The following is a 57671-nucleotide window of genomic DNA, read 5'->3' as shown; positions in this document are numbered from 1 at the left end:
AAAATTTATCTAAGGGGGATTTTGTGTATTATACTCCGAATGGAGTTATAAGAAAGTTTGCGACCTTTACTCGATAGTCAGGATAGTAACACCTTCGAGAACTGAGTCTCCAGGGTTTACACTGATAGAGGTAACTTTACCTGCTTGAGGTGCAGCAATGGTATTTTCCATCTTCATAGCTTCAAGTACGGCAACTGTTTGACCTTTTTTTACCTCGTCACCTACATTAACGTTGATTGCAACGACAATACCGGGTAGTGGAGATTTTACAGCTCCAGCACCGCCTTTGGCAGGTGCACTTGTTGGTGCCGATACAGTAGCTGTTCTTTGAGGAGCAGGTGCAGCAGTTGTTTTAGCTACCGGACGAGATACTAGTGTAACTTCCTCCTCATTACTTACTAATTCTACCTCGTAATTGCTTCCGTTTACTGCAACTTGGGCAATAGAGTTTTCTAATTTATTTACGGCAACTATATAGTCTTGACCGTTAATTCTATATATGAATTGTTTCATGATAAATTTCTCTAATTTTTATTTTCTTATTGGCATTTGAAGCATACTGGCGCTTCTGTCAACCCAAGGAAGATGATCTTGAGATTCATGCTTAATGGTCAGAACATTACTCTCTACATCATGCTGATGTTGAAAATCATATATAGCCATAGCTATAACAGCTAATACATCTGTGGGTATATTTTTATCACTCATAATTTCTATGTATTACAGTTGAAAATTATAGAGGTAAATTATCGTGCTTTTTAGCTGGATTTACCTGATGTTTAGTTCTCAATTGCTCCAATGCACGGATTACACGGAAACGTGTATTACGGGGCTCGATTACATCGTCGATATAACCGTAACGAGCAGCATTGTAAGGATTACAGAACAATTTGTTATACTCATCTTTTTTCGCTGCATAAGCTTCCGCTTGTTTTACAGGATCCGGATCAGCCTTAATTTCTTTTGCATACAATACTTCCACAGCACCATCAGCACCCATAACTGCAATTTCTGCACTTGGCCATGCGTAGTTGATATCGCCACGAAGTTGTTTACAACTCATTACGATATGAGAACCTCCGTAAGATTTACGTAGGGTAACTGTTACTTTAGGTACAGTAGCTTCGCCGTAAGCATAAAGAAGTTTAGCACCGTGTACAATTACACCGCCATATTCTTGTGCAGTTCCGGGAAGGAATCCGGGTACGTCAACTAAAGTTACGATAGGAATATTGAAAGCATCGCAGAAACGCACAAAACGTGCTGCTTTACGAGATGCATTGATATCAAGCACACCGGCCATGTATTTAGGCTGGTTGGCTACGATACCCACCGATTGTCCGTTGAAACGAGCAAAACCGATAATTATATTTTTAGCATATGCTGCATGTACTTCAAGGAACTCTCCACTATCGATCAATGAACCGATTACTTCATACATATCGTATGCTTTGTTCGGATTGTCAGGGATAATGTCGTTCAATAAGTCATCCATTCTTGAGATTGGATCAGTACATTCCTTGCGAGGAGTTTCTTCTCTGTTATTAGAAGGAAGGAAACTCATCAGGTGACGGATCAATGATAGACCATCATCTTCGTTTTCTACTGAGAAGTGAGCAACACCCGATTTTGTTGTGTGTACGCTTGCACCACCTAGTTCTTCTTGAGTAACGTCTTCACCGGTAACAGTTTTTACCACTTTAGGTCCTGTAAGGAACATATAAGAAGTACCTTCTGTCATGATATTGAAATCGGTAAGAGCTGGAGAATATACAGCACCTCCGGCACATGGTCCGAAAATTCCTGATATTTGAGGAATTACCCCGGATGATAGGATATTGCGTTGGAAAATCTCAGCATAACCTGCTAATGCGTTGATACCTTCCTGAATACGAGCACCACCCGAATCGTTGATACCAATACAAGGCGCACCCACTTTCATTGCCATATCCATTACTTTACAGATTTTCATTGCCAATGTTTCAGACAACGAACCTGCTATTACAGTAAAGTCTTGTGCAAAGATGTAAACCAGACGTCCGTCAATTGTTCCACATCCGGTTACTACACCGTCACCAAGGAATTTTGTTTTCTCCATTCCAAAGTTTGTACAACGGTGTTCTACAAACATATCAAACTCTTCGAAACTTCCTTCGTCAAGTACAATAGCGATACGCTCGCGAGCAGTGTATTTTCCTTTTGCGTGTTGAGCTTCGATTCTTTTTTCACCACCACCTAGGCGTGCTTTTTCTCGAAGTGCAATAAGCTCTTTTACTTTTTCAAGTTGGCTCATGTTTTTATATTTTGATTCTTAAATTTAATACTGATTTTTGTCAGGTCTAAGACCTTTTCTTGTGCATTGTCAAGCATAACAGCATAAGCTGTTTAAGCTTAAAATAGTACATTGTTTTTTGTATTATCTTATATCGGATAACGCAAAAAAGACCTTACATCGTAAAGCCTCTTTCTAATGTATATCTTATTTGCTTGGGTGTTCGCAGAACTCCGTTAATACACTACAAGTTGATTTTGGGTGAAGGAATGCAATGTTAAGACCTTCTGCACCTGCACGAGGAGCTTTGTCTATCAATTGTACACCTTTACTTTCTGCTTCAGCCAATGATGCAGCTACGCTGTCTACTGAAAATGCAATGTGGTGGATACCTTCTCCTTTTTTCTCGATGAATTTTGCGATAGTACTGTCTGGGCTTGTAGGCTCAAGTAGTTCTATTTTAGTCTGACCGACTTTGAAGAAAGCAGTTTTTACTTTTTGATCTTCTACAACTTCTATGTTGTAGCATTTTAAGCCTAAAACGCCTTCGTAGTAAGGAAGACTGTCTTCGATACTTTTTACAGCAATACCAAGATGTTCGATGTGCGAAATATTCATGATTTCTTATAAAAAAGTTAGTAATTTTAGATTGTTTACAAAATTAGTAATATTAATTAGAACGAGAAGAAATTTTTAAGATAAAAAAAGAATCTGTCTATAGGATATTGGTTTTATTGATGTGTAATGGTAGTAAAAAAAAAGAAGCTGATAATTAATTACTATTATCAGCTTTTTGGGTTTTAGATATTGTTTTATCGGAAACTAATGAAGAGTTATTTAGTTTCAGTTTTTGTTTCTTTGTTTTCGGTGTTACGCTCTCTGCGTTCCGATTTATTCTTGTTGCCTTTAGAGTTGCGTCCTCCTCTACGTTCGGATATGCTATCATTGCCTTGAGTGGTACGTTCCGATCTGCTCTCACCGTTTTTTCGACTGCGTTCTCTCCCTTCCGATTTGCCTTCTGTGCTTTCAGAACTTCTTTCTTTCTTGTCTTTCTTTCCTTTTTTGCGGTCTTTCCTTGTCTCTTTATCCTGAGCTGTCTTTTCTTTCTTTACTTCTTGTTTATTCACCTCTTGTGCCAATGCTGTATTAGCTGAAATAAAAAGAGCAGCTACCATAATACCTGAAATAATAAACTTTTTCATAATGCAATCTTGATTTGTAAAATACTTATGTGTTTTATAATAAGTATTAAACAAGTTTCTTGAGAAATAGTTCTTCTAAGATTTTCTTTATCAGTATCTTTCTTGAAACTGGTGCTTTTAGTGTATATATGGTTGAAGTACTAAAGAGACGAATGTGTTATGGTTATTGGATATAATTGCATTTTATATTCTTGTATTAGATTGGTTCCCTGAAATGTTAAAGTAACTTTTCAGGTTTTTATTTATTTATCAGTCAATTTGAAATCAATGTAAACACTTTCTCTTGAGCGTACGGGTTGCCCTTCATAAGTACCGGGATTCCATCTTCCGCTAGTCAGTTCTATAATTCTAATAGCCTCCTCTTTAAAACCTGCGTCGGGATACTCTTGCTCGTAGCATTTATAGTCGGATAAAGTTCCGTTTTTTGCCACAATAAAATGTATAGCTATTTTTGTTTCCAGTTTTTTTTGCAATGCTTTTGGGGGGTATTGAAGATTTTCCCTGATAAACTTGTGTAATTCTGTATAGCCGTCTATATATTCAGCCTTATCTCTGTTGAATAAGGTAAAGACTAAGCTATCTTTATCTTCTTGGGTAACTTCTTTTTGTTGCATTACGGGTATCTGTCCAAAAGAATAAAAACAGATTAGTGAAAAAGTAAATAGACAAAGTAGTCTCATCTTAATTAATTTTATTATTGTTGCATTTGATTTTATAATGGCTGCTTCCGAAGTATTTAATGCTTTAGATATTTTTCTTCTGAACATCCCGAATTGGTTTATTTTTCAGAATCTACTTAATCACAAAAATAGGAGAAATAATCCATTTTATCTATTTCTATATTTTAATAGATAAAAGCATCGTATAATCTGTAGTCTTATTTTCTTTAATAGGTACTATATCAAAAAAAACAGGTGCTTATGTATGCAAAAAAAGGTTGTCATCCCGACAACCAATCTTCATTGTTAACCTTAAAATCTAATACCATGAAAAACACAGTTCAAAGATATCCTGTTTTAGATTTGAAACCAATTTTTTTAATTTTAAATGGCTGTTTTTAACAGAAATATAATGTTGAGACTTGTTAATAGGGTAATTTTAGATTTTATTTAAATTTAGGAGTGGTACTAGCCCATCCACACAGTCTTTTAACTATTTATTTTGTAATTACGACCACATTAATAAACGCTGCCGGTCCGTATACAGTACTCAGTACATCATAATTTATGATTCCTGTTGTAGAAATGCTGTTGATTTTGATAATATCGGTATCATAATACGTTACCACATAATCCAGTTGGTTTGCTGTATACCGGGCTGAGGGTATTTGCTGCAATATGGAGTTGCTTGTTTTATAGAGTGTATTTCCCGACAGGTTAAACTGTTTGCTGAATGCACCTGTATAAAGGTCGAAAGTTTTGCCTGCACCCACCGATGTTGTAGGAAGTATAAACGGAGGTAAATAGAAATATGACCCGGCGCGGTCTATGTTCTGCCATATACTCCCGTCAAAAAAATAATATCCGGTTGTAGTGACTTTAGCTGTTTTGGTTGTAACCACTCCGTCGATAGTCGTTATATATACTATCGCATCGGTCTGATTTGTTCCATACTGAGCATCTTTAGCTATGAGTTGTGCCCGTGTGAGCAAAGGGGCTATAATGCCGTCGGTAATACCGCCGTCCAGCGGTTGTGCTGTAACATCCAGCGTAGATCTGGGGGCGGTAGTTATAATGCCTACTTGTGCTTGTGCCTGTAGTGTTATACAACACGCCCATATCAATGCGAGGCTAAGTGTTTTAAATATAATATGTTTCATTTCAGTATAAGTTAGAATGAGAGCTTGATACTTGTCAGTTGTTTATACTTCTGATATGTTTATTTACTTTTAGGGCACAACTATTCACTTTTACTGATGCCGTTTGAGTTAGCTCCACACCTGAGGAGGCATTGTATGCGGTAACGGTAATAGTGTATGTGCCGGGTTTTTTATATTTATAGGAATATATAGCTGTGCCTAGTGTGGGGCTGTTGATCGTTGTTGTTGAGTTGGGGGCACCATCCCCAAAATCGATAACTATTCGGGTGACTGCACTGAATCCCATACCGTTTTCGATAGTCAGAGGAAAATTGGTCGTATATTCCGAACAGCATTCTGCTTTTTCGGGCAAAGTAATCAGCATTTTAAACCACGGAGCTGCAAATGAAGGAAGACCCCAATATGAAGTAGCACCTGCTCCCAATACGTTAGTCAGTTTGTAGAGACTGGTTGTTGTAGGAGTATCAGGGTTGGGCAGAATAAATATATTAGAGGTGAAAAAAGCCGATATATACATTCTGTTGTCGGGTCCCAATTGTATTCCCGCAAATAAATCGGATTTACCGTCGGAAGTGCCCGTCGGGAGAAGAAAACGTCGTACATAGTTGACAGTATTCGGGTTGCTTGCTGCCCATAAGGCATCTGTATCGTAAATGTCTATACTTGTGTTTACACCGGTCTGGTTTGTAGACCCCGGAGCATATGTCAGGTATAAGTATTTACCGCTGGGCGAAAACTCTATTCCATATCCACGCCCGTTAGTTGGACCTGCCCCTGTACGTACTTTCAGATTACTGATAATTCCGGTAGTAGGGTTAAAATCCCCGTAGACGAAAGCCAGTGTATTGAAATTTATCCATACAAACCGTTTCCCGTCCTGTGTGAATTTTATATATCCGTCTGCTCCAACTACTGCGGTGGTAGTATGTGTAACAGATGCTACACTGTGGCGGGCTTTTTGGATTCCTGCCGCCTCTGTTATTTTCCATACATTGAAGGCGGTGGTAGTGGCGGTGGCTGCCCTTCCTACTGCAATAACCCAGAAATCGTTTTTGTTTGAGTGCCTTACTGCTGTTACGCTTTCGCCCAGTGTTCCCAATTGTCCCGTAAAGGCTTGGTTTTTGTTGTTGATGGGGCTAACTTCAACAGCACCGCGACCTGCGGTACCAAGACTCATGTTGACTATTGTATAAGACAGGTTGTTAGCATCGCGTGATCCCAAAGTTATAGCGACATATCGTGTGAGGCTACCGGGATAGGGGAGTATCACCCCCGACTGCGCAGAGGACGGATTGCCCGTCAAAGTACCTCCATCGAGCATTGGTCCCTTTGTTTTATCCCAGATAGTTATTCCATCCGAAAAAAACAATAAATTTCCATTGGCATCCGATAAGGAAAAACATCCCTCGTAAGTTGTCATCTTGGAGTCTGTCACTACGGTAGGTATGCCCGTTAATGTAGTGTTGGCAGCACCGAGCATACCGGTCGCTGTAAAACTGCGGGTTGTATTCCATGTGAGTCCTGCATTGTAGCCGAAGAACCAGTTGTTCTGTTCCTTCTGGGCGGTTACACTAAAAGTAACCGCTAAAAGCAACAGGGCTATGACTGTTTTTTTAGTAAGCATATTCTATTATTTTTTTATGACAAGAACAATATTAATAAACGATTTGTCGGTAGGATTCACATTTAGCACATTGTAGTTTAAAACTCCTGCTGCCGATATGCTATTGATGGTTATTACAGAAGCATCGTAGTAGGTGACTACAAAATCCAACTGATTGGCGGCATATACTTCGGGTATCTGCGTAAGCGAGGCATTGCTGCTTACCCAAGTGGTATTGCCTGCCTTTGTGAATTGCTTTTTATAGACCTGATTGTATAAATCGTATGTCACATTGTTTGCCACAGCTGTCATGGGCAGGTTGAAAGAGGGCAGATAAAGCGTTTCGGGCGTATAGTCGAAAGGCTGCCAGAGGCTACCGTCGAAGTAGTAATAACCGATAACAGTCACCTTGGAGGTTTTAGCGGTTGCTGTACCGTCGATAGCTGTTATATAAATAAATGCTCCCCGCTGGTTTATCCCGTACTGGACATCCTTGGTGATAAGCTGTGCCCTGCTGAGTGTCGGCGCCATAATTCCTTCGGCAGTGCCGGCAGCTGTACTGGATGCATTGACATGCAGAGTGGTTCTGGGAGTTTCGGTATTTATACCGACTTGTGCCTGTGCTGCACCGATAAAGCCTGTAAGGGCTAATAGTAGAATATTTTTTTTCATTGTCGTTAATTAAATTATGTTAGGTGTTTATTTTATTGGTAAGTTAGTAATCGAATCATAAGAAAGCAGCAGCCTGTAATCGCTACACGCCGCTGCCGGATATAACTGTCCCATAGATAAGCTATTTGTTCGTGCAGATTATGAACGACAACAACAAAACAAATCATTACACGATAGATATTATCGATACAGTTATAAAACATATATTTATTGGGATATTTTTTTAAGTACATAACTTTTGCGTATCTTATACGCAAAAATGAAAATAGACGGAATAATCCGCCCAAAATTAAAATATGATTTAATTCGCCTGAAACAGGGTTGTTTACTCTCTCTCTCTCTCTCTCTCTCTCTCTCTCTCTAACATTTCAACACGCATATCCAAATCTAAACTGTTAAAATTTAGATTGTTATTTGTTGATATGTTTGTTAACTGAACTGCCATGTTGTGATGTAAAGAGTTATTACATGAGCAAATGTATATATTATTTTTAAATAATGCTTCATTTTTCCGATACTTTAGTAATCAGGACTCAAAAGAGGTCGTGTTAATAGTTCAAATGTCTCTGGAATTTACCATTTAGAGAATGCGTCGAAAGAATTATAAGGATACTATCTTTTTTAGGAGTGCACTTGCATGGCAATTTTATTCTGCAGTTATGAAATTAATAGAATAGAAAAAAATAAAATAATAACTGACTTGTGTATCTAAAAAAAGGAAAGGTTGTCATCCCGACAACCAATCTTCATTGTTAACCTTAAAATCTAATACCATGAAAAAACACACTTCAAAGATATGCGATTTTGAGATTATATCCAATCCTTTTAATGTTAAATCAATATATTTAACAAAAATGTGATATTGTTACTTGTTTGTTGCGTGATTTTAATATTTACTAGGACTTTATGCGGGGATATTGTTTCTTTTTTGAAGGGAATGATGACATAACATACAATAGTGTTGGTCATTGTGTATCTAAAAAAGGAAAGGTTGTCATCCCGACAACCAATCTTCATTGTTAACCTTAAAATCTAATACCATGAAAAAACACAGTTCAAAGATATGTTATCCTGAGATTAAATCCAATCAATTTGATATTATATAGTATATATTAACAAAATTATGATATATCGGATTGTTTTTGTTCTAATTTTAGTATCTGATAAAGATTATGTACCTTTCCTATCTCAAAATTGACTTAATTTAAGAAAATGAGATCTTTCGATAAAAAAGTATTAGCTAAATATATATTTATTGCTATAGCAATAGCCATTGCTATTAGTTTTCTTATTATATCGAATCAAATGGCCGGTGACATGGCTAAAGACGAAAGACAAAAAATGGAGTTGTGGGCGGATGCCCTCCAGAGGGCAGCAGATAACAATGGGGTTGACGAATTGGATCTTACCTTGAAGATTCTGTCCAGCAATAAAACGATTCCTGCCATACTGTGTGATGAGGATAATAATGTTTTGATGCATGCTAATTTAGATATTCCTTCGGATGACAGTTTGAAGTATTTGGCCGATCAGGTGATTGATTTAAAAAAAGCGAATATTCCTATTGTTATTGAATCTCCTAATTTTAAGCAATATGTTTATTATGGCGATTCATCAACATTAAAACGTCTGCAATATTATCCTTTTATCCAGATTGGGGTGATGACGTTTTTTATTTGTGTTTCGTTTCTGGCATTATTGAGTACGAAGAATGCCGAGCAGAATAAATTGTGGGTTGGGTTATCCAAAGAAACGGCTCATCAGCTTGGGACTCCTATATCTTCTATGCTGGCTTGGGTGGAATATCTGAAAACCAAGACTTCTGATGTGTCAACATTGAATGAAATGGAGAAGGATGTCATGCGGTTGCAGGTGGTAGCCGATCGATTCTCTAAGATTGGGTCTACTCCCTCGCCTGAGACCCGGGAAGTGGGAGAGGAGATGATGCAATCGGTTGCTTATTTGGAGAAACGTATTTCTAAGAAGGTTAAATTTGAATTCGATATTCCGGGTGACCCTCTATATGCTAAGATTAGTACTTCGCTGTTTAGCTGGGTCATCGAGAATCTTACCAAAAATGCGGTGGATGCAATGGAGGGACAAGGGCGTATTGTTTTTAAACTGTCTCAAAAAAACGGGATGGTTTGTATTGATATAACAGACTCGGGAAAAGGATTGCCTAAGGCTATGTTTAAAAGTGTATTTTCGCCCGGTTTTACGACGAAAGAACGGGGATGGGGATTGGGCTTGTCTTTAGCGAAAAGAATCATAGAGGATTATCACAAAGGAAAAATTTATGTGAAGAGTTCGGAAATCGGCGTAGGTACTACGTTTAGAATAGAACTGAAGAGAGAGGTTATTTAGTAAGTTTATACTGATTTTATATAATCGAAAAGAGGAACACATTTTCATGTATTCCTCTTTTTATATTCTGGAATGTGTAATTCTTATTTTTTAGAAGCTGATGCATGTCTTGCATTCAACAACTCTATTACTTTGTTGGTAATGTTGTATTTTTCTTTTGCATAAAGCACATTGTCAAGTCCCGAGTTGCTAAAAATGATATGGTAATTAGCAGTCTTGTTGAATTCTTTGATGCACAGCCTAACCGAGTCAGCCAATTGGTTGTTTACTCTGATCTGCTCCATAGTCAACTCATTATCCAAACGGCCGGCCGTTTGCTCCAATTCTGCTCCAAGTTTTTGTATACGGGCGGCTTCTTGTTCGGCACGCTCTTGACTTAGAAATGCGTTATTTTGGTATTTACGTTGAAATTCTTGCTGTTCGCTCACCAACTGTTTTTGCTTTTGATTGATTGAAGCTCTTGATGTTTCCGTTTTTTTCATCAGTGCATCACTCGCTTCTTTTGCATATTGATAGTTTGTCAAAACACTGTCAATGTTGACATATGCAATCGGTAAAGTCGCTGTTGTGTCATTTTCGAATTTTAGAGAAGGTGCGTTCTCTGTAGTCGTTTTCGTTTTAAAGAACAGGATAAAAAGTATAATAATAGCAACTGCTAAAATACCATTTATCACAAAAGAAAGATTTTTCATATAAGTAACTTAATGTTGATGACTAAAATATATTGTTACAAGTATTTGTTTACTGATTATTTCGCAAAAATAGAACCAAATTTTAAATTTACCGCATTTATTCAATAATAAATAAGAATAAGGTTGAAAATACTATTATTGAGAATCCTATTTTGGATTTTCAGCACAAAGATAGCCGTAATAGTTGATATGGTATTCCTGCTAAGTATAAAAGATGTGAAAAAGTTTGTGTATACCTCTATATATCTTTACTTTTATACTATACAAATAAACAATAGTAGGTATATCCTTAATTGATATGCACTTTTAATTTTTCAACTTGATTTATTAAAGAATAATGCTGTGAGAGTAACTATATTAATAATCATTTTTCTTTCTGGTCTGATTTCTTGCTATTCGCAATATAATAGGGATGAGATTCGAAATCCTGAAAATAAGGAGGGGCGATTTATCATAGAAGAACTTGATCGTGCCGGATTTTTTAATATTACCGACTTAGTCGAATTAGATCGTGCAAAGTTGGAAATGATTCAATCTTATGATAAATTAAGATATTTTGGAGCAAGATTCTATGATAATTCATTGTTATCTGTTGATAATAGATTTTACAATATTGATACTGAAGATCTGTTTGAGCCGGGAGGTTTGATACAATATTTAAATCATGTAGAGAATACGTTTAGCAGACTAAATCTGATATTTGAATATGGCTGTGAGGTTGAATATGAAGAACTGCAAAAGAAAAATCCCGATTATTGGAAACATACTATAAAAATAAATGAGAAGGAGTATGTTGCATTTGAAGGTAAGATAGATGAAAAGTCATGGGGTATAGCTTTCATTAATTTTGCAAATATGCTTAATGATCAACTAAAATTGCAGGGAAGTAAAGAGCAAGTTTACTTAATCTATGAATGTAATGATGGACAAATTGTTTTTTTGACGGATGAAATGTATAATCTTGTAAAAAAATATTATCCGAATGATAGAGACAGACCTCGAAGTGTAGAGGAGTGGAAAGTATTTTACAAGATCAATTAAAGTGATATTATGAGGCTTGTTTAATTATATAGAGTAAAGTCTGTGATGATTTTTTTAATTAAATAGGCTTAAGCGATAAACAATATAAAGATTGGTATTGCTATAGACAATCTATTAATATAAAGGATAATATAAGGATTTTTAATAAATAGCATGTTATGACTATAAATGATTTGGAGCCACATCTTGTGTGGAAATATTTTTATGAATTGACACAAGTTCCCAGACCTTCGAAAAAAGAGGGAAAGGTAATAGCATATTTGCTGGACTTTGCCAAGAAGCATAATCTTGAAGTAAGAAAAGATGAAATTGGCAATGTACTTATCACAAAGCCGGCAACTAAGGGTAAAGAAAATCTACCGACAGTTATTCTTCAGGGGCACGTGGATATGGTGTGCGAAAAAAACAGTGGTACTGTACACGATTTTGATAACGATCCTATTGAAACATATGTAGATGGAGATTGGCTGAAAGCAAAAGGTACTACATTGGGTGCCGATAACGGTGTGGGTGTAGCTGCTGCGTTGGCTATATTGGCGTCGGACGATATAGGGCATGGTAAATTGGAATGTCTGTTTACAGTAGATGAGGAGACAGGACTAACGGGTGCTTATGCTTTGGGTAAAGATTTCCTGACAGGTGATATTCTTATCAATCTCGATACCGAAGAAGAAGGAGAACTTTATATCGGGTGTGCCGGAGGTAAGATAACTACTGCTACATTTAAGTATGAAGAGTTCGAAACCCCGATGAATCAGTTTTGGTTTAAGCTGGAGGTAAAAGGGCTGAACGGCGGTCACTCAGGTGCGGAGATACATAAAGGACTGGGTAATGCCAACAAAATACTGAACCGTTTCTTGTGGACGATCTCTCGCAAAATGGAAATACGTTTGGCTTCAATAGAAGGAGGTAATCTCCATAACGCTATTGCCCGTGAAGCATCGGCTGTAGTTGGTATTCCCGTAGGCGATAAAGACAGAGTAGTTACTCTGTTGAATGTATTTATTTCTGAAATAGAAGACGAATTGAAAGCGGTTGATCCGAATGTTCAGATTTTGATTGGAACAACGGATGAACCTCAATCTATAATAGACGAAAAAACAACTTGCGGATTGTTGAATGCTATTTGTGCATGCCCTCATGGTGTATTGGCTATGAGTCAGGATGTACCCGGTCTGGTTGAAGCTTCTACCAATTTGGCTTCGGTGAAGATGACAGAAGGTAATACTATTGTGATTTGTACAAGTCAGCGCAGTTCTACAGAATCTCTGAAAAACTATGCCGGTGATATGATAAATGCCGTCTTTACATTAGCAGGAGCAAAAGTGGAACATGGAAACGGATATCCCGGATGGAAGCCTAACCCGAATTCTTCTATATTGAAAGTTGCAGAGCAATCGTTTAAGAAATTGTTTGGTAAAGAGCCCGAGGTTAAAGCCATTCATGCCGGCTTGGAGTGTGGCTTGTTTCTCGAAAAATATCCTCATTTGGATATGGTTTCCTGTGGACCCACTATTACTGATGCCCATTCGCCGGCAGAGCAAATAAATATACCATCGGTAGATAAATGGTGGAAATTATTGCTTGATGTTTTGAAAAATATCCCTGAAAAGAAATAAAGGATCATAGCCTTTTTTATTGCTCGGGCAGACATGTTGTTGACGAGTGTCTGAAATGTGTTAGGCTTGTAAACGAGCAAAATATATATTATAAGGTATAGGACAAGGAAAACTTTGTCCTATATTTGTCTATAGAAATAAATCATAGAATCTTAATCTTTATTATGGGCAAACAACGCGTATTCGGACTCGACTTATTAAGGGTTATCGCCTGCTATATGGTTATACAGGTACATGCCGGAGAGTATTTTTATATTGGAGAAGAGGGTGCTTTTCTGGGTGGTGACGATTCCTTTTGGGTCAATATTTATAACTCATTATGTAGAACAGCGGTTCCACTATTTGTTATGATAACCGGGTATTTTATCCTGCCGGTAAAAGACGGATTAGGTACATTCCTGAAAAAACGTTTTACAAGAGTGCTTATTCCTTTTATCGTCTGGTGTGCTTTGTATGCTTTTTATCAGTATTTCAGAGGGCAGGTTGAGTTAGATACAGCGTTCATTAATATATTGAAAATTCCGGTCAATTTCGGCGTTGAGATTGGGCATCTCTGGTATGTTTATATGCTGATCGGGTTGTATTTGTTCTTTCCCATTATTTCGCCATGGCTTAATACGGCTTCGAAGCAAAGCATTCAATTCTATCTGTCAATATGGCTTGTATCGCTTTGTTTGCCTTATATACATCAGGTATTCCCCGAAGTTTTGGGAGAATGTTTCTGGAATCAGACGCCGTTGCTTTATTATTTCTCAGGATTTTTAGGATATGCACTCTTGGCGTTCTATATAAAGAAATTCTGGTCGGAAAAGAAAAGCTGGCATTTGCCCGTGGGAGGTTTGCTTATTGTAGTCGGGTATGCCATTACTTATCTGGTATTTGCCGAACGTGCAACTACTCACCCGATGGTTTGGGAAGTAGAACTGTCTTGGGGATTCGAAACTATTAATGTCGGAATGATGTCGTTAGGACTGTTTCTTGTTCTGAAGAATATTCGAAGTTGCAGTAGTAACGCCATAAATAACCTGATAACAAGTATCTCAAATATGAGTTATGGAATGTATTTGGTGCATATTATGATTTTGAATGTTTTTTATTCGCTTTTCGATGGTATGTTTGAAAGTGCAGCGATCAAAATTCCATTAATTGCGATATGCTGTTTTATAATCTCTTATGTTGTTATTAAGATTCTATCGTATTTGCCTAAAAGCAAATATTTAATCGGTTAAAAATCAGAATTTGGTATTTATATAATAATATCCGATTCACAAAAAAGAAGTGTTATGGGAAAAATGAAAGTTGAAATATGGTCGGATATAGCTTGTCCGTATTGTTATATAGGAAAACGTAAGTTCGAAAATGCTCTGGCAAAATTTCCTCATGCAAATGAGGTGGAGTTGGTGTGGCACAGTTATGAATTGAATCCCGATTTACCCAAAAGACCATTAGGACAATCGTATTACGAATATTTTGCAGGATTGCATGGTTCGAGTATCGAAGAAGTAAAAGCCGACTTGCAGGGATTGGTCGATTTGGCAAAAGAAGTGGGCTTGGATTATCATTTCGAAAAATTAGTAGTCGCCAATACCTCGGATGCTTTACGTTTGGTAAAGTTGGCAAAAAAACATAAACTGGCTGATGAAACAGAAGAAGTTCTGTTCAAAGCTTACTTTGTGGATGGTGAAGATATCAGCGATAAAGCTACTTTAGTACGTTTGGGTACAAGCGTAGGCTTACCGGAAGATGAAATAATGACTTTGTTGAACGGCGATGAGTTTGTTGTAGATATCGAAGCGGATATAAGATTCAGTGAAGATGAATTGAATCTGGAGTACATCCCTTTCTACTTGTTCAATGGTAAGGACATTATACAAGGATCTCTTGCCGAGGAAGAGTATATGGAGGTTTTGCATAACTCTTATAATTTCTGGAAAGAAAACGGTGTATCCAAAGGTGGAGGCGGCGACAAACGCAAGGGGCGTGCCTGTTCGCCCGATGGAACGTGTAGTATATAATCAGAGTCAGTTGAATATGAAGCGTAGCAATAAATATTTTGCATTATTTGTAACTTTGTTTACATCATTATCCTTGTTTTTTTCGTGTGATAATGGTGATAATTTTTCGACCGATAGTAATCTCAGATTATCATTTTCGATGGATACTTTGCGATTCGATACTGTTTTTACAACTATCGGAACTGCGACCAGGCGTTTGAAAATCTATAATCGGAATAAGAATGCACTAACCATCAATTCGGTTGAGTTGATGAATGCAGCCAATACCGGATTCAGAATGAATGTAGACGGGGAGAGTGGTAACAAAATAAACAATGTCGATATTTTAGGCAAAGACAGTATGTATATTTTTGTTGAGGTGACGGTTAATCCCCTTGACGATAGTAAACCTATGCTGATTGACGACTCGATACGCTTTCAGTTCAATGGCGTGACTCAATATGTGAGATTGGAGGCAATAGGGCAGGACGTCATCCTTTGGAGAGGAAAAAGAATCGATCGTGATACCACCCTCACCGATGTAAAGCCCTATCTTATATACGATTCACTGTATATCGCAAAAAATGCGACTCTGAGCATTAAGAAAAATGTGCGTCTGTTTTTCCATAGTGGAGCAAAGGTGTTAATTAACGGTCGCATGGATGCCGTAGGTACAATAGCCGAGCCTGTTGTTTTTAGAGGAGATCGTTTGGACAATCTGTATCAATCGGGTAATGTACCTTTCGATAGAGTGCCCGGACAATGGGATGGCATAGAAGTAGCAGCCGATAGTTATGATAACAATTTCGAAAATGTGAGAATCCGTAATGGTATTTATGGTGTTCTTTTTCACGAATCAGATCCTACCAGGCAAAAAGCTACATTTATGAATACCATTGTGCAGAATACGACTAAAGAAATCCTTTGGGCGGTCAACTGTAAGATAACGGCCAAGAATACGTTGTTTGCTAATTCGGGTAATTATACGGTAAGGTTATTAGGTGGGAATTACGATTTTTTACATTGTACCATTGCCAATTATATGCATAGCAGCTGGATAACGCTGCCTCGGAAAAGTACCCTTTTACTGGCTAATACGGGAGAGAATGCGTCCGGTAAAGTTGTAGACTTTCCTTTGGAGAACACTTCGTTTATAAATACGATTGTTGCAGGGAATGGATCTCAGGAACTGTCTCTGGCAAAAAAGGACGGTTTCTCGTTTAACTATCTTTTCAAGAACTGTTTAATAAAGATTCCGGCATCGAACAATGAGCAATTTGTAAACACTGTATGGAATGTAGATCCTAAATTCAGGTATATCTATTCGTTGGAAACAGCAGCAGAAGATCCCCGTTTGTTTTATTATTATAATTTCGAATTGTCGGAAAATTCGCCCGCTATAAACAAAGGATCACGCCAAGAGGCAGTGGCTCTGCCTGACGACTTGATAGGAACTTCACGTCGCAGTGACGATGGACCCGATATCGGATGCTTTGAATGGAGAAAATAAGGTCTCAGACCTTTTTATTGCTTTGGCGGGTATAATAACGAGAGTTCGTTATAATTTGAAAAGAGTGTAATGATTATTTTAGATTACTTATAACTAGAAACGATTCAAAAGTATTTTTGAATCGTTTCCTATTTTTGAGAAATAGCTAACGTGCTATATCTGCCATCTTTGGTGTAGCCTCGAAAAAGGTCTGAGACTTTAATACATCTCTTCTTTAATCAATTCTATAAATAAAGTAGCCAGTTTGTCTGTTACAGCTTCTGCGTACTTTTTTCCCTTTTCGGCAGTCGATTTATGCGGATTTCCGATACCCGTATCCTGCGAAACTTTCGACCAATTACGTGGAGTCCATGCAACACCTTCACGAAGAGTTTTTGTCTTGAAGGGTGTATATGTGCCATTGCCTGCTATCTCGAGATTAACCAATTCGGGGCGATAATGCATTAAAACAGATGTTTCGAGTTCATCGGCATGATCTCCTGCTTCTTCAAAAAAATCTTTAGTCGGAACTATTTTAAACCAGTCTGTTGCAGCAATTAAAAAATCGGGATAATCTATTGCCAAATCGCGGATCATATTTTTGAAACTGTTTCCACCATGACCATTTACAATGATAAGCTTATTTATATTCTGTCTGTGAAGCGATGCAACAATATCCGACAGTATTGCCTTTTGAGTCTCGTAACGACCATGTAAACAAAAGGGCAGGTCGAATTGTCCCGGATTTTGAGAACCGAAAGGAACAGGAGGTAGTATCATGCCTTTGACCTCTGCTCTTTCATATGCCTTTTTTACTGCATCCAGCGATGTGTCGTATGCCAGATAACAATCGGTTAAATAAGGCAAATGGTAGTTGTGAGGTTCGGTAGCTCCCCATGGTAACACTGCATAATCGTATTTTTGGTCTTTAATGTCGTTGTAAGATGCGGATAGAATATCGAATTTATTCATAATAATACGTATTTAAGGTCTCAGACCTGTTTATTGATTTGACTTTAAGATTAGTATTGGAGGATGAATTTACAGCTTTTTGCAGAGGAATCAACTATAAGAATATATTTTTCATGATTTTTGTAATTTGAAGAATATTGTACTCTCGAAAATTGACAGGACTCTGGTTTTATTAAATATTTATGCATAACTTATTGAGTTTCCCTATTAAAATAAACTTTAATTGTGTATTTTTGTAGAAATTGAAAATTTTTATATTTTTTAGATAAGAAAGGCATGGATACTGAAAAGCAGCAATTGTTGGATAATCGTTATTTGCGTATGGCGATGATTTGGGCAGAAAATTCTTATTGTAAAAGACGTAAAGTCGGCGCTCTTATAGTAAAGGATAAAATGATAATTTCCGATGGCTATAATGGAACTCCTGCCGGATTTGAAAATATTTGTGAAGACGAAAACTATTTGACTAAGCCATATGTTCTACATGCCGAAGCCAATGCTATAACCAAGGTTGCCTGTTCGCACAACAGCAGTATGGGAGCTACGATGTATGTTACCACATCGCCTTGTATGGAATGTTCGAAACTCATTATACAAGCAGGAATAAAAAGAGTGGTCTTTAGCGATAAATATCACAATATGGACGGATGCGAGATTCTCGAAAGAGCAGGTATTGATGTCGCTTTTGTGGATTTGACAGAAAATATAATAATAAATGAACTATAAGTATTTAGTACAACAAAATAGTTGTTGCATTTATACTTTCCAATTAATAAAAAGGTCTGTGACCTTAAATATCAACACATAATAATACTTGATTTCAATGAGATCAACATCTAGCAGTAAAAGATACTTTGTTTGGTTACCCTTGTGGATTGCTTTTGGTATTGTAATTGGCATTGTCATAGGTAATGGTTTCTCGATATTCACATCTCAGAAGAAAATTTTCAGTGGTGGAAATAAGTTTGATGCTGTATTGCAGTATATTAACGAAGCTTATGTTGATACGGTAAACACAGAGGAATTAATAGAAAAAGCGATTCCCGGATTATTAGCCGAACTCGACCCTCATTCGACCTATTTTACGGCGAAGGAAATGGAGTTGACAGGCGATGATCTTGAAGGTCATTTCGGAGGAGTCGGCGTACAATTTGTGTTACGTAACGATACAGTTATGGTAGTAAGTGTAATTGTCGGCGGACCTTCTCAGGCAGCCGGAATTCGCCCGGGCGATCGTATAGTATATGTTAACGACAGCCTTTTTGCAGGTAAGGGAATGACTACCGATAAAGTAATGCTCAACTTAAGAGGTGCCGAGGGTACGGATGTAAAATTGGGTATCAAACGATTTGACAATCCTAAAATTGTAAATATAACTGTGCGACGAGGCGATATACCTGTAAACACAGTAGATATGTCGTATCAACCTGCCGAAAAGATCGGATATATCAAGATCAGCAAATTTGGAGGTACTACTACGCAGGAATTTATTTCGGCTATCTCTAAATTGAAAAAGGCAGGAAGCGAATCGTTTATAATCGATTTACGCCAAAATACCGGAGGGTATTTACAGGCAGCTATCGACATGGTAAATGAATATCTTGATAAGGGTGAACTTATAGTTTATACCCAAGGCAGGGCATTTAAACGTGAAGATGCATTTGCAAACGGATCGGGAACTTCTAAAAAAGATCAACTGATTGTACTGATGGATGAGGGTAGTGCTTCGGCTAGTGAAGTATTTGCAGGAGCTATTCAGGATAATGACAGAGGGCTTATTGTAGGTCGCCGTTCATTCGGAAAAGGCTTGGTTCAAAGTCAGCAGAAATTTGTAGACGGATCGGCTCTAAGATTGACTATTGCCCGTTATTATACGCCTGCCGGACGTTCTATCCAGAAACCCTACGAACTGGGTAAATCAGGTGATTACAATCAGGATTTAATGAACAGATATTTGAGAGGTGAATTTGATTCTCAGGATAGTATCAAGCAAGATAACGAGCCTGTATTTCATACCGCAGCCGGTCGTCTGGTACACGGAAACGGAGGTATCATGCCTGATGTATTTATACCGCGTGATACTATAGGAGTCAACTCCTATTATATCTCGGTAATGAATAACGGACTTGTTTATGAATATGCATTTACATATACAGACAAAAACCGTCAGCGTCTCGAGCAGTTTAAAACATGGCAGGAGATGGATGCTTACCTTGCATATCAGCCTTTGTTGACTAATCTTATTAGTTTGGCAGATGTAAAAGGAATTCGCTACAGACCTTATCTGGTAACAGAATGTCGCAATCTGCTGAACTTACAGCTTAGAGCTAATATCGTAAGAAATTTCTTTGGCGATGAAGGCTATTATTCTATTGTTCTGCAAGATGATATTGTTCTGAAAAAAGCAATAGAGCTTATACAGGAAAAGAAAGCAACGCCTGCAGCGATTAAGGGTCAGACTTATAAAGACGTAAAGAAAAATAGTATAATGGGATATTATAGAGACAGGACTCCTTCTATCTCTATAATTTCTATGGATATGAACAACTGGGTCTGAGACCTTAAAACTGAGATACAATTGAAATCGGGAATAGATTCCGCTAAGGACAAATTAAGAAAAGAAATTGCAAACGAGAAACGTCGATACACTTCTGAAGAACTTCTTCTGATGTCGGATGAAGTTTTCTCGGTACTTGAAATTACAGGAACATTCAGAGATGCTTCTATCATCTTTATATATAATGCAATGGCTGATGAGGTGTCTACTCAGGCATTTATCGAAAAATGGAAATCGGAGAAACACTTCTATTTACCCGTTGTGAAGGATGGTAATCTGGTATTCCGAAAATTGCAGGAAGATACTCTTTTTGAGAAATCTAAAATAGGAGTTGATGAACCGATTGGAGACGATTTTACAGATTACTCGAAAATAGGAATGGTGATTGTACCCGGAACGGCTTTTGATCGGAAATGCAATCGGTTGGGACGGGGAAAGGGGTATTATGACCGTTTTCTGGCTAAAATAAAAGTTCCGAAAGTAGGAGTCTGTTTCGACTTTCAGTTGAAAGACCAGATACCTGCTGACGATAGAGATATAAAAATGGATATGATTGTAGGCGAAAATGAATTGATCTGGTAGGCTGCAACTGTATTTGTAATTGTTAACTATATTCTAAAATCTGATAAAATGAAACTTACAAAAACTTGTCAGGCAGGTCTGCTTTCGTTAAGTCTGCTATTGAGTGGGATGTTTTCATCCTGTACCAATGACGATCCACCTAAACCTTATGGAGTATTACCTTCTGCCGATCAGATGGAATGGCAAAAAATGGAATACTATATGTTTATTCATTTCGGACCCAATACATTTACGGATGTAGAGTGGGGGAATGGTAAAGAAGATCCCAAAGTATTTAATCCGACAGATGTAGATTGTCGCCAGTGGGCTGCAACCGCTAAAGCTGCGGGAATGAAAGCCATCATCTTGACGGCTAAGCATCACGATGGTTTTTGTTTATGGCCAAGTGAATACAGTACACATACCGTTCGCGAAAGCTTATGGAAAGATGGTAAAGGCGATTTGCTGAAAGAGTTATCGGAGGCTTGTAAAGAGTATGGCTTGAAATTTGGCGTATATCTTTCACCTTGGGATCAAAATCACCCTGCATACGGAACTCCCGAATATAATCAGATATTTGCTAATACACTGACCGAAGTTTTATCGAACTATGGTCCTATATTCGAGCAATGGTTTGATGGTGCTAATGGTGAACATGAAGGCGGAAAGAAACAAGTATATGACTGGAAAATGTTTCACGATGTAGTATATAAAAACCAACCTCAGGCTATTATCTTTAGCGATATAGGTCCGGGTTGTCGATGGATGGGTAACGAACGCGGTGTTGCGGGCGAAACCAACTGGTCGAGATTGAATGTCGAAGGATTCGGACCGGGCAAGGCTGCACCTCCTACCGATACGCTTAATATAGGTAATATACATGGTGCTGCTTGGGTTCCTGCCGAAACGGATGTATCTATTCGTCCGGGATGGTTCTTTAGCCCTTCTACCAACGATAGGGTGAAGAGTGTAGATCAGTTGATGGATATTTATTATACTTCGGTAGGTAGAAATTCTAATCTGTTATTGAATGTACCACCTGATAGAAGAGGACGTATTCATCCGAATGACTCTACCCGTTTGATGGAATTTCGTCAGACTGTAGAATCGGTATTCAGTAACGATTTATCTAAAGGTGCGAAAATATCAGCATCTAAAACCAGAGGTAATTCTTCTAAATTTGCAGCAGCTAATTTGCTGGACGATAATTACGATACTTATTGGGCGACCGACGACAAGGATATGACTGCTTCGCTGGAAATAGACTTGGGACAGGCTAAAACGTTCAATCGATTGGTGATCCAAGAATATATACCGTTAGGGCAACGTATTCAGAAATTCAATGTAGAGTATCTCAATGGTGATAAATGGGAAGAAATTACCACTGCTACAACGGTCGGTTACAAACGTATATTGAGATTCCCTACTATTACTACACAGAAGTTGAGAATCAATATTCAAAATTCGTTGGCATGTCCTGTTTTAAATAAGATAGGTTTGTTTGCTGCTCCTGAGAAGCTGTCGACTCCTGTTATTCAAAGAAGTGAAGACGGTCTTGTTTCTATCAAGTGTGCTACTCCCGAGCCTGTAATTTATTACACAACAGATGGCACTGAGCCAACAACGTCTTCTAAGGTATATAAAGACGCATTTAAACTGGTTGAAGGCGGTTCGGTAAAAGCTATTGCTACTATAGAAGAAGGTAAGACTAAAAGCGAAGTAGTATCAGTAGTATTTGATATTGCTCCAGCTAAGTGGTCTGTTGTTTCTCCAACAACTGATAATGCAGCTCGCATAGTAGACGGTAATCCATCTTCGTATGTGAGTATTAAAGACAAAGAAGCTGTTGTAGTAGATTTGGGTGATAAACTTATTCTGAAAGGTTTTTCATACGATCCGTTGAAAAGCGAAACTGCTAATAATGTTTATAAGTACAATTTGTATACTAGCCTAGATGGCAAAGTTTGGACTAAGGTGCAAAGTAATGCAGCTTTCAACAACATAAAGAACAATCCGATTAAGCAAGATGTACTGTTTGACAAAGCAGTAGAGGCAAAATTTATAAAGCTTGAACCTTTGCAAACTACAGCTACTGCAAAAGAATATATTGTAGCAGAATTGGGTGTTATTACAAAGTAAGATTGTATCTTATAGAATAGATATAGGAGCATATATTGCTCCCGTTTAAGTAAGAGAAAAATCAAAGAACTGTAAGGTTTATAGATTTTTCTCTTACTTTTTTTGTTCTCATATATAGTTATATAAATATTGTTCGTATATTTACGAACTGAATAAATGATTATGGCGAAAAAAGAATTAACTAAGGAGCAGGAACAGTTGGCTAGATTTGCCAAAGCATTAGGGCATCCTATCCGAATTGCGATACTGCAAATGTTGGCAAACCAGTCTTGTTGCTTTCATGGTGATATGTCGGAAGTATTACCTATTGCCAAGAGTACTCTTTCACAACACTTGAATGAGTTGAAAGATGCAGGATTGATTCAAGGGACAATTACTCCACCAACTGTGAAGTATTGCATAAATCTTGAAAATTGGACTGTGGCACAAACATTATTTTCAGCTTTCTTGAAAGATGTTGAATTAGATACCGAGTGTTCTTAATCTTAAAAAATTTGCTCTTAACGTTCGTTGTTCTACGAATTGCGAATTATGGGCTTAAATATAAAACGAAATGAGAATATTGATTCTTTGTACAGGAAATAGTTGTCGTAGCCAAATGGCACACGGTTGGCTTCAATCGTTCGACTCTAAGCTCGAAGTATATTCGGCAGGAACAAAAGCAAGTGGAAAACTTAATTCAAAAGCCGTAGAAGTAATGCTGGAAGCTAGGATTGATATTTCGCATCATACTTCTGATAGTATTGAGAAATATCTGAATGACGAATGGGATTATGTAATAACAGTTTGCGGCGGGGCAAACGAAAGCTGCCCCACATTCAACGGAAAAGTAAAGCACCGTTTGCATATCGGTTTTGATGATCCTTCGGAAGCTGTTGGCACACCTGAGTTTATTAATAGCGAATTTATCAGGGTGAGGGACGAAATAAAGAAAGCATTTTATGAATTGTATATCTCAAAATTAAAAAGTGATGAGTAGTAAAAAGATGGGTTTCCTAAACAAAAATCTAACGCTCTGGATATTCATGGCTATGGCAATAGGGGTGGGGCTGGGTTATTTTATCCCTTCATTCAGTGGATATATTGATTCCTTTTCGAGTGGAACCACAAATATACCTTTAGCTATCGGGCTTATATTGATGATGTATCCGCCGTTAGCCAAAGTGAATTATAAGTTATTACCTAAGGTGTTTTCTAATGTAAAGGTACTGACAACATCATTGATTCTTAATTGGATAATAGGTCCTGTGTTGATGTTTGGTTTAGCTGTAATATTTTTACACGATTATCCCGAATATATGGTGGGTGTAATTCTCATTGGCTTGGCTCGTTGTATAGCTATGGTTTTAGTGTGGAATGATCTGGCGGAGGGTAACTCCGAATATGGAGCAGGGCTTGTGGCTTTAAATAGTATTTTTCAAGTATTCTTTTATAGTTTTTATGCTTGGCTGTTTATTACCCAATTGCCACCATTGTTGGGGCTTGAAGGTGCTATTGTTGATATATCCATCACCACAATTGCTCAAACGGTGGGTATATATTTAGGTATTCCTTTTGTGATGGGTATACTTAGTCGATTGGTATTGGTGAAGTTAAAAGGTGAGAAATGGTATACCGAAAAGTTTATTCCTGCCATATCTCCCATTACATTAATAGCACTATTATTGACTATTGTGCTTATGTTCAGTCTGAAAGGAGAGTTAATAGTTCAAATCCCTATGGATGTAGTGCATATAGCAATACCGCTTATTATATATTTTGGATTGATGTTCTTTATCAGCTTCTTTGCGAGTAAGGCAGTTGGAACCCCTTACGACAAAAATGCCTCTATATCTTTTACTGCTACGGGAAACAATTTCGAATTGGCGATAGCAGTTGCTATTGGCGTATTTGGTTTACATAGCGGACAAGCATTTGCAGGAGTAATAGGGCCTTTGGTTGAAGTACCTGTGCTGATTGTTTTGGTAAATGTTGCGCTATGGTTAAAGAAGAAGTATTATACAAATAGCATATAAAAAGAAATACATATAAATATGGAAACAAATAAAGATAAAAAAGAGTTGGTAAAACAACAATATAGCCAATTGGCTTTAAATGGTGATTTATTGAAGTCGTCTTGTGGATGCGGTACTAATCCGGCAAAACCATCTAAAAAAGTATTTACTATAATGAGTGAAGATTACAGTCACTTGAAAGGTTACGAAGCGGATGCCGATTTAGGTGTTGGTTGCGGATTACCGACTGAATATGCAGGCTTAAAAGAAGGCTACACAGTTATCGACTTGGGATCGGGTGCAGGCAATGATTGCTTTATTGCCAGAGCCGAAGTGGGTGAAAGTGGTAAAGTCATCGGTATTGATTTTTCTATACCTATGCTAGAAAAAGCCCGGAAAAATGCAGCTAAACGAGGTTATACAAATGTTGAGTTTAAGGAAGGTGATATTGAGGAAATGCCTATACCCGATAATACAGCAGATGTAGTAGTAAGTAATTGTGTGTTGAACTTGCTACCCGAAAAGAATAAGATCTTTAAAGAAATTTACCGTGTGCTAAAATCGGGAGGCCATTTCTGTATTTCGGACGTGGTGCTAAACGGTGTTTTTCCAAAGGAGTTTACAGATAATGCTTCTATGTATGCCGGTTGTATTGCAAGTGCCATTCAAAAAGAAGATTATTTAGGAGAAATAGAAAAAGCTAATTTCACTGATATCAAAATCGAAAGGACAAAAACAGTTGTGATTCCTGACGAAGTTTTACAAGAAAACCTAGATGAGGCAACTATCATAAAATACAAAGCCGGAAATGTAGGTATTTATTCAATTACCGTGACTGGTGTAAAAGCATAAAAGAAAGAGGCAGATCGTAAATGATCCGCCTCTTTTTATTTTTGAGTAAGTCTGAAATTTTATTCTGTTTTCTCGAAATTGTCCTGAATACGTTTTACGTCATCGGGATTCGTAGCTTCCATTTTTATAGTTTTAGCATCCTTAGCATCAATAGTGATACTCTTGTATTGTGCATGTCTGAATACTAGCTCCTGATCTTTTCGAGCCATGATAGCATATTCTCCATTGGCATTCGATAAAGACTGAGGGTTAGTACCTTGTATGGCGATTGAAGCTCCTTGGATAGGCTCGTCATTGGCAATATCTACTATTTTACCGCTAATGAGAGTTTCCTTCTCTAACTGCTTGGTCTTTTTTATGTCTTTTTGATCATAAATGTAAAATGATACAGCGCACAGTAAAACCAATATTATACCTAGTTTCGATTTCATACTTATCTTTTTTATTTGTTATGAGTCAATAAAAAGGTCTCAGACCTTATTTTAAATTTTTAGTAACCTCTATCAATCGTATAAATTCGGCTTTATAGCCTTCCTGATCGTTTTCCAATCCCGATTTAGCCAGCGATATTACTTTGTCGTAAGTAGCATCACCTTTGTAGTCTGAATCTTTGATTAACTGGGCAAACATGGCTACTGCCGATGCAAAATGCATATCCGAAGATACGTCATTTTTTTTATTATCTAAAACAGGCAATTCCATATTAACGCTATTATCCTTGTCTGGCTCTTTGTATCTCAGTTTTACAGTCAGTAACTCAGGTGAATCCGTAAGGATAATATTTTCATTCGATTTCGCTGCTTTTTGATATTTAAGCTTGTCTACTTTAGGCAGTTTATTTGTTTTTACTCCTACGGGAATCACTTCATAAAGGGCGGTTACCGTTTGTCCTACTCCCATTTCTCCGGCATCTTTAGTGTCGTCATTAAAATCCTCTTTATTAAGGATGCGGCTTTCGTACCCGATAAGCCTGTATGCCTGTACCTGCGCAGGGTTAAATTCTATTTGTAGTTTTACATCTTTAGCTACAGCAAACAGAGTTCCGCTAAATTCCTGAACAAGCACCCGGTTGGCTTCCTGCATATTATCGATGTATGATGCATTACCGTTTCCTTTTTCTGCAAGAATCTGCATCTTTGCGTCTTTATAGTTACCCATGCCGTAGCCGAGTATAGAAAGAAATATGCCCGATTTTCTCTTCTTCTCGATTAGTTCTTGCAAGCCTTCATTGCTCGATACGCCTACATTGAAATCACCGTCAGTACAAAGGATAATGCGGTTATTGCCTCCTTTTATAAAGTTTTTCTCGGCAATTTCGTATGCTTTTTGAATGCCTCCTGCTCCGTTGGTAGAGCCTGAGGCTACAAGTCCGTCGATCACTTCTTTTATTTTTTGCTTTTCGCTACCCGGTGTCGAGGCTAGTTTTTCGCCCACTTCACTGGCATATACGACTATGGCTACTCTGTCGGTGTTTCGTAAATTATTAACAAGAAGGTTCATCGACTTTTTTACGAGATCAAGTCGGGTAGCTCCCGCCATTGAACCAGATACATCTATGAGAAAGACCAGATTACTTGGAGGTAGGTTTTCTTTTTCGGTTTCTCTGGCTTTTACTCCGATACGCACCAAGCGATGTTGTTCGTTCCATGGACATTGTCCCACTTCGGTTGTCACTTTTACAGGGTCTTTCGTGGTTGGCTCGTCGTTTTTATATTTAAAATAATTGATGAATTCCTCTACTCTGATTGCATCTTTCGGTGGAAATTCTCCTTGATTTACATACCTGCGGAAGTTGGTATAAGAGGCTGCATCTACATCTATGGAAAGTGTTGATAGTGCCTCGTCTAATGGAGATTTGAAACTGTTTTCGACATACGCTCCGTACTCTTCATTCTTATTCTTTTTATTGTATTCCAGAGTCGATTTCATATCACTCTGAGATATACTTATAGACGGTTTTTGAGGAGCAGAGGGTTTGCTCTTGCCTGCTTTCTGTCTTCTTCCGGATGATGTAGACATAGCGCTGGTTACATCCTTTTTCTTTACATAGTTAAAGCCTATCACTACAGTTTCAGATAACATATGGCTATCCTCTTCCAGAGTTATATTAATATTTTCGGGAATTTTTACTTTTATTTCTTTGCTTACATATCCTATATATGAGAATACAATAGTAGAATTGGCTTGGACTGTTATACTGTAATTTCCATCAATATCAGACATTGTTTGATTATTAGTTCCTTTTTCTGATATCGTACAGCCAATAATAGGATCATTTGCAGGGTCGGTAATTACTCCTGTAATCTTGATGCTTTGAGCATTTATTATACTCGAAACGCATAGAAGAAGCAATGCTACTAAGATCTTAGTGTTTGTTTTCATAGCTGTTTATTTTTAGATTTAACTTTTTTTGTGTGTATATGCTTTTTGTTTTTTGGAATTTGACCTTTAATTGGCTCTAATCCCTGATAATATAAGAAAAGCCATAGAGTGAATCAAAAACTTTGTGTAATCAAAGTATTGCTATATGTCTTGTTTTATAGAGAAGATGTCACTGTTAATTCCACAAAAGAAACATTTTTTTTTTTTATCGTTGCAAACTTTTATAAAATCATGTAGCTTTGCCAACTATATAAAACGACAAGATTTGAGATTTTTTACACTAAATAGGCAAAAATCTGTTGAGTATACGGATGAGGAACTGTTGGAGCAATACCGAGAGACCGGGGATTCTGAGTCTTTCGGGCAGCTTTACAATAGGTATATTCCGTTGGTGTATGGTCTCTGTTTGAAGTATTTACAGAACGAGGATCAGTCGCAGGATGCTGTGATGGAGATTTTCGAAAATCTACTACCCCGAGTAAGTGGTTACGAAATTAAAGTATTTAAAACTTGGTTATATAGCGTAGTCCGAAATCACTGTTTCCATATCCTAAAAGAGAATAAAAAAGAAATAATTGTAGATTTCGACTCTAGCGTTATGGAATCTGACCAAATTTTAACTCTATTAAGTGAAGACGTGGAAAAAGAGCAGGAAGATGCATTAAATTATTGCATGGCTAAGCTCTCGGAACCACAACGAATATCCATAGACAAGTTCTTTTACGAAGAAATGTCTTATGCCGATATTGTCACACTAACAGGGTATGATCTTAAGAGCGTTAAAAGTTATATCCAAAATGGTAAACGTAATTTAAAATTGTGTATAGAAAGCAGACTGAACAATGAAGTTTCTTGATTACATACAAGGAGTCCGCAGAGGGAAGGCCGCACATCGAATAGAACACGAAGCGATGAGTGATCCTTTCTTGTCCGAAGCTATCGAAGGATATGATTCAATACAAGGGAATCATGCCAATCGAATAGCAAGGATGCAAGCATCTGTGCTTGCGCGTACTGCCAGAAGAGAAACTCAACCGGGAGCATGGAAGATTGCAGTTGCTGCAGTTGCCGTCATAGCTCTGCTTAGCGGATATTTTGCATTGATGAATCATAAATCGTCGATGGCACTCGCCAACGAACAGGAGAATTCATATATAAACCTATATGCCCCCGAAGATTATATAGAGCAAAGAAGGATAGAGCTTACTGCGATGATCGAAAACGATCCGTCTCAGGATGTTTCTGTCGAATCGGTTGTGCCTATCGCCAATCTCGATGAGGTAATCAAACCGGTAGAAGTACTTCCATTATATATACCCGGTGTTTATGCTGATCTTAAAAAAGAATCAGCAGATGACGATTCGTCCGCTCCTGTTAAAGAGACTAAAAAGATATTTATAGCGGAAGGACCATCTTCTATTCTGGCAGAAGCTAAAGTTTCACGACTCCAAACAGGAAAAGAGCAAGTTATGCCTGACAAGTTAAAAGATGCATGGACTACTAAAGAGACAACCGAAGTTACACGAAGCAGAGGTGTGGAGGTAAACACTCAAAATGAAAAAGGAAAAAATACGCGTGTTATGGGATTGACTATAGCCGAAGATCCAAAAATATCTACCACAAAAGAAACCGAAGCGACTTCTACACTCAAAGTTGATTCGCGTGAGGCTCGACTTCTGGCAGAGGAAGCCGGATTCGATAAAATAGAAGTGGTAGGAGCTGATGAATTAGATGGAAATGCTCTTGAGCTGAATGAGGTTGAAACTACTAAAAGAACAATCTCCCGTGAATCGTATTATAAGCCCAAAGCAAATTCGTCAAGATCCTTTACATCGGGTTCAGCAAAAAGAACTCAACCCGAACCTCTGATAGGTGAAAAGGAATATAAAAAATATTTGAAAGAAAACGTGACCCTTCCTAAGGACGGTGAATGTAAAAATAAGAAAGGCAAAGTTATTGTTCAATTATCAGTCGATAAGAATGGTAATCCCATAGATGTTTATGTAAAGAAAGGACTTTGTAAAGATTTAGATAGAGAAGCGGTTCGTCTTGTGAAAAACGGTCCGAAATGGAAATATGGAACTTTACGTGTAGATGTAGAAGTGCAGTTTTAGATAAATCCTTATCTTTGCTTTCTAAACATCTTCCTTTTATCAATGGCAAAAAAAAACTTCTACGTAGTATGGAACGGCGTCACACCCGGAGTGTATAACTCATGGGATGAGTGTAAGGCTCAGGTTTCGGGCTACGATGGAGCAATATATAAATCTTTCCCCTCTTTAGAACAAGCTAAGAAGGCTTTCGATGAAAGTCCTTGGCTGTATGTCGGCAAACAGGCAAAAAAAGAAACTCCCAAAAAATTACTATCCAATCCTGCTATAATAAAAGATAGCTTGGCAGTAGATGCTGCTTGCAGCGGTAATCCGGGATTAATGGAATACCGTGGAGTCTATGTGCTCACCGGTGAACAAATATTTCATCAGGGGCCTTATGAGCAGGGAACCAATAATGTCGGTGAATTTTTGGCTCTGGTTCATGGTCTGGCTTTATTGAAACAAAAAAAACTCGCTATGCCTCTTTATTCGGATAGTGCCAATGCTATTAAATGGGTAAAGGAGAAAAAGTGTAAAACTAAACTGGAGAAAACTTCTGTTAATCTATCTTTGTTCTATATGATAGAGCGTGCCGAGAAATGGCTGAAAGAAAATACGTATACTACCAAAATTATAAAGTGGGAGACAAAAGAGTGGGGCGAAATTCCTGCTGATTTTGGACGAAAATAAGGCCTCGGACCTTTCTATTATTTGGCGTAGGAGTGAACCTATGTGTTCGCTTACATACGACGGGTACACAGGTCTGCCTCTACAAATAAGATATAGCATTAAATACTTTATATTACTTAATAATCGAATTATGGCTTTTAATGGATTTACACCTGCAACAATACAATTTCTTAACGATCTGAAAGAGAATAACTACAAGGAGTGGTTCGAAGAGCATCGTTCAGTTTATGAAGAAGAATTGGTAAAACCTTTTAAGGAGCTTATCGCATCATTGACTCCAACGATGTACAATATAGATCCGCAATTCGAATTGCGTCCGCATAGAGTATTGTCACGTATCTATCGGGATGTTCGGTTTTCGAAGAATAAAGACCCCTACAAAACCTGCCTTTGGATGAGCTTTCAGGCTCCTACGCCCGATTGGGTAAATATACCGGGTTTCTTTATGGAACTGAATGCCGATATGTATTTTTATGGTATGGGATTGTTTGGCCCAAAGAAAAAAACAATGGATAATCTGCGTGATAGTATTGTTTATGATGCTAAAGAATTTCAGGCTCAAACCCAGAAAATTCTTGATCGTGGTTTTGTGGTGTATGGGGATGAATACAAGCGTCTTATTCCCAGTGAACTGCCTGAGTATTTTCAGACATGGGTACAGCGTAAGAATCTGTATGTAGGTAAAAATCTACCTGTGAATGAAGATGTATTTTCTCCCGTATTTGCAGATATTATCCGTGAGGATTACGAATCTTTGGTTTGGTTATACGAATTCCTTAAAGACGAATAATAAATACAAATTTTAAACTCAACTATTTCGCAGACAGAAATAGCTCTTTTTACTATCTGCTGGTTATATACCCAATGGCTGAATTTTAGCGATTTTGTATTTGTTATATTAAGCTAGTAAAAAAAGTGATTATTATAACCTATATGTTATTTAATTATTTATCTTTAACTCGTATTTCATTTAGGCATATTTAACCGAAAATTTGAGAAGAGATGAAAAGAACAATAATCCAGTTATTATTTACGCTCTTATTTCTGGTCGGTGTTACGTCAGGTTGTGATAACGACAAATATAATAATGCCGGAGGGGTAAACGGAAGACCCAGCAGCCTCAAAGACGGTAATGACTCAAGAGTGTTTTTTTCTTACTCTTATGAGGAGCGAATCAATCAGATAAAAGAAGAGAAAGGTTCTATTTGTGACTTCAAATACGAAAATGGTGAATTGTCTTCAATATCAGTTTCTCCTGCGGATAAAAATGTGGCAGATGGTCACGCACTCACCGAATTTACAAGAGAGGGTAATAAAATTATTATCGAACGATGGGCTGAGCCTAGTTCTAGTATATACAAACAAGAGATCGAATTGGACAATGACGGCATCCCTGTAAAGATTACGGATGTAGGAGTATACTCTCATACCGGAAGTAACGGAGAGATAACAAAGATAAGGGAGGGAGAGTCTTACGCTATATTTACTTATGACTTAACGACTAAGAATCTGTTGAACCAAACAGTTTACAATAAAATTACTTCGGAAGCTACGGCAAGTTACACTTATGAGTACGACGATAAATATGGCGTTGTATCCCGGTTAGATATGCCGCTTTGGTTTTATGCTTTCTATGCATATAGAAATAAAGATTACAGAAATGATTATGGATGTATCTTTTTCAATTATTCAAATAATGTTATTAAAGAGACTGTAACGAATATTACTGAAGGGACAAAACCGAGCATAATTACTTATAATATTCAATATAATAACGATAACTTTCCGACTTTAATGGGTAATGACCTGTATGCGGGTATTTATATGTCAATTCTATACTGATACTTATATAATCTACCATAACAACAAAGCTCTAATCCCAGGATTAGAGCTTTGTTGTTATGGTGCTATAAATTTAATTTTCTAAGAGTTACAGGCTTATTGCTGTTGTTGCTTAATGACGTCGGCGATATCCGATTCGTTCATCCTGCCTGTCATTCTCACAATTACAATTTCCAGATTCTCCATATCTATTGCAAAAACAAATATTTGAGGAATTACAGTCCCTTCTTTTCTTGCTATGATACGTACTTTATCGGCTCCATCAACTACATTCACTAATGTTTCGTAGCCGTTTTCATCTTTAATTTCTTCTAAATCTTTTAAGAATAATTTTTTTATCTCAGCGGAGCATTCTGTCAGATTAATCACATCTATGGATTCTAATTTCTCCATAAATGGAGGCGTATTTGTCGGAATCATACCACTGGAGTCGCTTGCTTTTGCTGCTGCCAGAGTTGCTTCGAGCATAGCTTTATCTACCAGTTGATATTGAGCATTTTCGTTTAGCGATAACCCCGATACCCAATTACTCAAATCCTGAGCGTAAATAATCTGGCTTGTAGCAAAAATTAAAAATATCGAGAAAATAAGTTTCTTCATATAGAATAAGTAAATGAAAATATTGAATGCTATATTTTATTTGTAGAGGCAGACCTGTGTATCCGTCGTATCTGAGCGAACAGATGGATTCAGCTCTCTACACCAAAGTAATGTAAAAGGGCTGAAACCTCAATCGGCAATAAATAAATCAGTTATTCTTTCGCCTCCTGTTAAATGATATGCTTGTAGTCCGAATGCCCGTGCTTCGGTAATGTTAAGTTCGTTATCGTCTATAAAAAGAGTGTTTTTAGGATTCTGGCGAATGTCTGCCATCATCTGTCTGTATATCTCATGATCGGGTTTTCTAAGATGCATCTCATCAGAGTAGAAACACTTGATAAACAGATCGTCAAAGTTTTCTCCGAATTGTTTTCTGTACATTGCTTTAAACTTGACTCTATGTGGGAAATTGGTGTTGCTGAGTAAGTAGGTGCGATAATTTTTTTTGATATTTTCGAGTAGAGCAATTCGTTCGGGTAGGTAGGGTTGAAGTAAAGCATTCCATGCATCCCATATTTGTTTTTCAGATACGTTTTTTGCATCGGGGTAGTCGGTGTGAATAGCGTCTATAAACTGAGACGGACTTATAAGACCTAATTCGAGATCGAGTAAAAATTTCTTGTGGGCAGAAATAATATCATCGGACTCTAACCCTTCGATCTGGAGGTTGGAAAAAGCAGCTATCGTTCTTCCAATGTTGATGTCCATAATAACTCCGCCGAAGTCGAATATAATACAATCAATTTCGGATACAGGAAAATTCGGTATGTTTAATTTCATTATCGCAATTTTTATAAACTACGAATATAGGTAAATTTTTTTTATAGAATCTCTTGTTAACAAAGGAAAAAGGAGAAAAGGAATTCATTAATTTTATATATTTTTGCGTGGCGATGAATATGTATATTCTCAGATCTTCTAAATACAAATCTAATTAATAAAAATAAATAACATATGAGTAAAATAAAAGCAGCTATCGTAGGGTACGGAAATATTGGAAAATACGTATTGGATGCGATTTTGAGTTCTCCTGATTTCGAAGTGGCAGGTATTGTACGTCGTAATCCTAATGATGTTCCTGTTGAACTGAAAGATTATAAGGTTGTGGCAAGTGTGAAAGAATTGGGTAAAGTGGATGTAGCCATACTTGCAACGCCAACCAGAAGTGTAGAGAGTTTTGCGAAAGAATGCTTGGCATTGGGTATTAATACAGTAGACAGTTATGATATTCATGGCGGTATTGTAGACCTTCGCCGTAGTTTAGATGCAACTGCCAAAGAATATAAAGCTGTATCTATTATTTCTGCGGGATGGGACCCGGGTACAGATTCAATGATTCGCTCTATGTTCGAATTTATGGCTCCTAAGGGTGTTACCTATACTAACTTCGGTCCGGGTATGAGTATGGGACATACGGTAGCCGTGAAAGCAATTAAGGGTGTAAAAGCAGCTCTGTCTATGACTATTCCTTTGGGAACAAGCATTCATCGCCGTATGGTATATATAGAAGTTGAAGAAGGTCATAAATTTGCAGATGTTGCAGCAGCTATTAAAGCCGATGATTATTTTGCACATGACGAAACGCACGTAACTCAGGTCGATTGTGTGGATAGCCTGAAAGATATGGGACATGGTGTAAACATGGTGCGTAAAGGTGTTTCGGGTAATTCTCAGAATCAGCTGTTAGATTTCAATATGAAAATTAACAACCCGGCATTAACGGCACAGGTGTTGGTTGCTTCAGCTCGTGCTTCATTAAAACAGGCTCCGGGTGCATATACTATGATCGAAGTCCCAATTATTGACTATATTTACGGAGAGAGAGAATCTCTAATAAAGAAACTTGTATAAAATTTACTTGAAAAACTATGATTTGTTTTCCGAACGCAAAGATTAATCTGGGTTTAAACATTGTCTCGAAAAGGGAGGATGGATACCACAATCTGGAGACCGTTTTTTATCCGATAATGATAAAAGATGCTCTGGAAATTATTGTATCTGAGCGACAAGATAAGGATTCTTTTATCGAATCAGGAATCAAAACAGGAACATCGCCTGAAACGAATTTAGTAATGAAAGCTCTGAAATTGATGAGAGCTCATTATGATATTCCTTTTCTGGATGTTCATTTATTGAAGAAAATTCCTTTCGCTGCAGGAATCGGAGGTGGCTCTTCCGATGCTGCTTTTATGCTGAAATTATTAAATAAGAAGTTTTCGCTCGATGCTACAAATGGTCAATTAGAGGCGTTAGCTGCTCAGTTGGGTGCCGATTGCCCATTTTTCATTTCCAATCGTCCATCTTTCGCAAGCGGGATAGGAGAGATATTAGAGCCGGTCGAATTATCTTTAGAAGGTTATTATCTGATGCTTATCAAGCCTGATATCAATGTGGCAACTAAAGATGCTTTTGCATTGGTGAATCCCGCTCAGTCGGAGATTTCCCTGAAAGAGATTATTAAACAACCTGTATCGGAATGGAAAAACCGCATGGTTAATGATTTTGAGAAAAGTATTTTCACAAAACATCCTGCAATAGAACAAATCAAGTTGAAATTGTATGCTTTAGGAGCAGTATATGCTTCGATGTCGGGATCGGGATCGTCGGTATATGCTATCTTTAATAAAAAAACGGATCTTAAACATCATTTTGCAGATTGCTATGTCTGGGAGCAAGAATGATGTATAGGTTTGTGAATAAGAGGGAGGGAAGTCCGAAAAGGGCTTCCCTTACTTTTGGGCTTTTGCGATTGTTAAAAACAAATAACTAATAATAGCTTTTATTCTTTCCTCAATTTCCTTTTTTATTCTACCTTTGCCCTTTCTATTATACATGGGAATGTATTTTTCAGACAACTATTTTAGACAACTTGAAATGTTAAACCAATTTATGTGGAACAAGAAAATTCTTGGTTTTAAACCGTTTATTTACATTATTTCGATAATCACATTGATAATACTATCTACTTCCTGCAATAAAAAAGGCAACGAAGAGGATGTAAGAAAGCTTGAAGAGCTAAAGCAGGCTTATTTATGGAACAACTCTACCGAAAAAGGTGTTGGGTATATCCGTCAGTTAAAGGAAGAGTCTTTGAGGCTCGGGAATGACCGCTATACAGGTAATGCCTATTATTACTTGTCTAACTATTATTTGCTCGAATTATCAAAACGAGACAGTGTTCCTTTTGCTTTGGAAGAAGCTAAAAAGTATTTCAAAAGAGCCGGTTATAAGCAGGGTGAGGTGCTGGCTGAGTCGTCCCTCGCTCATTATCTAATAGAAGAAGGGAGTTACGAGTTGGCATTAAAGAACATCTACTCTCTATTAAACGATATACAGAATTCTAATGATTATTACCAGCAAGCAAGTGTTTATTCAGTATTGGGTAAAATCTATTTGTATTCAGGAAAATCCGATGAGGCTCTTGAATCCTTCGATAAAGCATCCGAAGCCTATCAAAAAGTAGATAGTTTGCAAGATATTTCAAGAGAATATACCTTTCATATTCTTATGAAATCTATTGCCGCCAGTTATGCGAAGAAAAAAGAGCTGGCATTATCATACGCTTATGAACATAAAAGCAGGCTTGAAAATCTGAAATTATCTGAGACTAGTAGAAAAAATGTGAATTATATCGGTGATCTGGCGATAGCAGAAGGCTTATTAGATCTGGATCGAGTCAAAGAAGCCGAGTGTCCATTGGAAAGAGCACAGGCTTATGTTGAAGAGGTAGGAGATTCAAGCTACAGGTATGTTAATGCTATTAATATGGTGTTATCGAAATATTATTTTAAAAAACATAATTATGAAAGGGCATTTCAATATCTTGAGGCTTTAGTTCCGGATAAACAGCCCAATCTAGACTATATTGCTGCGCAGGAATTGAAATCCGAAATACTTTTCGCCAAAGGCGATTATAAGAATGCTTTTGCTTTGAAGAGTGCCCTTATCCAATTTTCGGATTCCATAAAATCGACCAGTACTTCAAAACAGCTTGAAAGGTTGCGAAGTACACTTCAAATGGAAATGCAGGAAAAAGAAAATGAACTAAATGCCCGGTACACCCGCATGATTATTATATCCTTATCCTTACTTTGTGTTTTACTGATAATATTACTCTGGATAAAAGTACAGAATGCGAAGAAAAATAAAAAGAAGAATGAGCTTATATTTTCTCAATATAGAGACTTGGATAGGTATACAAATAAAGAAGTCGATCTTTTGTCGGAAGAGTCGCCGGAGAATAATCCGGAACGAGCTTTATTTGAAAAAATAAAATCTCATTTGTATACTGGCGAGGCTTTTCTCGATCCCGATATTTCGAGGGAATCGCTGGCTTTGGAGTTGGGAACAAACCGGCAGTACCTGACAGAGGCAATACAGGAAAATACAGGGATGACTTTTATGGAATACATTAATGATATGCGGCTCTGCTATGCCCGCCGTCTTTTATCGTATAGTATAGATTTACCTATCGACGAGGTGTATATTACTTCTGGATTTAATAGTAAAAGTACGTTTTACCGCCTTTTCAAGCAGAAGTACGATTTGACTCCTAAAGAAATAAGGGAAATTGCTGCTAACCAAAAATGAAATCCATACATCTTTTCTAAATATTGGGGAAATCCGGCACAGTATGATTTAGAATTGGAGATGCAGTCGGTGTCTCATTTAGACCAATTTTTTAATTTTATCATATATTTATTTGTTAAATACAAAGGGGGCTTTGAAGTTATTCTTCAAAGCTCCTCTTATTTTTTTCTATTTAAATTACTTATATATATAGTTTTGCGTTTTTGGGATTCTTTTTTTGCGATTTTGATACCCTATTCTGCGATGTTGAGACTATCTCTTTTGGGCTGGTACTACCTTTGCATCGTATACAACAAAAAATAACGTTTTTATTAATTAGACAACACTGGCGACTAACTGTTTTTTTTGAATAGGATTTTGGTATTGTGCATACACTCACACACACTCTCTCTATTGCAGAGCTCTGACGTTTATAATCACTGCCTTGTCTTATCGTAAAATTTGAGCATTATGAGAATTTACACTTTAATTTTTTTTATATCGATTATGCAATTTCTGCCGGCACAGGTTGGGATAAATACGCAGAATGCATATACCGGTAGTGTACTGCATATTGATCCTAAAGGGAATACTTCGGGTACAACCAATTCGTCGGACGACGTACTGATAGATGCTTCGGGTAACATAGGTATAGGAACGTTATTACCCAAAGCAAAATTGGATATTGTGAAAGCCGGTACTAACTCGCCCCTTCGTATTGTGGATGGCGGGCAGGGTACAAACAAAGTTCTAAAGTCAGACACACAAGGAAATGCAAGCTGGATGGATATGCCGTCGACCAGTGCGGCTAACTATTCTATAACAGGGTCTGTACTAACATTCAATGCTGGCACCGTTTATTTAGTAAAAGCCATACCCATTTCGGCTAATGGTTTTTATCAGATTGTTATTCGCTGGTGGGGAAGAACGTGGGGGGTAAATGGTACGGGGGTAACAGCTGCTGTTTTTTATCTGGCTAGTTCTACCGGCTCAGGAAATGCGTGGACTGCCGATGAACCCAATGTAAAGGATAGTGCCGAGTCGTATGTATCTACTAATGCGACTACTGATAAAAATTCATATCCTTTTTGTTTCGCTTTACCCTTATCATCACAAGCTGCAGTAGAAACTTATCTGAAAGTATATATAAAAGTCGGTGTGGGTGGTCCTTGGAAAACCGGCGAGATCGATGCCTGGAATGCAAACTGGAATCCGAGTATTTCCGTATATAGAATATAATTGAACAAAATAATGAAAAGATATTTATTTTTAATGGCATTTGCCTGCCTGAGCTATCAGCTATTGGCTCAAATAGGTATAAATACCGAATCGCCGCAGCAATTGCTTCATGTAGATGCAAAAGGAAATACATCAGCCAACAGCAATGTATCCGATGATGTAGTTATAGACAAGAGCGGTAAAGTGGGAGTGGGGGTACTATCTCCTACGGCTAAACTACATATTGAAACGACAGTCAGTTTACCGGCTATACACCTGGCAGATGGGAGCGAGGGGGATGGTAAAATTCTGGGTAGTAAGGATGCTAATGGTAACATGACCTGGTTAACGCCTCCCACGTCGTGGACTAAGGTAGTTAACTTTACGGGAGGGCTTCGCAATTATCTGAATGGATATAGTGCTCTTTTACTGTCGGTTCAACTTCCCGAATCGGGCAACTATATTGTGATGCTCCGTTGGTGGGGAACTGCTAATACTTCGTTTGGCTTGATTAGTGCGTATCTTAATATAAAGGAAGGTGTGAATAATGTTGCAAACGATGCTGCGGATGTCAACAAAGATAATATAGAATACTATATTAAATATCCCCAGTCTGGTGCTCCGTTTTCTTTTACAAGCTACCTTCGCGGCAGTTTTACGGCAAACAAGTGGCTAAAACTATATATTTCACCCTCTACTCCGATGCCGGCAGGACAATATAGCTGGACAATCGGAAATACTACAAGCAAAGAATTAAACCCGACGGTCATTATTTTAAAAATTTAAAATAGAATGAAAATTAATATAATATTAACTATCGCATTACTTGCAAGTGCATTACTCCATGCACAGGTGGGAATCAATATAAAAGAACCGGGCGGTATTTTTCATATCGATCCCGGAATGAACAGCCCTACCACAACAACTGACGATGTCATTGTAAAAGAGAGTGGCTTTGTGGGACTTGGTACTACTTCTCCCACAGCCCAGTTGCATTTGAATGTGCCTGCGGGGCAGACTGCTTTGCGGGTAGTAGATGGTGGTCAATTAGACAATCGTGTGCTAGTATCTGATGTGGCGGGTTATGCCGCATGGGGTACAATGAAATCGAGTGGGGGGCAGCAAATTGCATTGCCGGCAGCCACCTATGCGAAAAGTACAACTACTAAGCTCAATTTATTGGGAAGTACACAATATAAAGTCTCTGCATCGGGCAATTACCTGGTATTTATACGATGGTGGGGCAGAACGGATACAGTAGTAAATGGAGGGTCGACCAATGCTTATTTCTATTTTTACAAAAACGGAACGGCAATAGATACTCAGGAGTATTATGCACAAGTACCATCTGCGAGTACTTATTTTACATTATCTACGGTCTTGGTAGCTCCCGACTGTAAAAAGGGTGATTATCTCGAAATTGCAGTCAGACCTATCTATGGAGGTTGGACTACTTCTGCTACTACTCATATGGTGTCTACTGTAACATTTTTTGTGATGTAAGACGATTTTAACTAATTTCATAATATCTCTCAATACTAACAACCAAAATAGTTTCGCTGATCATGTTGTAGCAGATTTGTTTTTATTGTTGTCGTTTTGAATTTGTACATATAAATGATTTATTTAAGTAGAACTATGTCCAGCAGTGGTGTGTAGTGATTATATGCCACTGTCTTTTTTACAGGAAAATAACGATAATGCGATTAGCAAAAAAGAGTAAATAATATATTGGCAACTTACGTAGTTTTATGTAAAAAAGTTTAATGTGTCAAAAGAAGAATGTTTTCAGATTATTGCAACCATCTTGTAATAGATTACTTAATAGACTTGTCTATTAAAATTATGTCCAAACTGTCAGGATAATTATTTTCTTTTGTGTGGCTGCCGATTACATCCTTTTTTTTCTATAAAACTAGTGTTTAACTTTAAATTGGCGAAATATTATAAAAGATATATATTGTGCTGTAATTTTTTGATTAAAAAAGAATTTAGCACTTCAAAATTAGTCGATTAAGTTCTGTAAATGCAAACAGGGAACATCAAATAAAGATGCTCCCTGTTTATATTGTATCATTCGGAATGCTTAGTCAAACATACGTCTGAAATGGCTGAATATTTTATCTTTTACCGATTTGTTAGGCTGAAAATTCGGTGAATTTTCTAATCCCGAAAGGATATTCTTTTCACCATCATCTAACTTTTCGGGTATATATACGCTTATGTTTATCAGTAAATCGCCCGTTCCATAACGATGAACGCTAGGCAAACCTTTGTTTTTCAAGCGAAGTACTTTTCCGGGTTGAGTTCCCGGATCAATCTTTACCTTCACTTTTCCGTCAATAGTCGGTATTTCGATGTTACCACCTAAAGCTGCTGTTGAAACGCTGAGTAGTAAATTATAAACTACATCGTTTTCGTCTCGCAGAAGTTCCGGATGCGGTTCTTCTTCTACAACAATCAGTAAATCACCGTTCACGCCTCCATGACGGGCAGCATTACCTTTTCCGCTCATCGATAGTTGCATACCTTCGGCAACTCCTGCCGGAATGTTGATGGTTATTACTTCCTCTTCTCTTATAATACCTTCACCCGAACAGTGAGGACATTTCTTCGTGATATTCTTACCTTCGCCATTACAAGACGAACAGGTAGTTTGGGTTTGCATCTGTCCCAACATAGTATTTACTATGCGGGTTTGTGTTCCCGAGCCGTTACATGTTGAACAAGTAGTATAAGCGGTTCCGTTTTCAGATCCGTTTCCATTACAATGTTGACAAGCAACGTATTTCTTTACCTTTATCTTTTTCTCTACGCCTGTTGCTATTTCCTTAAGCGTAAGTTTTACTTTTACACGTAGGTCGGAACCCCTGGTGACACGTCTTCCGCCGCCACCGCCGAATCCTCCTCCAAAGCCACCACCAAAATGACCTCCGAAGATATCGCCGAATTGTGAGAAGATGTCATCCATAGAGAATCCTCCACCTGCATGACCTCCAAAACCGCCGGGAGCTTCGTGTCCGTATCTGTCGTATTTAGCACGTTTTTGCTCATCGCTCAATATCTCGTAAGCTTCGGCTGCTTCTTTAAATTTATCTTCGGCTTCAGTATTACCCGGATTTTTGTCGGGGTGATATTGAATCGCTTTCTTTTTATACGCTTTTTTTATTTCCGTTATTGTCGCAGTCTTGGAAATCTCTAATACTTCGTAATAATCTCTTTTCTTCGCCATTTTTTTAGTTTTCTACCTAATAGTATTACGTATAGTAATAAGGTTTGTAGCCTTATTTAGCAACAATTACTTTTGGGAAACGGATCACCTTGTCGTTCAGTGTGTATCCTTTTTGTATACAGTCTATTATTTTGTCTTTTTGATCTTCGCTCTGAGCCGGAATCGTTGTAATGGCTTCGTGCTTATCGGTGTCGAAAAGTTCGCCCAACGAGTCTATTTCCTTTACTCCGTTTTGAGCTAAAAAGTTTTGGAATTTGCTATAAATAAGCTCTACTCCTTCTTTAGCGTCTTCCGGAATATTGGGTAGTGCTCTTTCGAAATCATCCACAATTGACAGAACTCCTATGATGGCTTTTTCATTACCGGTTTTCAATAAATCGGCTTTTTCTTTCATGGTTCGTCTGCGATAATTGTCAAACTCTGCATGTAAACGTAAATACGAATCGTTCAGGTCTTCAAACTTTTTCTCCAAGTCGTCCGCCAGATTGGCACTGTCTTCGTTTTCGTTTACATCATTAATCTGATCATTTGTCACATTTTCGATATTCAAATCATTCTCTAGTGACTCAAATTCTTCGTTTTTATTAGTATCCTTCATATCTTATATTACTTTCTATCTACTGTTATATACATAATTAAGACGCGTATTTGCTTGTAAACAAATTCGGTCTTTTATTTCATTCTGTATATACTCTTACAAAATCTTTGCCAAAGATATAAAATTTAGCGAAATTTAAAGTTTACAGGCTTTCTCTGACACGTACAAAGTTGTTATCTTTGTGTACTTTCAACATGGAGAGTTTTTTGGTTATTGAAGGTTTCGGATCTTGTAGTGTTTACTTTAAATAGAGATAGGGTTTGTCTCGTTATTTATGATATTCCAAAGCAGGATCTGTATTATTATAAGCAATAACTATTTTACATTACTAATTTAGAAAATAAACAGGTATTAATTATGGCATTGAATGATATTTTTACCCCGATGAATATCACTCTGATTATACTTTTTGTATCATCAGCATTTTTTATGAGTGGCAAAGTACGATCAGACCTGGTTGCAATGTGTGCACTGCTGGCGTTGGTACTTACTAATATAATAACTCCGGTGGAGGCCTTGTCGGGCTTTTCTAGTTCTATTGTATTAATGATGGTGGGCTTATTTATTGTAGGAGGAGGAATCTTCCGTACAGGGCTTGCCAAGCTTATCAGTTCTAAAATACTGCGTCTGGCAGGCAATAGCGAGAGCAAATTATTTGTTTTGGTGATGTTGGTAACAGCTTCTATCGGAGCTTTTGTTAGTAATACGGGAACTGTGGCGGTGATGATGCCTATTGTGGTAAGTATTGCGGTGAGTGCTAATATTAGTCCACGTCGATTTCTTATGCCATTGGCTTTTGCGAGTAGTATGGGTATATTAACTTTGATTGCTACCCCTCCCAACTTAATTATAAGCGAAGAATTACAAAAAAACGGATATGATGCTCTTAGCTTCTTCTCCTTTACCCCAGTGGGTTTAATCTGTTTAGGGATAGGAATAATAGTTCTTTATTTTCTGAGCAAAATCTTTTTATCGAAAGACGATAGAGATGGCGATGAAAAGAGAAAAGGCAAAACTTTGGATGATTTAGCCGATGAATATCAATTGCATAAGCTTACACATTTAAGTCTTCCCGAACATTCGGATATGGTTGGCAAGAGCTTAAGAGAACTTTCCATACCGAGTCTTTATAACATAAGTGTTGTAACTGTTGAAAAGATTGTAAACGCATCTCGATTCAATAAAAGCGTGAATGAGGTTGTTGCTGGTCCAAATACGGTCATCGAAAGAGGAGACATATTGGTATGCTACGGTAAAAAAAGTAATTTGAATCGTTTTATCGAAGAAAAAGAATTGACTTTGGTAGAGAAAGAAGGTGCAGGAAAGGATATTTTCGACTTTAAGGATATAGGTATTGCCGAAGTATTTATTATGCCCAACTCTAAACTGGTGAACCGTACCATTATAGATGCTCACTTTCGGGATGAGTTTAACGTAAATATCCTAGGTATTCAACGCAATAATGAATATAAGATGAGTGATTTGCAGAAAGAGAAATTACATTCGGGTGATGCTCTTCTTATTCAAGGTACATGGGGTGATATTGCCAGCTTAGGTAATCGTCAGGAAGATTTGGTGCTTGTGGGCCAACCTTTGGAAGAAGCTGCAAAAGTAACTCTCGATCATAAAGCTCCCGTGGCGGCTATCATCATGGTATTGATGGTCATTGCTATGGTTACTAATATTGTAGCTCCCGTTATTGCAGTTTTAACTGCTGCTGTAATGATGGTTATTACAGGCTGTCTTCGTAATATGGAAGAAGCCTATAAAAATATAAATTGGGAAAGTGTAGTTCTTATTGCAGGTATGATGCCTATGGCAGTTGCTTTTGAGCAAACGGGGGCCGCAGGTATTATATCGGGTACATTGGTTGGTGGTTTGGGACCTTATGGACCTTATGCTCTATTAGCTGGTATTTACTTTGGAACTTCTATTCTTACCATGTTTATCAGTAATACGGCAACAGCTCTGCTTTTTGCCCCTATCGGTATGCAGGCGGCTGTAAATATGGGCGTGAGTCCTTATCCCTTTATGTTTGCGGTAGCAGTTGCTGCTAGTATGTGTTTTGCTTCGCCGTTTTCTACCGCTCCCAATGCATTGGTTATGTCGGCAGGTAAATATAAATTTATGGATTATATAAAAGTTGGATTACCTTTGCAGATAATTATGGGTATTGTTATGATTATAGCATTACCATTGTTATTTCCGTTTTAAGGTAAAGGAATGTAATTTTATACTATGGGATTTCTACGTTTTCTTTTTGCACTAGCTGTTGTAATTGCTCATTCTGCCCCTATATTTGGTTATCGGCTAATACCCGGTAGTTTGGCTGTTCAAAGCTTTTACATGATTTCGGGATTTTATATATCGTTGGTTTTAAATGAGAAGTATATAGGAGAGAATAAGTCCTATAAGTTGTTTTTATCGAATAGAGTGTTGCGATTATATCCCTCATATTGGTTTGTTCTTTTATGTATAGTCGCTTATTCCGCTTTTTTTATGATTTTCTTTAATAGCGGTGATAGTGGTATTACACTTTCTTATTATAAAATATATTTTGAAAATCTGAGTTTGTGGTCATATCTTTACTTAATATTTTCCAACCTTTTCATATTTGGTCAGGAGCTGGTTTGGTTTTTGGGATTGGATACGCTTACAGGTAACTTATTTTTTACATCGAGTTTGCAATATCCTCAACCGAACTTATATGTGTTTCTATTCATACCTCAGGCGTGGACTGTCAGTCTCGAATTGATGTTTTATGTCTGTGCTCCATTCGTAGTGAGGCGAAATATCACGATTGTTATCTCAATAATTGTATTGTCTCTTCTTTTGAGGGTACTGATGATGTTTAATTTTGAAAGTCAGGAACCTGTTTGGTCTTATCGATTTTTTCCGACAGAACTGGCTTTATTTTTACTTGGTACAGTAGCTTATCGTATATCTGTTTTTTTGAAAAATAAAAATATTCATAAAAATGTATTGAGGGGTATTTTATACTTTATGATTTTGCTTACTTTATCATATAGTTTTATTGATTTTAAGGGGCTATATATCTTATTTATAGTTTTGTTTTTTATATCACTGCCTTTTATTTTTATTTATACAAAAGACTCGAAGAGGGATCGTAAAATAGGAGAGTTGTCGTATCCCATCTATATTTGTCATCTATTTGTTTTGATGTTTATTAATTCATTATCACTTTCGTTGGAGGTGAATTTATGGGCTTCTTCAATTGTAATACTCTCTATTTTGTTTGCGTATATTTTATATCGTTTTGTGGATAGTCCTTTAAACAGGTATCGCCAGAGAAGACTTCATAAATAACAGAATTGATTGTATTGTTTCTTATAATACTGTTTTGTAAGAGGGTATTGTGTCTGTTAATATATAATTATACAGAAGTTCATGAAGCGAAATTGCCTATGCCGGGTTCGGTGTTTCTATGAAAATGAATAGATATAGTGAAGGGCTTCTATACTATAAATGTATTTATTCACGGGGAGGCTGGAATGGCTTCCCCGTGAATATTTTGCTTAGGGCAACAATTGATCTATCATTGCCTTCATTTTATTTGTTCCGGGGTAGCCCGAAAATTGCTTTTCTAATTTGCCATTGGTATCATAAAGCTGATAGGTTGGTATTCCCGTAAAATCAAAGCTATCTTGAAGAGACTCCCATTCGCCCTCGGTCAGGTAATAATGTTCACCTCCGATTGTGTTGATTTTCTTTTTCCACAACGTTAAAGGAGAAGAGGTGTTGGTTATATATACAAATACAATGTTTTTATCTTTGTATTGACCTTTTATTTCTCTGATTTCTTTCATCGCAGACATACAGGGACCGCACCAGGTAGCCCAGAAATCGACTAAAACAACATTGCCTTTATATTGCGAAATAATAGCGTTCATCAATTCTTTTTGTGGAACCGACGGTGTTTCTTTACAGTTTGCATTACTTTTTTGTGCGGCCAATTTTATTACTTCTTCATTCTTTTTCAAAAGGATCTTTGTAATTTCCTTATTCTTAAAGTAATTTCTGATGTTTTCTATCTGTTTATCGGATAGAGGTTTTAGTTCATTATCAAACTGAGAGATGTAAGCACCGGCAGTTAACCTGTCGTAGAATAAACCGTTATCGGAGCCAATTAAATCTGCCATTGTTGTTTTTACACCCTTTAGCCATTCATCTATAGGTGTATCGTTGATTAATGGAATATTTAATGTTTCATTCGAGAGTATGGCTTTCAGTACTCTCGAATAGGTTGCATTATATAGATATTGAGGATTATTGAGGTCAAAATACTTTAGAAAAGCATAATAAGATCTATCGGGTTCCTGTGGAGTAAACTCTTCGGGTTCCTCTTCAGTTTTGAAATTTTGATAGTTTAGAGACATATAGCCGGTATAATCAAGAAGGCATCCGACAAGATAAGCTAGCTTGAATTCATTCGTAATAAAATTCTTGGCACCTTTCGATAAAGTAGAATCGGTGACTGTAATATTCAATCTTTCTTCCATGTTCTTAATGGCAACAGAAGCAAAATCTTTAGGTGTCATCTTGTAAAAAGATGAATAAGTAGATCCGGGGCTCATCATTTGCTCCATCACATCTCCACTGTTCAATACATCATTGGAAGTTAATCCAATTCTGCTTAAAATAGTTACATCTATATTATTATCGTCTTTTTTTGTTATTACCAGTTTTGTCTCTTTATCCGAAGCCAGACCGATAATTAAACTTTGGTCGAATATTTCCGAAGTAATTGTACCGATTATCATGTTACATTCGATGGGAACTTCGAAACTGAAACTGCCATCTTCAGTGAGGTATGTCTCGAATGTACCTACTTCTGCTGTAATCGGAGCGGGGACGTAGAGTTTCAGAACTGGCTTTTCTTCGCCTTCTTTTAGTTGAAAATTACGAACTACTCCCGTTACCTTAGCTGTAGCCATCATTATTTTAGGTTCAGGAAATTGGTCTTTATTTGTAGATGTACAAGATAAAAAGGCTATGCAAATTCCCATAATTAGTATTTGCCTGAATAAAAAAAGGTTGTTTTTCATAAAAAATTGGTTTGGTTCATTGAGCAGATTTATTATTATTGCTTCATATCTAAAAGTAAGAAAATAATTTAATATTGTGTCTTTTGTGTATTATTGAAAAAATAATAGATCAAGAATTGTTTAACAGCACCAAAAGTATACGATAAAGATTATATTTTAATTACCTTTAGCAAATTTTTTAAATCAACTATGTCTGCAATCATCGAAGAAGAGTTAGATGAAACGATTCTACCTATCCAGAAAACCGATCTGATTTATCAGATTGAAGACCGTCCGCCTTTCAAAGAGGCTGTATTTATAGCTTTCCAGCATTTGTTAGCTATTTTTGTCGCAATCGTGACTCCGCCGTTAATAATTGCCGCCAGTTTAGGTCTGGATAAGGAGACGACGAGTTTTCTGGTTTCAATGGCTCTCTTAGCCTCCGGTATTTCAACCTTTATTCAATGTAGACGTATAGGATCTTTGGGTTGTGGCTTGCTCTGTGTACAAGGGACAAGCTTTTCTTTTATTGGGGCGTTAACTGCCAGTTTTCAAGGTATGGGTATTGCGGCACTTCCTGTTATATTCGGTGTGTGTATTGCAGGTGCTCCTGTTGAAATGTTTGTAAGTAGAATACTAAAATATACTCAAAAAATTATTACCCCACTTGTTTCGGGTATTGTCGTTACAATGATCGGGCTTAGCCTTATCAAAGTGGGTATTACTGCATGTGGTGGCGGCTTTGGTGCTATTGAAGACGGAACTTTTGGAAGCTATCAGAATTTAGGTCTTGCAGGTATGGTCCTGGTGTCTATCTTGATCTTTAATAGCTTTAGAAATAAATATATACGTATGTGTTCCATCGTGTTGGGACTTCTATTAGGCTATGTCGTTTCCTATTTTATGGGATTGATTGATTTTTCGCAACTGGGAACTCTTGGAATGATTAATATACCTACTCCTTTTAAATACGGATTGGGATTTGATCTATCGGCGTTCATCGCAGTAGCTCTTATATACTTTATTACTTCTATTGAAGCAATGGGAGATATTACAGCTAATTCGATGATTGGCGGAGAACCGATCAAAGGTGAGAAGTTTGTGAAACGTGTTCAAGGAGGAGTTATGGCTGATGGTTTTAATTCGATTGTAGCAGGTGTGTTGAACTCATTTCCTAATTCGATTTTTGCTCAAAATAATGGACTCATTCAACTTACGGGTGTTGCAAGCCGATATGTTGGTTATTATATCGCTGCCTTTTTGATTTTATTGAGTGCTTTTCCTTTTATTGGAGGACTTTTCTCTTTAATGCCCGAACCTGTTCTTGGTGGAGCTACATTATTGATGTTTGGTACAGTTGCCGCTTCGGGGGTACGTATCATTGCATCACAGGATATAGACCGAAAAGCAATATTAGTATTAGCAGTTAGTTTTGCTTGCGGTTTGGGAGTAGAGCTTGCCCCCGATATTTTAATACAGATGCCCGATTGGGTGAAAGGTATATTCTCGTCGGGAATTACTACCGGAGGATTAGTTGCTATTATAGCAAACATCGTTATCAGAATAAAAGAATAAGGTTTCAGACCTTATGAATACTTTGGCAAGTATAACGGCTTTAGTTTGTTATAACTCTAAAATGTATAATTAGATACTTTCAGTTACTTAAATATAAAGAGGGAAGACCATGAAATTATTAAAAGACAGAATACTAAAAGACGGAAAAAGCTTTGATGGAGGCATATTAAAGGTCGATAGCTTTATTAACCATCAAATGGATCCAATATTGATGAAATCGATAGGAGTAGAATTTGTACGTCGTTTTGGCAATCTTCCTATCAATAAAATTGTTACTATTGAAGCAAGTGGAATTGCTCCGGCTATAATGTTGGGTTATCTGCTCGAATTACCCGTAGTTTTTGTGAAGAAAGCAAAACCCAAGACAATGGATAGAATGATAACTTCTCAGGTATATTCTTTTACTAAAGATATTACTTATGATGTTTGTGTTAGCAGCGATTTTCTAACTCCAGATGATACGGTTGTATTTATAGATGACTTCTTGGCAAATGGTCACGCAGCCATTGGTGTAAAAGATCTTGTCGAAAAAGCCGGTGCTACATTAGCAGGTATGGGCTTTATTATCGAAAAGAGTTTTCAAGATGGAGGTAAGCGTCTTCGTGAGCAACATATTCATGTTGAATCGTTGGTGCACATAAAGAGTTTAGGAAATGATAGAATAGAATTTGAAGAATAGGCTTATATTTAAGTCTATTTACTTTCCTGTATTTTACAAATTAATACAAACTGCAAAAGCAACAGATAAGACGAAAGCTGATAGAGAAGTAAATTTCAAATAAGGATCAAGCAGGCGATTATCTGTATTCTTGTATATGTTTCGAAGAATAATAAGGAAGGGTATAAAGAATACCATATATAAGTATTGATAACAATTGGTACTATATATTATACTATATGCTATAAAGCAAAGTATTCCACTGAGAGAGAGGAAAGCATGGTATAACTTTGCACCTCTCAGTCCTAAATGAATGGCTAAAGTCATCTTTCCTGAATTACGATCGTTTTCCATGTCTCGCATATTATTGACGTTAAGTACTGCGGCTGTAAACATACCCAAACCAATAGCAGGTAACCAAGGCTGAAATGTCATTTCGTGCAAGTGTAGAAAGTATGTTCCTACAACGGCTACAGGACCAAAGAACACAAACGAGAAAATATCACCAAACCCTTTATATCCGTATGGATTTTTTCCGGCAGTATATTTTATTGCTGCCCATATAGATGTTATTCCAAGAAAAAGGAGTAGTATGATATATATGATATTGATAAATTGTGATGCTTCGTATATTAATGCTGCACCTACCAGCATAGAAGCTAAAATGGCTATGCCAATGGCAACCTTCATTTGATGAGGAGTAATAGCTCCACTTTGTACGGTGCGGGTAGGACCTACTCGTTGCCCTGTTATATCTGTTCCATGTTGAAAATCTCCCAGATCATTGGCTAGATTGGAAAGTAGTTGAAGAAGTGTTGCAGTCAATATTGTAAGTACGCATATACTAATACTAAAGTGACCGGTACTGTAAGCCATGCCATTTGCACAAATAGTGGAGGCAACGGCAAGAAATAAAGTTCGGGGACGTAGTGCCGAAATCCAATGTTTTAAGGAAGCCATATTCTTTGTTTTTGCAAAGATAAAAATTTAAACCCGAAGATATTCTCTATTCCTTATCAAGAATTGCTTTTAAGTTGAAGGATAAACGAATACCAAAGGCATCATAATTTCCCTTGCGGAAAGAAGTAAATGCCCCTACATTCACAAGATTAATTAAGTCTACCGAATATCCAATTTCAGTATACAAATTGAGGTCAGGAGTATATAAGTTCTTGAAATGTAAGTTTTCGGTCATAGGAAGCGATTGCAGAAAAGATAATCGTTTCAATAGTAAATACTGACTTTGATAATTAAATTGCGATCTGATCCAATAACGATTGGTTGATGCTTCGTAATTGCCTAGTAGGGTATATGTGTCAAACGGAAAATCGGTCAACGAGTATTTTCTTGAAGTATTGAAATGTTGATAATCTGCAAAGTTGGTTCTATCAGTGCTACCTAAAAAGCTTCCTCCTTCTACTAAATAGTCAATATCATTGAAATAACTTATTTTTATTTTCTGAGATATACTTCCTTGTAGCTTTCTATATCTAGAATTGTTTTTGAGCCATGATGAAAATCCTTCGTTATATTCTACGGAGAATGTTGGTGAAGTAATTTTCCGATACACTTTTCGCCCTTTATGTATAGAGTAGTATGCGTATGGAGAATAGGTGAGCTTAAGTGAATAGGAAACTACATCGAAACGATCGGCTGGATATAGGTTTGGCTTGATTTTACCTTTATTACCCCAAATTCCCCAATCGCTATGATTAGAGAGACCTGACCGTTTAGCAATTTCAAAACCTGTTGTTAGTTGTAAGCCATTAGCTAAATCGATACTGTTTTTGGTGTTGACGAAATCTTTCTGATAGAAATAACTGTCACTCTTTCTAAATAGAGCAGAACTAACAGTATTATCCAGACGTGAGATACCGTTGGGGTTGAAATCCTCCGAAATAGATGCTGCCGAAATATTCAGTTTTCCGAGTTTTAGAGGAGCATAAGTAAATGTCAGATCACTTCCATAAAGAATCTCTTTTCGTCCTGTAGTATAATAGGCATAAGGCGATATTATCAGCTTTTGATTCTCGTTGAATCGTATATTCATTTTTACTCTCTGTCCGAGCCATGCACCATCAACAAAGTTATATTCGCGAAAGGCACGGATCAGTCCACCATATTCGAAATTAATACGTGCAGTATCACTGCCTACGCGTCCTCCCATTATAATATCAAATGGTTTAAAAGTAGGAGAGTGGTATTCTTTCTTCAAAGAGTCTACATATTGTTGTATAGAGTCTTTTTTCTGATAACTGCGGATTTCGGTACTATCAAGTGCTATTGTTCTAATTTTGTTCCAGTACGATAAATCTCTTTTGGTAGCCATACTATCGGTGATGGTAGTATAAAGAGTGTCTCTTTTGATTTCGAAATTTCGTTTATTGGACTTTTTCTTAGATAGTTGTTTGACGATTTCTTTATTCACCTCGATATCTGTGTATTTTAGTGATGAGAAATAATTCATAGCACCGCTAGTGCCTAATATGTCAAACTTCCCTGTTAGTGAGTAAGATATGGGCAGATATACTTGGGGAGAGACTTCTTCGTATGAGATTACAAAATCTTGCTTCATACCGAATAGGTCATGAGAAAGTTCTGCATATTGAACGTGCCATGTATCATCTGCTATATATAGATAGCCATCAATGAGTCGAGGGTTTTTGTATTTGGCCTCAAACTTTATTTTATTTATAGTCATCCCATTTTCCTCATTAAAGCCTTCGTATTTATATCTGTAATATTTGAAGGCATCTTTGTTGAGAGGTGATATATTCTGATTGAGTAATGGCGAATATATAGAAGCATTCATTATTCTGAAAGATTCTTTCGGGTCGAAATTATCAGGAATAGTGCTAGAAAAAGCTTTTACTGTCTGTGTATACTTTTCGGGAGCTACAAATTGAAGTTCATTAAAAGATTCTTGAAGAAATACATTGTTTTTAAAGTCTGAGATTTTCAGACCATCTTCCGAAGCCAGTTTATCGACGAGTTTCGATACGGTGAAAAGCTCCATATTGGCTTTTATATATACATCGGCAGTGTATTTGTTTGCTGCATTGAGATGGCGGGGAGCTTCGGCCATGGCTTTGCGGATGATTGCATAGGCGGGGTCTTCCGTATTGGTTATGGTAACTTCTTTCAATTCGTATGCATCCTCTTCCATAATAATATGGAGATTGACCGGATTATCCTTTACTTGGATTGTTTTGGAGACAGGTTTGTAGCCCAGACAACGAAATGTGATATTATAATTTCCATTGGTGAGTGTCGTTTGAAATTCACCCCTTTCGTCGCATATAAGACCTTGATTTATTTCCTTTATAAAGATATTACTACCGTATAACGGTTGTTGTTTCTTATCTGTAATTTTCCCTTTGAAATTTTGAGAAAATATGGGTTGTGATAATAATATAGCAAGAAGTATGAGGTAGAATTTGTGCATTTCGAATAGCTGTTAATTTAACAAAGACTATAGTAAGCCTCCTTTCAAGCAAATATACAATGAAATTTTATATTTCGAAATCCTTTGCAGGCAAATAGTCCAAATTAATTGACAGATAGTATTACAACTATATTATTTATTGTTATTTTTGTATCATTAAGGTCTCAGACCTTTTTACTGCTTGGGTAATTGTAGGCGTAGTTTGTTACTCGAATAAAAGCAATAAATAATTGAAGTTATTTAATCGAAAAATATTTTAAAAATCTAAAATGCTCACTGTCGAAAAAATTGGAGGCACTTCGATGTCTCAGTTTCAGGATGTTTTGACTAATATTATCAAAGGAGAACGTACTCCCGATGATTATTACAATCGAATATTTGTTGTTTCTGCATATAATAATGTGACCAACTGGTTGTTGGAGCATAAAAAGACCGGAGATTCCGGTGTATATGTTCAATTTCTTAGAAATGAAGATTATAGCATTGGCCTTGATGGTCTTTGTCAACGATTGGTACATATCAATAAAGCTTTTGCTGAAATAGGCCTAAATCAGGCTGAAGCAAAAGAATTTATCGAATATCGGGTCAAACAGGCAAAAGTGATGCTATATAGTTTGAGTAAAGTATTGGCCTCGGGATATGTAAATACCGAAGATATATGCTTGGCTGCCCGCGAAATTTTAGCTTCGATAGGCGAAGCTCATTCTGCTTGGAACTCGGTAAACATATTGAATAACAACGGTATTACGGCACGTTTTGTAGATCTCTGTGGTTTTAATGATTCCCTTCCTTTGACTATTGACGAACGTATTGCAAAAGCTTTCGATGGAATAGAATTTGATAAGGTCTTGTGTATTGCTACCGGTTATACTAAGGGAACCGAGGGTATTATGAGAGCTTTTGACAGAGGATATACTGAGGTGACTTTCAGTAAAATAGCAGTACAGGTAAAAGCCGATGAGGCTATCATCCATAAGGAATATCACTTGTCGAGTGCCGATCCCGGTATTGTGGGTGTAGATAAAGCTGTTCCCGTAGGACATACCAATTATGTGATTGCCGATCAGTTGGCCGATATTGGTATGGAGGCAATACATCCCAAAGCTGCTAAACCTCTCGAATTGGCAGGTATAAATATAAGAATCAAAAATACCTTTGAACCCAATCATCCAGGAACGCTCATTACACGTGAATATATATCACCGGAGGCGAAAGTCGAGATTGTATCAGGAACTACCAAAGTGATTGCTGTTGAGATACATGACCCGATGATGGTAGGAGAGGTCGGTTTTGACTTGCGTATAATGACTCATTTTGCGAAATTCGGCGTCAGTTATATTCTTAAGTCGACCAATGCCAACTCTATAACTATGGTTGTATGGGAAAATGCAAAATCTAAAGAATTGATTCTGGACTTAAGGCAAAATTTTTATCAGGTTCGTACCGAATCGGTTGCACTTATATGTGCGATGGGTACTAATATTGCAATGCCCGGTTTCTTGTATAAAGCCTCTAAGGCTCTGTATGAGCAAAATATAAATATCGAAAGTTTCGGGCAATCGCTGCGTCAGGTAAACATGCAGTTTGTTATTCGCCGTGAACGATATAATGATGCAGTTATCGCACTTAATGAAGCTTTATGCTTACATAAGTAATGAAAACATGTTATAAAGCATACTTTCTGATTAAGATTAAATTAAGATAGAATTAAGTTTAGTTAATTTTAGAAAGAAATTATTGAGCTTTCTTGTATAAAAGAATATAACTGTTACTTTTGCAAAAGTATAATTGAGTCGTAGAAATTAGAATTTGATACCAAAGAGAGCCTTGATGTATAAGCTGACGATAGTGTTGGAACCAGAATGCCGTTTTATTCGAATCACTTCTCTTAATAAGCTAAAAAAAGCATAGTTTGAGTGTCCTTTTGATAACCAAAATGAATATTGGTTAGACTTTTTCTGTGTTTTGAATAAAAATAGCGATTATACACCGTTTTTTATGGTAAATGATTGCTATCATTGAATCAATTTATATATTTGTACTTAGAACGCTTCTTAAAAAAAGCCATTCCGGATACGAATTGAGAAAATGGATATTTTATATTACGAAAATTAAATATTTGAATATTACTAATTAATTTAAACAATTTATTTATTACTATTATGGAAACTAAACCACAAAAAACAAAATCTAGATCTAAAGGAGTATCGGCAGGATTGGTGATCGTTGGTTGTGCTATCGTTGCTTTCTGCTTTTTCTTTTTTGTCTGCGGAAATCCTTCTGGATTTGATGAAAAAGGACATCCACACCCAGGTAACGTATTTGCAACTCTATACCAAGGAGGTTATGTAATTCCTATCGTTATTACTCTTCTTTTAACAGCTTTAAGCTTATCTGTTGAAAGATTTTTCGCATTAAACAGAGCTAGCGGAAAAGGTAGTGTACCTCAATTCGTAGCAGAAGCTAAAGCTAAATTAGAAGCTGGTGATATTACAGGTGCTGAAAAATTGTGTGATGCACAAAAAGGTTCAGTAGCTAATATCCTAAAAGCAGGTTTAGTTAGATACAGAGACGTAGAAACTTACACTGACATGAATAATGATGAGAAAGCTCAAATTATTCAAAAAGAAATTGAAGATGCTACAACTCTTGAACTTCCATATTTGGAGCAAAATCTATCAGTAATCGCTACTATCTCAACTCTAGGTACATTATTCGGACTATTGGGTACGGTACTTGGTATGATCAAATCGTTCTCGGCGATGGGTAACGAAGGTGCACCGGATTCAACAGCTCTTGCGGTTGGTATCTCTGAGGCTCTTATGAATACAGCGATGGGTATCGGTACAGGTGCGGTTGCTATTATTTTCTATAACTTCTTCCAAGGAAAAGTTAAAGATGTAACTGACGCCGTAAATGAAGTAGGTTTTGCAATTGGTCAAACTTATACCTCTAAGCACGGAAAATAATTATCATTTTTTATGATGAATGATTGTGGAATCTAATTAAAATTCCACTCTAATAAGTAAGAAAAACAAGAAGAAATGAGTAAAGTAAAAGTAAAAAAACAGGATACGTTCATCGACATGACGGCGATGAGTGATGTGACTGTTCTCTTGTTGACATTCTTCATGCTTACTGCTAACTTCATCCCTAAAGAACCAATTCAGGTAATGACTCCTGCTTCGGTTTCTGAAGTGAAAATTCCTGAATATGATGTCATGACTATTTTAATTGACCCTCAAGGACAGGTTTTTATGAATTTAGACAGACCAGATGATAAAAGAAAAGTGCTGGAAAGTATTGGTAAGCAATATAATCTGACATTTACTCCAAAGCAAATTCTATCATTCGTAAACCAAACACACATAGGCGTGCCTATCAGTCGTTTACAATCATTTCTTGATCTTCCTCTGGATGAGCAGGATGAGGTGATAAAAAAATTCGGTATTCCAACTGATACTATTATCAGTCCAAACAATCAATTGGCTGTTTGGGTTACTACCGCTACGGAAATAAATGAAAATTTGACTATTGCGATCAAAGCTGATCAAAGTACTCCCTATGCTCTGGTGAAGAATGTAATGTCTACGTTGCAAGACTTAAAAAAGAACAGATATAGTTTGATAACAACCCTGAAGACAATGCCTGCAGGTGTTTGATAATAGAACTTTAACATTAAAACAGTAAGATTATGTCAAGTGTTGATACCGGCGGCGGCGAACAAAAAAAAGGCCAGCCCCAGAAAATCAATCTACGTGTAGATTTTACACCGATGGTTGATATGAACATGCTTTTGATTACTTTCTTTATGTTCTGTACAACTTTGAGTAAGCCTCAGACGATGGACATTGTAATGCCAACGAAAGATAAAGACCTTAC

Annotated in this window: 53 protein-coding genes (1 of these 53 cut by a window edge); 33 read left to right on the top strand and 20 right to left on the bottom strand. The window is 37.1% G+C overall.

Going from position 1 to position 57671, the window contains the following annotated elements; genetic code table 11:
* Window positions 1–66: 66 nt before the first annotated feature.
* The 9 genes from CLV62_RS00965 to CLV62_RS00930 form a co-directional block, all read right to left on the bottom strand.
* Window positions 67–513: a biotin/lipoyl-containing protein gene (locus CLV62_RS00965; RefSeq protein WP_110308910.1), complete on the bottom strand. Its 447-nt coding sequence runs from the start codon at window positions 511–513 to the stop codon at window positions 67–69.
* A gap of 18 nt (window positions 514–531) precedes the next feature.
* Window positions 532–708 (bottom strand): hypothetical protein, encoded by a 177-nt coding sequence (locus tag CLV62_RS21620; protein ID WP_170119982.1) that lies wholly within the window; start codon window positions 706–708, stop codon window positions 532–534.
* A gap of 25 nt (window positions 709–733) precedes the next feature.
* Entirely contained in the window at window positions 734–2293 is a 1560-nt protein-coding gene (locus tag CLV62_RS00960; RefSeq protein WP_110308909.1) for an acyl-CoA carboxylase subunit beta, read from the bottom strand.
* A gap of 186 nt (window positions 2294–2479) precedes the next feature.
* Window positions 2480–2890 carry a methylmalonyl-CoA epimerase gene (mce, locus tag CLV62_RS00955; protein WP_110308908.1) on the bottom strand — a complete coding sequence of 137 codons (411 nt, stop codon included), beginning with the start codon at window positions 2888–2890 and terminating at the stop codon, window positions 2480–2482.
* Between the two features lie 215 nt (window positions 2891–3105).
* Entirely contained in the window at window positions 3106–3474 is a 369-nt protein-coding gene (locus CLV62_RS00950; RefSeq protein ID WP_110308907.1) for a hypothetical protein, read from the bottom strand.
* Between the two features lie 242 nt (window positions 3475–3716).
* Window positions 3717–4241 (bottom strand): energy transducer TonB, encoded by a 525-nt coding sequence (locus tag CLV62_RS00945; RefSeq protein ID WP_110308906.1) that lies wholly within the window; start codon window positions 4239–4241, stop codon window positions 3717–3719.
* Window positions 4242–4630: 389 nt separating this feature from the next.
* Window positions 4631–5293 carry a hypothetical protein gene (locus tag CLV62_RS00940; protein ID WP_110308905.1) on the bottom strand — a complete coding sequence of 221 codons (663 nt, stop codon included), beginning with the start codon at window positions 5291–5293 and terminating at the stop codon, window positions 4631–4633.
* 34 nt (window positions 5294–5327) lie between these two features.
* Window positions 5328–6917 (bottom strand): PKD domain-containing protein, encoded by a 1590-nt coding sequence (locus tag CLV62_RS00935; protein ID WP_110308904.1) that lies wholly within the window; start codon window positions 6915–6917, stop codon window positions 5328–5330.
* A 6-nt stretch (window positions 6918–6923) separates the two neighbouring features.
* The gene (locus tag CLV62_RS00930; protein ID WP_110308903.1) at window positions 6924–7568 is read right to left on the bottom strand and encodes a hypothetical protein; all 645 of its coding nucleotides are present in this window, start codon (window positions 7566–7568) and stop codon (window positions 6924–6926) included.
* Window positions 7569–8780: 1212 nt separating this feature from the next.
* Here CLV62_RS00930 and CLV62_RS00925 point away from each other — a divergent pair.
* Window positions 8781–9932, top strand: a complete 1152-nt coding sequence (locus tag CLV62_RS00925) for a sensor histidine kinase (protein ID WP_110308902.1) — start codon at window positions 8781–8783, stop codon at window positions 9930–9932.
* 83 nt (window positions 9933–10015) lie between these two features.
* On the opposite strand, the gene CLV62_RS00920 is transcribed toward CLV62_RS00925, so the two are convergent.
* Window positions 10016–10624 (bottom strand): OmpH family outer membrane protein, encoded by a 609-nt coding sequence (locus CLV62_RS00920; protein WP_110308901.1) that lies wholly within the window; start codon window positions 10622–10624, stop codon window positions 10016–10018.
* Between the two features lie 342 nt (window positions 10625–10966).
* Between CLV62_RS00920 and CLV62_RS00915 the strand changes: the two genes are divergently transcribed.
* From CLV62_RS00915 to CLV62_RS00895, 5 genes are all read left to right on the top strand, one after another.
* The gene (locus CLV62_RS00915) at window positions 10967–11665 is read left to right on the top strand and encodes a hypothetical protein (protein ID WP_110308900.1); all 699 of its coding nucleotides are present in this window, start codon (window positions 10967–10969) and stop codon (window positions 11663–11665) included.
* A 158-nt stretch (window positions 11666–11823) separates the two neighbouring features.
* Window positions 11824–13284: an aminoacyl-histidine dipeptidase gene (locus CLV62_RS00910; RefSeq protein WP_110308899.1), complete on the top strand. Its 1461-nt coding sequence runs from the start codon at window positions 11824–11826 to the stop codon at window positions 13282–13284.
* Window positions 13285–13448: 164 nt separating this feature from the next.
* Complete coding sequence (locus CLV62_RS00905) at window positions 13449–14513, top strand: acyltransferase (protein ID WP_110308898.1); 1065 nt, start codon at window positions 13449–13451, stop codon at window positions 14511–14513.
* Between the two features lie 54 nt (window positions 14514–14567).
* Window positions 14568–15299, top strand: coding sequence for a DsbA family oxidoreductase (locus tag CLV62_RS00900; RefSeq protein ID WP_110308897.1), 732 nt, complete (start codon window positions 14568–14570; stop codon window positions 15297–15299).
* Window positions 15280–16788, top strand: a complete 1509-nt coding sequence (locus tag CLV62_RS00895) for a choice-of-anchor Q domain-containing protein (RefSeq protein WP_245903950.1) — start codon at window positions 15280–15282, stop codon at window positions 16786–16788. The genes CLV62_RS00900 and CLV62_RS00895 overlap by 20 nt, the downstream gene beginning before the upstream one ends.
* A gap of 198 nt (window positions 16789–16986) precedes the next feature.
* Here CLV62_RS00895 and CLV62_RS00890 read toward each other — a convergent pair whose 3' ends face one another.
* A complete protein-coding gene (locus CLV62_RS00890) occupies window positions 16987–17739 on the bottom strand; it encodes a creatininase family protein (protein WP_170119981.1) in 753 nt (250 codons plus the stop codon).
* Between the two features lie 276 nt (window positions 17740–18015).
* Between CLV62_RS00890 and CLV62_RS00885 the strand changes: the two genes are divergently transcribed.
* The 8 genes from CLV62_RS00885 to arsM all read left to right on the top strand — a co-directional run bounded on the left by CLV62_RS00885 (window position 18016) and on the right by arsM (window position 25842).
* Window positions 18016–18465 carry a dCMP deaminase family protein gene (locus CLV62_RS00885; protein WP_110308895.1) on the top strand — a complete coding sequence of 150 codons (450 nt, stop codon included), beginning with the start codon at window positions 18016–18018 and terminating at the stop codon, window positions 18463–18465.
* 97 nt (window positions 18466–18562) lie between these two features.
* Window positions 18563–20296 carry a S41 family peptidase gene (locus CLV62_RS00880; protein WP_110308894.1) on the top strand — a complete coding sequence of 578 codons (1734 nt, stop codon included), beginning with the start codon at window positions 18563–18565 and terminating at the stop codon, window positions 20294–20296.
* A 21-nt stretch (window positions 20297–20317) separates the two neighbouring features.
* A complete protein-coding gene (locus tag CLV62_RS00875; RefSeq protein ID WP_245903949.1) occupies window positions 20318–20878 on the top strand; it encodes a 5-formyltetrahydrofolate cyclo-ligase in 561 nt (186 codons plus the stop codon).
* A 48-nt stretch (window positions 20879–20926) separates the two neighbouring features.
* A complete protein-coding gene (locus tag CLV62_RS00870; RefSeq protein WP_221409205.1) occupies window positions 20927–22996 on the top strand; it encodes an alpha-L-fucosidase in 2070 nt (689 codons plus the stop codon).
* A 162-nt stretch (window positions 22997–23158) separates the two neighbouring features.
* Window positions 23159–23479 (top strand): ArsR/SmtB family transcription factor, encoded by a 321-nt coding sequence (locus tag CLV62_RS00865; protein ID WP_110309247.1) that lies wholly within the window; start codon window positions 23159–23161, stop codon window positions 23477–23479.
* Window positions 23480–23549: 70 nt separating this feature from the next.
* Entirely contained in the window at window positions 23550–23975 is a 426-nt protein-coding gene (locus CLV62_RS00860; RefSeq protein ID WP_110308893.1) for an arsenate reductase ArsC, read from the top strand.
* Complete coding sequence (arsB, locus tag CLV62_RS00855; RefSeq protein WP_110308892.1) at window positions 23968–25011, top strand: ACR3 family arsenite efflux transporter; 1044 nt, start codon at window positions 23968–23970, stop codon at window positions 25009–25011. The genes CLV62_RS00860 and arsB overlap by 8 nt, the downstream gene beginning before the upstream one ends.
* A gap of 18 nt (window positions 25012–25029) precedes the next feature.
* Complete coding sequence (gene arsM, locus CLV62_RS00850; protein WP_110308891.1) at window positions 25030–25842, top strand: arsenite methyltransferase; 813 nt, start codon at window positions 25030–25032, stop codon at window positions 25840–25842.
* A 59-nt stretch (window positions 25843–25901) separates the two neighbouring features.
* Here arsM and CLV62_RS00845 read toward each other — a convergent pair whose 3' ends face one another.
* Together CLV62_RS00845 and CLV62_RS00840 are read right to left on the bottom strand one after the other, a co-directional pair.
* Window positions 25902–26273 carry a carboxypeptidase-like regulatory domain-containing protein gene (locus CLV62_RS00845; protein WP_110308890.1) on the bottom strand — a complete coding sequence of 124 codons (372 nt, stop codon included), beginning with the start codon at window positions 26271–26273 and terminating at the stop codon, window positions 25902–25904.
* Between the two features lie 46 nt (window positions 26274–26319).
* Window positions 26320–28224, bottom strand: a complete 1905-nt coding sequence (locus tag CLV62_RS00840) for a vWA domain-containing protein (RefSeq protein WP_110308889.1) — start codon at window positions 28222–28224, stop codon at window positions 26320–26322.
* Between the two features lie 265 nt (window positions 28225–28489).
* Here CLV62_RS00840 and CLV62_RS00835 point away from each other — a divergent pair, with 265 nt between their 5' ends.
* The 5 genes from CLV62_RS00835 to CLV62_RS00815 all read left to right on the top strand — a co-directional run bounded on the left by CLV62_RS00835 (window position 28490) and on the right by CLV62_RS00815 (window position 32849).
* Window positions 28490–29080: an RNA polymerase sigma factor gene (locus CLV62_RS00835; protein WP_245903948.1), complete on the top strand. Its 591-nt coding sequence runs from the start codon at window positions 28490–28492 to the stop codon at window positions 29078–29080.
* The gene (locus CLV62_RS00830; RefSeq protein WP_110308888.1) at window positions 29067–30338 is read left to right on the top strand and encodes an energy transducer TonB; all 1272 of its coding nucleotides are present in this window, start codon (window positions 29067–29069) and stop codon (window positions 30336–30338) included. The genes CLV62_RS00835 and CLV62_RS00830 overlap by 14 nt, the downstream gene beginning before the upstream one ends.
* 42 nt (window positions 30339–30380) lie before the next feature.
* Window positions 30381–31007, top strand: a complete 627-nt coding sequence (locus tag CLV62_RS00825; protein ID WP_110308887.1) for a ribonuclease H1 domain-containing protein — start codon at window positions 30381–30383, stop codon at window positions 31005–31007.
* Between the two features lie 130 nt (window positions 31008–31137).
* The gene (locus CLV62_RS00820) at window positions 31138–31797 is read left to right on the top strand and encodes a DUF2461 domain-containing protein (protein ID WP_245903947.1); all 660 of its coding nucleotides are present in this window, start codon (window positions 31138–31140) and stop codon (window positions 31795–31797) included.
* Between the two features lie 212 nt (window positions 31798–32009).
* Complete coding sequence (locus CLV62_RS00815) at window positions 32010–32849, top strand: hypothetical protein (RefSeq protein WP_110308886.1); 840 nt, start codon at window positions 32010–32012, stop codon at window positions 32847–32849.
* A gap of 96 nt (window positions 32850–32945) precedes the next feature.
* Here CLV62_RS00815 and CLV62_RS00810 read toward each other — a convergent pair whose 3' ends face one another.
* The gene (locus CLV62_RS00810) at window positions 32946–33449 is read right to left on the bottom strand and encodes a DUF4252 domain-containing protein (RefSeq protein ID WP_110308885.1); all 504 of its coding nucleotides are present in this window, start codon (window positions 33447–33449) and stop codon (window positions 32946–32948) included.
* Between the two features lie 129 nt (window positions 33450–33578).
* On the bottom strand, window positions 33579–34229 hold the full coding sequence (locus CLV62_RS00805) for an HAD family hydrolase (protein WP_110308884.1): 651 nt from the start codon (window positions 34227–34229) through the stop codon (window positions 33579–33581).
* A gap of 174 nt (window positions 34230–34403) precedes the next feature.
* Here CLV62_RS00805 and CLV62_RS00800 point away from each other — a divergent pair, with 174 nt between their 5' ends.
* The 6 genes from CLV62_RS00800 (at window position 34404) to CLV62_RS00775 (ending at window position 40739) form a co-directional block, all read left to right on the top strand.
* The gene (locus CLV62_RS00800; RefSeq protein ID WP_110308883.1) at window positions 34404–35300 is read left to right on the top strand and encodes a diaminopimelate dehydrogenase; all 897 of its coding nucleotides are present in this window, start codon (window positions 34404–34406) and stop codon (window positions 35298–35300) included.
* 17 nt (window positions 35301–35317) lie between these two features.
* Window positions 35318–36130, top strand: a complete 813-nt coding sequence (gene ispE / locus CLV62_RS00795) for a 4-(cytidine 5'-diphospho)-2-C-methyl-D-erythritol kinase (RefSeq protein WP_110308882.1) — start codon at window positions 35318–35320, stop codon at window positions 36128–36130.
* 208 nt (window positions 36131–36338) lie between these two features.
* The gene (locus CLV62_RS00790; RefSeq protein ID WP_170119980.1) at window positions 36339–38039 is read left to right on the top strand and encodes an AraC family transcriptional regulator; all 1701 of its coding nucleotides are present in this window, start codon (window positions 36339–36341) and stop codon (window positions 38037–38039) included.
* A 450-nt stretch (window positions 38040–38489) separates the two neighbouring features.
* On the top strand, window positions 38490–39257 hold the full coding sequence (locus CLV62_RS00785) for a hypothetical protein (RefSeq protein ID WP_110308880.1): 768 nt from the start codon (window positions 38490–38492) through the stop codon (window positions 39255–39257).
* Between the two features lie 12 nt (window positions 39258–39269).
* Window positions 39270–40022 (top strand): hypothetical protein, encoded by a 753-nt coding sequence (locus CLV62_RS00780; RefSeq protein ID WP_110308879.1) that lies wholly within the window; start codon window positions 39270–39272, stop codon window positions 40020–40022.
* A 6-nt stretch (window positions 40023–40028) separates the two neighbouring features.
* On the top strand, window positions 40029–40739 hold the full coding sequence (locus CLV62_RS00775) for a hypothetical protein (RefSeq protein WP_110308878.1): 711 nt from the start codon (window positions 40029–40031) through the stop codon (window positions 40737–40739).
* Window positions 40740–41322: 583 nt separating this feature from the next.
* Here CLV62_RS00775 and dnaJ read toward each other — a convergent pair.
* Entirely contained in the window at window positions 41323–42468 is a 1146-nt protein-coding gene (gene dnaJ / locus CLV62_RS00770; protein ID WP_110308877.1) for a molecular chaperone DnaJ, read from the bottom strand.
* Between the two features lie 52 nt (window positions 42469–42520).
* A complete protein-coding gene (locus CLV62_RS00765) occupies window positions 42521–43066 on the bottom strand; it encodes a nucleotide exchange factor GrpE (protein WP_110308876.1) in 546 nt (181 codons plus the stop codon).
* A gap of 384 nt (window positions 43067–43450) precedes the next feature.
* Between CLV62_RS00765 and CLV62_RS00760 the strand changes: the two genes are divergently transcribed.
* Both CLV62_RS00760 and CLV62_RS00755 read left to right on the top strand, forming a co-directional pair.
* Window positions 43451–45280, top strand: a complete 1830-nt coding sequence (locus CLV62_RS00760; RefSeq protein ID WP_110309244.1) for an SLC13 family permease — start codon at window positions 43451–43453, stop codon at window positions 45278–45280.
* A 24-nt stretch (window positions 45281–45304) separates the two neighbouring features.
* Complete coding sequence (locus CLV62_RS00755; RefSeq protein ID WP_110308875.1) at window positions 45305–46393, top strand: acyltransferase family protein; 1089 nt, start codon at window positions 45305–45307, stop codon at window positions 46391–46393.
* A gap of 209 nt (window positions 46394–46602) precedes the next feature.
* Here the strand turns inward: CLV62_RS00755 and CLV62_RS00750 are convergent, their stop codons facing one another.
* Window positions 46603–48132: a TlpA family protein disulfide reductase gene (locus tag CLV62_RS00750; protein WP_110308874.1), complete on the bottom strand. Its 1530-nt coding sequence runs from the start codon at window positions 48130–48132 to the stop codon at window positions 46603–46605.
* Between the two features lie 189 nt (window positions 48133–48321).
* On the opposite strand from CLV62_RS00750, the gene CLV62_RS00745 reads away from it, so the two are divergent.
* Both CLV62_RS00745 and xpt read left to right on the top strand, forming a co-directional pair.
* The gene (locus tag CLV62_RS00745) at window positions 48322–49686 is read left to right on the top strand and encodes a nucleobase:cation symporter-2 family protein (protein ID WP_110308873.1); all 1365 of its coding nucleotides are present in this window, start codon (window positions 48322–48324) and stop codon (window positions 49684–49686) included.
* A gap of 109 nt (window positions 49687–49795) precedes the next feature.
* Window positions 49796–50365, top strand: coding sequence for a xanthine phosphoribosyltransferase (gene xpt, locus CLV62_RS00740; RefSeq protein WP_110308872.1), 570 nt, complete (start codon window positions 49796–49798; stop codon window positions 50363–50365).
* A 33-nt stretch (window positions 50366–50398) separates the two neighbouring features.
* Here the strand turns inward: xpt and menA are convergent, their stop codons facing one another.
* Both menA and CLV62_RS00730 read right to left on the bottom strand, forming a co-directional pair.
* Window positions 50399–51304 (bottom strand): 1,4-dihydroxy-2-naphthoate octaprenyltransferase, encoded by a 906-nt coding sequence (gene menA / locus CLV62_RS00735; protein ID WP_110308871.1) that lies wholly within the window; start codon window positions 51302–51304, stop codon window positions 50399–50401.
* Window positions 51305–51350: 46 nt separating this feature from the next.
* A complete protein-coding gene (locus tag CLV62_RS00730) occupies window positions 51351–53789 on the bottom strand; it encodes a DUF5686 and carboxypeptidase regulatory-like domain-containing protein (protein ID WP_110308870.1) in 2439 nt (812 codons plus the stop codon).
* A 269-nt stretch (window positions 53790–54058) separates the two neighbouring features.
* Between CLV62_RS00730 and CLV62_RS00725 the strand changes: the two genes are divergently transcribed.
* The 4 genes from CLV62_RS00725 to CLV62_RS00710 form a co-directional block, all read left to right on the top strand.
* Window positions 54059–55444 carry an aspartate kinase gene (locus CLV62_RS00725; RefSeq protein ID WP_110308869.1) on the top strand — a complete coding sequence of 462 codons (1386 nt, stop codon included), beginning with the start codon at window positions 54059–54061 and terminating at the stop codon, window positions 55442–55444.
* A gap of 507 nt (window positions 55445–55951) precedes the next feature.
* Entirely contained in the window at window positions 55952–56758 is an 807-nt protein-coding gene (locus CLV62_RS00720) for a MotA/TolQ/ExbB proton channel family protein (protein WP_110308868.1), read from the top strand.
* A 75-nt stretch (window positions 56759–56833) separates the two neighbouring features.
* The gene (locus tag CLV62_RS00715; protein WP_110308867.1) at window positions 56834–57451 is read left to right on the top strand and encodes an ExbD/TolR family protein; all 618 of its coding nucleotides are present in this window, start codon (window positions 56834–56836) and stop codon (window positions 57449–57451) included.
* A 29-nt stretch (window positions 57452–57480) separates the two neighbouring features.
* A protein-coding gene (locus tag CLV62_RS00710; protein ID WP_394337191.1) for an ExbD/TolR family protein crosses the window boundary here: on the top strand, window positions 57481–57671 show its 5' end (the start). Its footprint extends 463 nt past the window's final position; the window shows 191 of its 654 coding nt (coding positions 1–191); it begins with the start codon at window positions 57481–57483; the stop codon falls past the right edge of the window.

The sequence above is a fragment of the Indolivaga alginatilytica genome (assembly GCF_003201355.1).
Taxonomy (GTDB): Bacteria; Bacteroidota; Bacteroidia; order Bacteroidales; family Dysgonomonadaceae; genus Dysgonomonas_A; species Dysgonomonas_A alginatilytica.
Note: the sequence above shows the minus strand (reverse complement) of the source record. Positions and strands in the feature narration are given on the sequence as shown.

Coding starts and splice junctions, on each gene's coding strand:
- CLV62_RS00965 (WP_110308910.1), bottom strand. CDS start 513: ATGAAACAATTCATATATAGAATTAACGGTCAAGACTATATAGTTGCC.
- CLV62_RS21620 (WP_170119982.1), bottom strand. CDS start 708: ATGAGTGATAAAAATATACCCACAGATGTATTAGCTGTTATAGCTATG.
- CLV62_RS00960 (WP_110308909.1), bottom strand. CDS start 2,293: ATGAGCCAACTTGAAAAAGTAAAAGAGCTTATTGCACTTCGAGAAAAA.
- mce (WP_110308908.1), bottom strand. CDS start 2,890: ATGAATATTTCGCACATCGAACATCTTGGTATTGCTGTAAAAAGTATC.
- CLV62_RS00950 (WP_110308907.1), bottom strand. CDS start 3,474: ATGAAAAAGTTTATTATTTCAGGTATTATGGTAGCTGCTCTTTTTATT.
- CLV62_RS00945 (WP_110308906.1), bottom strand. CDS start 4,241: ATGTTCAGAAGAAAAATATCTAAAGCATTAAATACTTCGGAAGCAGCC.
- CLV62_RS00940 (WP_110308905.1), bottom strand. CDS start 5,293: ATGAAACATATTATATTTAAAACACTTAGCCTCGCATTGATATGGGCG.
- CLV62_RS00935 (WP_110308904.1), bottom strand. CDS start 6,917: ATGCTTACTAAAAAAACAGTCATAGCCCTGTTGCTTTTAGCGGTTACT.
- CLV62_RS00930 (WP_110308903.1), bottom strand. CDS start 7,568: ATGAAAAAAAATATTCTACTATTAGCCCTTACAGGCTTTATCGGTGCA.
- CLV62_RS00925 (WP_110308902.1), top strand. CDS start 8,781: ATGAGATCTTTCGATAAAAAAGTATTAGCTAAATATATATTTATTGCT.
- CLV62_RS00920 (WP_110308901.1), bottom strand. CDS start 10,624: ATGAAAAATCTTTCTTTTGTGATAAATGGTATTTTAGCAGTTGCTATT.
- CLV62_RS00910 (WP_110308899.1), top strand. CDS start 11,824: ATGACTATAAATGATTTGGAGCCACATCTTGTGTGGAAATATTTTTAT.
- CLV62_RS00905 (WP_110308898.1), top strand. CDS start 13,449: ATGGGCAAACAACGCGTATTCGGACTCGACTTATTAAGGGTTATCGCC.
- CLV62_RS00900 (WP_110308897.1), top strand. CDS start 14,568: ATGGGAAAAATGAAAGTTGAAATATGGTCGGATATAGCTTGTCCGTAT.
- CLV62_RS00895 (WP_245903950.1), top strand. CDS start 15,280: ATGGAACGTGTAGTATATAATCAGAGTCAGTTGAATATGAAGCGTAGC.
- CLV62_RS00890 (WP_170119981.1), bottom strand. CDS start 17,739: ATGAATAAATTCGATATTCTATCCGCATCTTACAACGACATTAAAGAC.
- CLV62_RS00885 (WP_110308895.1), top strand. CDS start 18,016: ATGGATACTGAAAAGCAGCAATTGTTGGATAATCGTTATTTGCGTATG.
- CLV62_RS00880 (WP_110308894.1), top strand. CDS start 18,563: ATGAGATCAACATCTAGCAGTAAAAGATACTTTGTTTGGTTACCCTTG.
- CLV62_RS00870 (WP_221409205.1), top strand. CDS start 20,927: ATGAAACTTACAAAAACTTGTCAGGCAGGTCTGCTTTCGTTAAGTCTG.
- CLV62_RS00865 (WP_110309247.1), top strand. CDS start 23,159: ATGGCGAAAAAAGAATTAACTAAGGAGCAGGAACAGTTGGCTAGATTT.
- CLV62_RS00860 (WP_110308893.1), top strand. CDS start 23,550: ATGAGAATATTGATTCTTTGTACAGGAAATAGTTGTCGTAGCCAAATG.
- arsB (WP_110308892.1), top strand. CDS start 23,968: ATGAGTAGTAAAAAGATGGGTTTCCTAAACAAAAATCTAACGCTCTGG.
- arsM (WP_110308891.1), top strand. CDS start 25,030: ATGGAAACAAATAAAGATAAAAAAGAGTTGGTAAAACAACAATATAGC.
- CLV62_RS00845 (WP_110308890.1), bottom strand. CDS start 26,273: ATGAAATCGAAACTAGGTATAATATTGGTTTTACTGTGCGCTGTATCA.
- CLV62_RS00840 (WP_110308889.1), bottom strand. CDS start 28,224: ATGAAAACAAACACTAAGATCTTAGTAGCATTGCTTCTTCTATGCGTT.
- CLV62_RS00830 (WP_110308888.1), top strand. CDS start 29,067: ATGAAGTTTCTTGATTACATACAAGGAGTCCGCAGAGGGAAGGCCGCA.
- CLV62_RS00825 (WP_110308887.1), top strand. CDS start 30,381: ATGGCAAAAAAAAACTTCTACGTAGTATGGAACGGCGTCACACCCGGA.
- CLV62_RS00820 (WP_245903947.1), top strand. CDS start 31,138: ATGGCTTTTAATGGATTTACACCTGCAACAATACAATTTCTTAACGAT.
- CLV62_RS00815 (WP_110308886.1), top strand. CDS start 32,010: ATGAAAAGAACAATAATCCAGTTATTATTTACGCTCTTATTTCTGGTC.
- CLV62_RS00810 (WP_110308885.1), bottom strand. CDS start 33,449: ATGAAGAAACTTATTTTCTCGATATTTTTAATTTTTGCTACAAGCCAG.
- CLV62_RS00805 (WP_110308884.1), bottom strand. CDS start 34,229: ATGAAATTAAACATACCGAATTTTCCTGTATCCGAAATTGATTGTATT.
- CLV62_RS00800 (WP_110308883.1), top strand. CDS start 34,404: ATGAGTAAAATAAAAGCAGCTATCGTAGGGTACGGAAATATTGGAAAA.
- ispE (WP_110308882.1), top strand. CDS start 35,318: ATGATTTGTTTTCCGAACGCAAAGATTAATCTGGGTTTAAACATTGTC.
- CLV62_RS00790 (WP_170119980.1), top strand. CDS start 36,339: ATGTGGAACAAGAAAATTCTTGGTTTTAAACCGTTTATTTACATTATT.
- CLV62_RS00785 (WP_110308880.1), top strand. CDS start 38,490: ATGAGAATTTACACTTTAATTTTTTTTATATCGATTATGCAATTTCTG.
- CLV62_RS00780 (WP_110308879.1), top strand. CDS start 39,270: ATGAAAAGATATTTATTTTTAATGGCATTTGCCTGCCTGAGCTATCAG.
- CLV62_RS00775 (WP_110308878.1), top strand. CDS start 40,029: ATGAAAATTAATATAATATTAACTATCGCATTACTTGCAAGTGCATTA.
- dnaJ (WP_110308877.1), bottom strand. CDS start 42,468: ATGGCGAAGAAAAGAGATTATTACGAAGTATTAGAGATTTCCAAGACT.
- CLV62_RS00765 (WP_110308876.1), bottom strand. CDS start 43,066: ATGAAGGATACTAATAAAAACGAAGAATTTGAGTCACTAGAGAATGAT.
- CLV62_RS00760 (WP_110309244.1), top strand. CDS start 43,451: ATGAATATCACTCTGATTATACTTTTTGTATCATCAGCATTTTTTATG.
- CLV62_RS00755 (WP_110308875.1), top strand. CDS start 45,305: ATGGGATTTCTACGTTTTCTTTTTGCACTAGCTGTTGTAATTGCTCAT.
- CLV62_RS00750 (WP_110308874.1), bottom strand. CDS start 48,132: ATGAAAAACAACCTTTTTTTATTCAGGCAAATACTAATTATGGGAATT.
- CLV62_RS00745 (WP_110308873.1), top strand. CDS start 48,322: ATGTCTGCAATCATCGAAGAAGAGTTAGATGAAACGATTCTACCTATC.
- xpt (WP_110308872.1), top strand. CDS start 49,796: ATGAAATTATTAAAAGACAGAATACTAAAAGACGGAAAAAGCTTTGAT.
- menA (WP_110308871.1), bottom strand. CDS start 51,304: ATGGCTTCCTTAAAACATTGGATTTCGGCACTACGTCCCCGAACTTTA.
- CLV62_RS00730 (WP_110308870.1), bottom strand. CDS start 53,789: ATGCACAAATTCTACCTCATACTTCTTGCTATATTATTATCACAACCC.
- CLV62_RS00725 (WP_110308869.1), top strand. CDS start 54,059: ATGCTCACTGTCGAAAAAATTGGAGGCACTTCGATGTCTCAGTTTCAG.
- CLV62_RS00720 (WP_110308868.1), top strand. CDS start 55,952: ATGGAAACTAAACCACAAAAAACAAAATCTAGATCTAAAGGAGTATCG.
- CLV62_RS00715 (WP_110308867.1), top strand. CDS start 56,834: ATGAGTAAAGTAAAAGTAAAAAAACAGGATACGTTCATCGACATGACG.